The organism is Desertivirga arenae, assembly GCF_017355785.1.
Lineage (GTDB): Bacteria > Bacteroidota > Bacteroidia > Sphingobacteriales > Sphingobacteriaceae > Desertivirga > Desertivirga arenae.
In genome coordinates this window covers 115,344-173,014 of sequence record NZ_JAFEWE010000011.1, presented here as the reverse complement: position 1 = coordinate 173,014, position 57,671 = coordinate 115,344, and the positions used below count along the sequence as shown (strand labels likewise).

The following is a 57,671-nucleotide window of genomic DNA, read 5'->3' as shown; positions in this document are numbered from 1 at the left end:
GTCAGAGGAATACAGTCAAATGGTGTAGGAACTTCAGTTAAACACTTCTCCGGAAATAATCAGGAGGCCAATCGAAATGGGGTCGATGTAATTATTTCAGAAAGGGCTCTGCGAGAAATATATTTAAGAGGCTTTAAAATTGCGATAGAAGAGTCCGATCCCTGGACCGTTATGTCATCCTACAACAAGCTTAATGGGGTTTTTACAGCCGAAAGTCGGTCTTTACTAACCACAATTTTAAGAGACGAATGGAAATTTAAAGGTTTTGTAATGTCTGACTGGGGCGGTGGTAGAGACAGACCAGCAATGATCAGGGCCGGGAATGACTTAATTATGCCTGGCCGACCGGGGCAATCTGATATGATTGTTGCTGCCGTTAACAATGGAACACTTGATGTAAGATCGCTTGATGAAAGCGTAGAGCGTATACTTAACATTATTCTTAAATCTCCAACTTTTAATAAGTATGCTTATTCGGATAAGCCCGATCTAAGGACTCATGCAGATGTTGTCCGTCGGGCAGCTGCAGAAGCAATCGTGCTTCTTAAAAACGAAAACAAAGTGCTTCCCTTTAGCAATAAAACAAAAAGTATTGCAGTATTTGGTAATACCTCTTTTAAAACTATCGCTGGAGGTTGGGGAAGCGGAGATGTAAATAAAGCCTATGTCATCTCAGTGATTAAGGGAATCAGTAATGCGGGGTATACGGTCGACAACGATTTAAAGAAGGACTATCTGCATTACTTTACAAGAGATTCTGCCGTTCAAATGGCTGCAGGAGCCAAGTGGCCTAAGGCTGCATTGGAGATGGTTGTGCCGGATAGTACTATAGAAGAAAAGGCGCGAACTTGCGATATTGCGGTATTAACAATCGGCAGGAATTCAGGAGAAACCTCAGATCGCGACCTGGAGAAGAACTACCATCTTTTGCCCGTAGAAACTGAGCTGATCAGGAAAGTTGCGGAGGCATTCCATAAGCGCAACAAAAAGCTAATAATTGTTCTTAATGTTGCTGGGGTTGTAGATATGAAGGGCTGGAAAGATAACGCGGATGCAATCCTTCTCGCCTGGCAACCAGGACAAGAAGCTGGTAATTCAATTGCAGATGTATTAAGCGGCAATGTTAACCCCTCGGGTAAACTTGCTACTACCTTTCCTTTAAATTATTCAGATGTTTCCTCTTCCAAAAATTTTCCAGGTACCCCTGTTGAAAAGCCACTTAGCGTGATCTATCAGGAAGGTATCTACGTGGGCTATCGTTACCACGATACCTTCAAAGTGCCCGTAAATTATGAGTTCGGCTATGGGTTATCTTACACCAATTTTGCTGTTACAAGTTATAGCATAAGTAAACCCTCGGCCGACGGCTCTTTTGAGATAAATTGCAGAATTAAAAACACCGGGAAACTAGCAGGTAAGCAGGTGGTACAAATCTATATCGCTGCGCCAACAAGTAGTCTTGACAAACCAGCGCAGGAATTAAAAGCTTTCGGTAAAACAGTTCTGTTATCACCTGGGCAGTCCCAGCAAATGAGATTTACTGTAAGAGGGCAAGATCTGGCATCCTTCTATTCGGATAAATCTGCTTGGGTTACAGATGCAGGAAGATATGAAGTCAAAATAGGGTTCTCGTCAAGAGATATTCAAAACACTGCATCCTTTGTGTTGAAGAACAGTGTTGTTGTAGGGAAGGTAAATAAGGTGATAGCTCCTGTGCTGCCGCTAAATGAATTTAAACCCTGAATTACTTGAAAAGATCTGTCAAGTTGGGCGCACCGAAAAGTGCGCCCTTTTTTGTTGCATCCTATACGGCCTGTGAATGCCTTTAATCCTCTATAATTTCCTGTATACATCTTTCAAAACTAAGCCATCGTTAATTAAAGGTTAATACTTGCTTCTCAAAAAAACGATTTTTTTACTGCGGAATCTATCAATTCCCCTTCCTGAATGCCCTCAAAAGCGGTTTTGGGAACGGTTGCTTAAAAATAGACCCTTATTTGCAGATTTTTAATGCCTTCTAATGCTGCGATAATAATGAAGTTTGACCTAACCAATTAGAACCATTATGTTTAAAAACTTCTCACTTTGGCACTTGCAAGTAATGGTGCTGTTTTTATCCAAATCAGATATTCCTCCAGTGATTACCCGGAGGTTTATCCTCCTGAAAAATTGCTTGAGTTTTAGAAGCAGTAGCTCTTAAACGAACAGCAGTAATTTATAAAATGCAGTAACCAATCTATTTTAAACTATTAAGTATGTATGTATTTTTCCTTATGCACAACAAGGTCTTTTGCAACTCTTCGGGTAAATTAATGTACTCCAGGGCCTTTCTTATCTTGCTATTTACAGTAATTGCAGTTTTTTTACCATCTGATTCAAATGCAGTAAATTTTAGTCCGACTACTAATCTTTCCGGCTCCAGTGTTCAGGAAATCATAAAAGGTATTGTTAAAGATAATACAGGGGAGCCGTTGCCGGGAGTAAGTGTTAAGGTAAAAGGCGCTTCAACCGGTACTCAAACAGACAAGAATGGTGCATTTTCAATAAGTGCTCCTTCCGGTGCGGTTCTGATATTCTCTTTCATTGGGTTTCAACAGCGAGAAGTTGCAATAAAAGGTTCTGAAAACATATCCGTTACACTTGCTCCACAGTCAAATTCCTTGACAGAAGTTGTGGTCAATGGTTATACCAGTCAGAAAAGGGCTGATGTAACTGCAGCTATCAGTACCATTTCCGGTAAAGAATTACTTCGATCGCCGGTAACAAATGTTACGCAAGCATTAGCTGGGGTGGTACCCGGACTTGTAGCACAACAAACTCAGGGACGTCCAGGCTTCAATTCAGCCAACCTATACATCAGAGGAAGAGTTTCTTCATCAGCTACTGCTTTAATTATTGTAGATGGAGTTGAAAGAACAACCTTTGGAGATATTGATCCCAATGAGATTGAAAGTGTTAACATCCTGAAAGACGCTGCCTCAACAGCATTATACGGATTGAAGGGAGCCAATGGGGTTATAGTTATCACTACAAAAAGAGGTAAAACAGGGCCAGCCAGAGTAACTTTTAGTTCAAATTTTGGATTTGTAAGTCCTACATCAAGGCCAGGCATTCTTGGTGCATATGAAAGTGCGATGATCTATTCTGAAGGACAAGACAATATTGGTGAGGCCAGAACTTTTACGGATGAAGACCTGCAGATATTCAAAGCGGGAACCGGAGACCCCTTATTATATCCTAATGTAAATTGGTATGATGAGCTGGTAAAAGATACCTGGTACCAAAATCAGCAAAATCTAACAGTATCAGGAGGTACTAAAAACGTTAGATATTTCACATCATTCGGCTATCAGTCAGAGCAAGGAAATTTTAAAGAATTTAAAACGCCTTTAGATTATAGTACGAGTCCTAGTTATTCACGTTATAATTTTAGGGCAAGGGTAGGGATTGATATTTCACCTACCACTAATTTCGAGGCTAACCTGGCAGGAAGAAATGAGCATCGCTATAGTCCTGCAGGGATGAGTCAGTATAATGATCCGGCGGGTGTAGTAGGTAATGGAATAGAAGGATTGGTAGGACGATCGTTAAAAATCCCAACCTGGGGGATACCATTTTTCCCTCAGTATACCAACTCGTCAGACCCCGATATACAAGCTCTTGATAATACTTATAATCATATTGTCAATTACGCATGGGGAGTCAATTCATTTAATCCTTATGCTTTTTTAACCTATGGTGGGTATGCATTTACAGATAATAATGTAGCTGAGGCTGTTTTTACGTTGAATCAAAAACTTGATTTTCTCACTCAAGGCCTTTCACTGAAGGCTCAGCTTGGATACGATGCAACGTTTATTTCCGGAAAGCTCCAGCGGGGAAGTGTTGGATATTTTAGCCTGGATAAATCTACTCGGGAACTGAGTCCTTTTTCTTCTACCTATAACGATTTCCTGGGTGCCCCAGCTTATACCAGAACAGGGTACAATAAGACAAACCTTCAGGTCTTTCTTAACTATGCAAGAACATTTGGTAAGCATAATGTCTCAGGTAACTTTATTGGGCAGCGGGAATTACGTGGATCTTTAGATGCATCAGCACCTTTCGCTAATCAGGGGATTATCACTAAGGTTGATTATAATTTTGGAGGAAAGTATCTGTTTGGTGCAAGTGCTACTTATAATGGGTCAGAGAATTATGCGAAAGGTTATCGCTATGGGTTTTTCCCGGCAGTATCGCTCGGGTATAATATTGCCAATGAGAATTTTATGAAAGAGATCGATTGGATCTCAATGTTAAAATTAAGAGGATCTGTGGGTAAAGTAGGTATACCTAGTCCCGGTACAGGAAGATTTTATTACCAGGACAGGTTTGGAGCGGGAGCTAATATTCCCTTTGGTAACCCAAATAGTAATTTCAGTGCCACTACTTATACCCAAACGCAGTATGGAAACCCTTACGTAAGTTTTGAGACTTCCCTAAAAAGGAATATCGCCCTCGATGCTACTTTCCTTCGCGATAAATTAAGTTTTACAGCCGAGCTCTTTGACGATAGAAGATCAAATATTTTAACTACGCGGGGCGCTACAAGTTTTGCTACCTATGGTGCAACAGTTCCCAACACAAATTACGGGGTTAACTATAACCATGGCTACGAACTATCTGCTGGATTTCAAAATCGATCTAAGGCCTTTACGTATAGTATTACAGCGAATATGAGTTTTGCCCGCAACAGAAGGGAAGTATTGGATGAGGCGCCTGGGGTGTTACCAAATCTTAGAGCTAAAGGTACACCTCTGGGAACTTATTATGGCTACCATTTCATTGGCTTCTACAAAGATCAGGCTGATATTGATAACAGTCCTCTTAATAATCTCACAAGTGCAAGATCTATTCCTGGGGATTTGAAGTTCGAGGATATAAACGGAGATGGCATGATCACCAATCTTGATCGTATGCCAATCGGACATCCTGATATTCCTGAGTATAACGCCGGACTTAATATTCAGCTAGGGTACAAAGGCTTCCAGATATCTGCATTATTTAACGCAGTTGATAATGTGAGCTCAGATTTGGTCTTTTATAGTAATACTGTCAACCAATATTATGGACCTATGTTAGGAAGGTGGCGTCCGGATAATACAAATGCTACATGGCCGGCAATACGTCCGGGATTAACTGCAAATCCTAATGAGAATGTAAACGATTTTTTCCTTCAGGATGCTTCTTATATTAAGCTAAGGAATGTTCAATTAGCTTATTCCTTTCCAAAAAAAGTGCTGAACAGGCTTCATTTAAGCAACTTAATGCTTATTGCCAGCGGTCAAAACCTGTTTACCTGGACCAATTTCTATGGCGTTGATCCTGAAAATAATATCGTAGGCGGTACTTACAATTCTGGAACAACTGTAATTCCAACCACTAAGATCATCAATTTAGGCCTAAATGTAACCTTTTAATATCCATAAGTAAAGACATGAAAACTATAAAAGCACTGCTGTTTTGTTTGGTAGCTATTAGCTGCTCTTCGTGCGAAAAAGACTTCTTACAACGGGATGTTGGAACTCAGACAACTTTAAAAGATGTGTTTCTGGACCCTTTACAAGCTTCCAGGTATGCCGACAATACCTATTCATTTAGCATCAATGATTATGGAAGGCTAAGTGGATATAAAGGAATGACAGCGCAGTTTACTGACGAAGCAATATCAAATGGGGCTCAACCGGAGGTAGCTGCAATGAATAAAGGGTTATTCCTGGATCCAAGTGCAAGTGATGTTGCTAGCATCTACAGCCAGATGTACCGGGGGATTCGCAACGCAAATACTACCCTGGCGAACATGGATTCAACTCCATGGACGGCGGACTATCGTCCGGATCTTATTAAAGGCGAGCAACTTTATCTAAGGGCTTATTTCTATTTCGAATTATTAAAACGTTTTGGAGGAGTTGCTTTGCTTACCGAAGCACAGGAATTTACTGAAGCTGCAGTTGATATGCCTCGCAGTTCTTTTGACGAAGTATTGGCAAGGATACTTGCTGATCTGGAAGAGGCTAGAAAAGTCTTGCCATTAACCAATGAAGATTGGCCCAATCCAGCTGCTCAGGCTAACAGGGCCACTGGAGCAGCGGCAATGGCCTTGAAAGCAAGAGCGTTAATGCTTGCTGCAAGTCCCCTGCATAATCCTGCAAATAACAAGGATAAGTGGAAACTGGCAGCTAATGCAGCCAAAGAAATTATCGATCTTAATAAATTTTCTTTGCATCCAGATTATGCAACAGTTCTTACCGTTCCAACATCACCAGAATACATAAGGATATGGCCTAGGGGAGGAAGAGGGTTTGTCGGAACGTATATTAGTGATTTTCTGGTTCCAACAAGTTTTGGCGGAGCTCAATCAAACCTATCTGTTACTCAGAACCATGTAGATTTATATGAAATGAAGAACGGGAAGCCAATTAGTGACCCGACATCCGGATACAATCCACAAAATCCTTACGCTAACAGAGATCCAAGACTAAAAGTTAATGTTCTTTATAATGGAGAAACCTGGCAGGGAAGAACGGTAGAAACCTGGCAATCTGAACCTAATGCACAGGGAGCAATCACTTATGGACGTGATATTAATAATACACTAACATTTACAAAAACCGGCTATTACATCAAGCGACTCTGGCCAGAAACATCACGTTCTGGGTCAACAGCAAGCGCACTTCTTAACTATGTATTCTATCGTTATGCCGAGGTCCTTCTTAATTATGCGGAAGCATTGAATGAAGCAGAAGGTCCGGTGGGAAATGATGTAAAAGAAAAAGTAGATATGGTGAGAGTGAGGGCAGGTTTGCCGGTACTTCCAGATAATCTTACCCAAAGTCAAATGCGGGATAAGATAAGGAATGAACGAGCAGTAGAATTTGCTTTTGAAGATATGCGCTGGTGGGATATTTTAAGATGGAAGAAAGGGCCTGAGATAGTGGCTCAGCCAACTAAAGGTATGAAGATAGAAAAGAAAGCTAACGGAACATTTACCTACTCCGTTTTTGAGCTTCCAGCTTTTAATAAGGTTTTCGAAGACCGCATGCATATCTATCCAGTTCCACAAGCTGAAATTAATAAGAGCGCCGGCAAGCTGATACAGACTGAGGGGTGGTAAACTCATGCACATTTGAATATACAAGAAATGAAAAGCTTATGGCCTGTCCACCGGTCAGCTTAGATCAACTAGAATTTAAAGGAATGAAAAATATTAAATGTTACTGGCAACCTATTGTAGTGCTCATGCTTTTATGGTGTACGCAAGGCTATAGCCAGACCGCAAATAAGATAAGATATAAAGGAAGGATCACCAGCGAAACAGGAGATCCGGTCTCAAATGCCAGAATTGGTGTAGTTGGAGGTAAAGGGGCCTATTCTAATCATAAAGGTGAATTTATAATCAATTGCACTGCTAATGATACCCTTTTAGTGAGCCACTCTGGATTTGCTCCAAAAAAAATCGCAGCTGCTGACCCTCAACCGGAAATAGTTCTTGATAAAACAGAATCAAACCCTGACGAGGAATATGTGCGGATTCCTTTTGATTCGCGAAGGAAAAGAGAACTGAACTACGCTGTGAGTTCCTTGGATGCTTCCGACTTGCCCAGACTTCCACTAAGTAATCTTTCTACTATACTAGCCGGTCGTTTAAGTGGGCTCTTGGTTAATCAGACCAGCAATCAACCGGGAGGTGACAATGCAAACTTTATGGTTAGAGGTCGGTCTTCTTATGCTGCTGGAAACACGCCTACTGTTTTAGTGGATGGAATAGAGCGCGACTTTATTGATATGGATATCAGTGAAATTGAGAGTATATCCGTGCTTAAGGATGCTGCTGCATTAAACTGGTATGGTCTTTACGCTTCTAACGGCGCAATACTTGTAAGCACAAAAAGAGGAAAACCTGGGCGAAGTTATCTTAGTTTCGATGCTCAGGGTGGATTTCAGTCAGTGAAAAACCTTGCAACTCCTTTGAATTCCTACGACTTTGCCTCGCTATATAATCAGGGTTTGAGAAATGCTAATCAGGTGGAGGCCTATAACCAAACTGCTTTGAACGGATATCGTGATCAAACAGACCCTTATTTATATCCTGATAATAATTATGTAGGGCGGTTTCTCCGTTCTTCAGCACCCACGCAGCGTTATGCTTTAACTTTCGGAGGTGGAGGCGACAGGTTACGATATTTCAGTGCTCTTACCTTCTATAATCAGGACGGTTTGTTTAAGGAAACCGAGACTGAGAATTATGACCCTAACCTGAACTTCAAGAAATACAATTTCAGGCTGAATCTGGATTATGATGTCACCAAAAGTTTAGGTATAAGCCTTCTGGCCGGGTTACGGAGGGAGCAGAGGAGCGACGTTGGTGAGGGGTCCGCGGCAGTTTTTAATAATTTGTTCAATTTACCTCCTAATGCGTTTCCAATTTTAAATGCGGACGGTAGTTATGGCGGAAACCAAATGTATCAAAATAATCCCCTTGGTCAACTAAGAGGCACGGGTTATACCAGCACAAGCACAAACGTTCTGCTTGCAACGTTGTCTGCTAAACAACGCCTCGATTTTATAACAAACGGTCTTTCGGTAAACGCCCTTTTTTCTTACGATGGTTATGGGAATTATACCAACGGCTTGACAGAGAATTATGTAGTGGTAGATCCGCAAGGGAATACCCTCCGTACGTCTGCAATCCTTGCTTACAGATTTGCCGGCTTCGGGAACAATACAAAGAACAATGAATTCTGGGCGGGGCTGGATTACGACAGGACTTTTGGCGGTAAACATAAGGTAACAGCCGCAGTCAGAGGTCAGCAGTATATCAGCCATGTGGTAGATCAAATCGATTACAGGGGACGAATGCTGGTGATGAGAGCTGATTATGGTTTCAAAGATCGATATTTTGCAGGTTTTACTGCCAGTTATTCAGGATCAGAGAATTTTGCTCCAAACTCTCGTTTTGGCTTTTTTCCTGCAGCCTCGACAGGTTGGGTAGTGTCTGACGAACAGTTTTTAAGGGGCATTAAAGCAATTGATTATCTTAAAATAAGAGCATCATATGGCAGAAGTGGCAATGTCGCACCTACTTACGATGCTAATGGAAACCTTGTCAGACTACCCTATCGAGCCTTATATACGAGGGGCTCAGGACCGATCCTTGGATCGTCTTTTTCATCAACAACTACAGCCTATGAAATTGGCCCCACGGGGAATCCTGAAACTACCTGGGAAAAAATTGATCGTCTCAACATCGGGGCAGATACTCGCTTTTTCAGAAATTCTTTGTCTTTGTCTTTCGATTACTTCAATGAAAAGAGAAGGGACATTTTAGGGGATTCAAATCTTCCAGGTATCCTTGGAATAACCGTCAGCTCTGTAAATTCTGGTAAGGCAAGAACTGAAGGATTTGATGCCGGATTGAAGTACATGAAAGCTTTTAATGATCTGCAATTATCCTTCAATGGTAATTTCACTTATGCTAACAATAAGGTAGTTTTTAGAGACCTTCCTGCCGGAATTATTGATTATCAGTCGCCAATTGGGTATAACATTGGTAATGTTGGTTCCTCGGGGACCAAGCAATTTTATATAGCTGAAGGCTTATTCCAAAATCAGGCAGAAATAGATGCCAGTCCTAAGCAAGCTCTTTCTGGATTGGTGGTGCCAGGCGATATCAAGTACCGCGATGTTAATGGAGATAATACGATCGATAGCAGAGATGCGGTAGCAACTAACTTTACCGATATTCCGAAGGTCTATTATGGTTTTGGATTCAACTTGAATTATAAAATCTTTGATCTAAACACTCAGTTCCAGGGTATTGAAGGTAGGACAATAGATATCAAACCTATAGTATTTTCGGGTCCCAATGGATTAAATCAGTTGTCAAGATATAGTTGGACCGCCGAGACTGCATCTGAAGCTCAATATCCAAGGATAGCTCTTTCAGATAATGCAAATAATAGAGCCAACTCCGATTTTTGGTTGCGTTCTGGAGATTACCTAAAATTAAGAACCGTAGAATTAGGCATTAGCCTTCCTGCCAAAGTTCTAAGGAAAATTCCTGTTAAAGCTGCCCGCCTTTATGTCGGGGGGTACAATCTGTTTACTTTTTCTGAATTAAAAGGCCTCGATATTGACCCTGAAACCTCCACAGCAGGTGTAGGCTCAAATTACCCCTATGTAAAGACATATGCTTTAGGCCTTAATGTGAAATTATAAAAGAAACTATTATGACGATCATAAAAAAAACCTATGGAGCACTAATTCTGCTTACGCTTCTGTGTTCCTGTAAAGATGATTTTTTTAAACCAGACTACTCTCAGGGACCAATTACAGAGGAATCCGTCTGGGTTACAGACCGGAGAGTTCGCGAGTTCCTCAATAATGGTTATAACTATTTGATCAACAGGTATAATGTTGATGGTAATGGAGCCCTGTTAGCTAGTGCAAGCGATGAGGCGGTTAATTCGAACTTAAATAGTAGTATCAATACGATTAATAATGGTACCTGGGGGCCGCAACGCACCTTCGATAGCCAATATACTAATCTATATAATGGTCTTAGAGTGGTTAATGTATTTTTAGAGAAATCACCCACTAGTGTAATCACTCCCCGGTCTGACTTACCTAAATTAAGAGGGGAAGCTTTTTTCCTGCGTGCTATGATGCATTTCGAGCTATTTAAAAGATATGGAAAAATAGTATTAGCTAACAGATCATTTAAGGTAACTGAAGATTTGGATCTACCAAGAAATTCAGTTGAAGAAGTAGTTCAATCAATAGTTGCAGATTGTGATTCTGCAATTAATCAGATCGACGCAGGGTGGACTAAAGATTGGGACGCTGCTAATTATGGAAGGGCAACCAAAGCTTCAGGCATGGCTTTAAAAACAAAGGTTTTATTATTTTATGCAAGTCCTCTCTACAATCCTGCTAATGACAAAAATCGTTGGCGTGAAGTAGCTAAAGCAGCTAAGGTCCTGATTGACCAGAATAAACACGGATTATTGTCAAATGCCGATTTTCAAAATTTGTGGGATTATACAAATACTGCAACCTCCTACAACAAGGAAGTGATTTTTGCAACACCTGCAGGCAGTATTAATACCATTGAAGCGAACAACGCACCGATAGGTTTTACCGGAGGTTTAGGTAGAACAAACCCAACGCAAAACCTGGTAGATGCTTTCGAAATGACAAACGGCAAACCCATCTCTGATCCAACCTCAGGATACGATCCTCAAAAACCTTATACAAATAGGGATCCTCGCCTGGCACAATTTATTGTTTACAATGGCTCAACCTTTAGAACAGGCTCACTTACCCGGGCAGTTGAAACATTCGATAATGGTTTGGATAATGTATTAAGCAATGTTAATAGAACTAAGTCCGGCTATTACATGCGGAAATTTTTAAGCACTAGTGCTACCTATAATATTAATAATGCAACAAGCAGACGTCGCCCCTGGGTATTATTTCGGTATGCTGATATCCTCCTGGCTTATGCCGAGGCAATAAATGAGTCTGATGGCCCAAATACAGAAGTCTATAATGCGGTAGATGCTGTTCGTCAAAGGGTCGGAATGCCAAAGCTGCCGACAAATCTTACTCAGGAGCAGATGCGGGCTAAGATTAAGAATGAACGGAGGGTGGAGCTTTGTTTTGAAGAGCAGCGGTTTTATGATGTACGACGCTGGAAAGAAGGGGAGACTTATTTTAATGCTCCTATTTATGGAATGCGTATTCTAAAATCGGGAACTACACTTTCATATACACCATTCCTTATTGAAAATAGAGTATTCAGTTCCAAAAATTATTTATTCCCAATTCCTCAGGACGAAGTTAATAAGACGAAGAATCTGGGGCAAAACGAGGATTATTAAATTTTAAAGTTATCAGCTCCTTTTGTTTACCGGCAGATCCCTTCCAATAGTTCAATTTACAGGAGAGGAGATGTCAGGCAATCAGCTGCTAAAAAAAATAAAAAAAATTATAATCCCGATAATAAGTTGGTAATGTCAGCGTTTTAGGATCATAATTGGTTAGTTGGCCTGCGTCCCCATGATGCGGCCTTTCTTTTTTTATAGGCAGGCCTTCCGGTTCATGGCGTACCAAATCCAGAAATTTGTTCTTTGAACCTCAAATCCTTTCTCACATTATCTTGCATGCATTTGGAGTCGTTAAATGTCTTTCTCTCGTGTTGATTTTTCATTTGCCATAGTATTAATAGGCCTTTCTGTTGTATTTTAGTGTCCCCCTTTCGTTAATAGTGTGAATAAGCTCCATCTTTGCTGGAAAAGATTTTGAGATTCGCATATATTGCATGTGCACGAAAGGGGGCAGCAATTAGTGGTAATGAAACCCTTATAGGAAGGGGTTTTCAGATAGAAATAGGATGAAAATGAAGTTTAAGATAAATAAGATGATGCTCAGCGGAGCATTATGGATGCTGCCATTTGTGGTATCTGCGCAGAAGGATAACTGGCATAATATGGATCTGCAACGCGACTCTGTATTTGGTATCAGTACCGAAAAGGCTTATGTTGAGTTGCTAAAAAGTAAGCCTGCAAAGAAAGTGATCGTAGGAGTGATTGATTCCGGTGTAGATACTCTTCATGAGGATCTTCGTACGGTGCTGCTGAAATCCTCCATTGAAAAGCCCTCTAACCAAAAGGACGAGGATAAGAACGGCTATACGGACGACCACCTCGGTTGGAGCTTTATAGGTTCTGCCAAAGGAAATGTGGATAAGGATAATCTTGAGCTGGTAAGGCTGGTGAGAAGAGATCGTAAGCGATTTGCAGGTAAAGATAGTACAACTCTAAAAGGTCAGGCTTTAACTGATTTTAAAGCGCATCAGTTGAGAGAGAAGGAACTTGCAGCCGAGTTAGAGAAGGCAAAGCAAGGGTACGCAGGAGTGCAGGGTTTTGCTGCGGTGCTTGATGAGGTTTTGAAAGGGATAGGTAAAGAGAATCCAACAGCTGAAGAATTAGCTGCTTATCGTCCGGCTAATAACCGAGAAGCCAACGTTCTGAGAATATTATCTATGGCCCTACAAAGCGCTCCTTCGGTGGCTGCTTTCCGCGAGCAGGAGTTGGGCAAGGCGCTTGATCATTTTAAAACCCAGCTGGATTACCAGTTGAATATCGATTATGATCCGCGTGCCATTGTAGGCGACAACTATGAAAAGAGTTCGGAGAAATATTACGGAAATCCGGATGTGATGGGCCCAGACGCAATGCACGGTACCCATGTCGCGGGAATTATTGCGGCTGAGAGGACTAATAGCAAAGGTGTTCTTGGTGTATGTGAACAAGCCTTAATACTTTCGGTACGGGCCGTACCAGATGGAGATGAACGCGATAAGGATGTTGCTAACGCAATACGTTATGCTGTAGATCGGGGAGCTAAGGTGATCAACATGAGTTTCGGAAAAGCTTACTCCAGTGATAAAACAGTAGTGGATCAGGCGGTTCAGTATGCCATGAAAAAAGATGTTCTATTGGTACATGCCGCCGGGAATGATAATAAAAATCTTGACGAACGCCCGAATTTTCCAACAAGAGCCTATTTAAATAAAGGTGAAGCCGGAGCATGGCTGGAAGTAGGTGCTTCAAGTTTTACCAATGACCTTAATCTAAAAGCTCCTTTTTCAAACTATGGCAAAACTACAGTAGATGTATTTGCCCCAGGAGTCCAAATAAATTCTACGGTTCCGGGTTCTGGTTATAGAAAATTGGATGGTACCAGTATGGCTGCGCCAGTGGTCGCAGGCCTTGCTGCTTTGATCCGTTCTTATTATCCCCAATTTTCTGCTGTGCAGGTAAAGGATATAATTGTGCGTTCAGTAGTAAAGGTGGATCATCCGGTTATGCTGGAACGAGAAGGTCAAAAGGTGCAGGTTCCTTTTACCGATCTTTGCCGCACAGGTGGTATCGTTAATACTTATAAAGCTTTGGAATTAGCTGCTGAATTAGCAGCAAAGAAAACTGCTACTATTGGCGCGGAAGGTTCAAAAACCATTAAGTATAATTAGGTTATTTCTAGTTCCTGGTTATTTAAAATATCATAAAAAAGAGGCTTAGTAAGCCTCTTTTTTTATGTAGACTTTATCAATAATTCTATTCTCTTCTGCTTTCGACAGTATAAACAAAGCTGCCAGCTTTGTAATAACCTAAATTGTATTCAATAGGACGGTCTCCCTGATCGAAAACGAACCTCTTTCTTAATAACACAGGACTATCAGCTGCAATCCGCAGTTTTTCCGCAATAAACGGATCGGCTCCTTTTGCACTGATTTCTTCTTTAGATAGGGTTGCAATTACAGAGTAATCCTGTTCAAGTAGCTCGTAAAGCGGCCTTTTAAAATCTTCGTCCCCAGTTAACCCGATACGCGGATGGAAGTATGAAGCGAAATAGACAAAAGGTTCCTCCGGTCTTCCTCTAACCCGCTCCATCTTTAACACCTGGCGATCCTTACTTATGTCGAAAAAATTTGCAAGGGCATCATCAGGAAATACCCAGGTAACATGAAATTCAAAATTCTTAATAGTTATGCCTCGAAGCTTCATTTCCTGGGAGAAACTGAGCCAGTTGTTGGATCTTGAACTAACCGCATTGTCTGCAACCGTGGTTCCTTTACGCTTCTTCCTGACTAACAGACCTTCAAATACAAGCTTATTTATTGCTTGTCGCAAAGTAGTTCGGGAAATTGCCATCATTTTGGCCATTTCTACCTCGTTCGGCAACGTCTTGCCATTTCTGTATTCTTCAGAAGCTATTAACTCTCTTAATGCAGTTTCTGCCTGGATATGTAGGGGAACAGGGCTTTTGTGATCAATGGAGTTCTTCATAAAACTGCAATACTAGAAATATTTTTCTCCGAAATCAATTTGTGCGACAAAAACCGATTGAAAAAAAGTTATCAATTGTGTTTTACTTTTACAATCAATATTAATATGTTTGTACATATTGATTATCAAAACGCCTTTTTCTCTTTATTTATGCTAAGGTTTGGTTATATCAACGGCGTCTTGTTTGCTGAAATTGAATATATGTACATACAATACTACAAATGACTAATTATAATCAACTAGAAAAATTAATAGTAGAGGCAGCGCCAGGAGAACTTATCCGCAGGAAATCTTCCCAATATCTGATGCCTGTTAAATTAGAAGGGCATCTTACGGAAAAAGAAGAGTATAACATTTACCCCTTTTGTCCACTAGGAGATAACAAGATTTTTAATGGCTATGAAGGCTTGGCCAAATATATTATGGAGCAAGGCTCAGTGATCATTGACGGGTTTGCAGGTGTTTTTTGGGACGATGTAGTAAGTGGATTAACAGAGTACTTTACAGATACCGGCTTAACAACTAACATTTTAAAAACATCTGATTATTTCAAGTCCTCAGAGGAAATCGAGCGAATGGTTGAGCCATTTCTTGGATCAGATGATTCTGTTTGGGGAACCAAATGTACCTTAAGCCTGGATAGCTTGTATAATCAAGAGTTGTTTGAGGTAAAGCCGAAGCTTGATTGTAATATAAATATCCTTATCGGCTGCGGGGCTGCTTTGGTAAACTGGAACGTTCCTGTAGTTTATTTTGATCTTCCCAAGAACGAATTGCAATTCCGAATGCGGGCAGGTTCGATAACCAATTTAGGTTGCAATGCTCCTTCGGAACCTGCATCAATGTATAAGCGCTTTTATTTTGTGGATTGGGTACTGTTGAACGATCACAAAAAGGCCATTCTTGAAAGAATTGAAGTTATAGCAGACAGTCAATGGGGAAATGATATTAATTGGATGTTTAGAGAGGCGCTATTCGAAGGCCTTGCTAAAATAAGCCATACAGTTATTCGGGTAAGGCCCTGGTTCGAGCCTGGGGCCTGGGGAGGCCAATGGATTAAAGATCATATTAAGCACCTTAATAAAGATGTGGTTAACTATGCCTGGTCCTTTGAATTGATAGTTCCTGAAAATGGGTTGGTATTTGAAAGTGACGGTTATCTTCTTGAGGTCTCTTTCGACTTCCTAATGTTTAATAACTATCAGCAAGTATTAGGGAAGCATGCTGGAGTGTTTGGACATGAGTTTCCTATCCGTTTCGACTTTCTAGACACCTTTGATGGCGGAAATCTTTCCATACAGGTACACCCGCGGTTGAAGTACATACAGGAGGTTTTTGGCGAAAATATTACGCAGGACGAGACCTATTATATTTTAGACTGCAGGGAAGATGCTAAGGTCTACCTGGGATTCCAGGAAAATATTGATGAGGTTAAATTCAGGTCCAGCCTGGAGGTGAGCCAAACCGAAGGCAAAGAAATAGATATTGAAGACTTTGTACAGTGCCATACTGCCAAAAAGCACGATCTGTTTCTAATTCCTAATGGCACCATTCATAGTTCCGGCAAGGATAATCTTGTTCTGGAGATCAGTGCCACCCCTTACATTTTTACATTTAAAATGTATGATTGGCTACGACTGGATTTGGAAGGTAAACCTAGGCCTATAAATATTGAACATGCTTTCAATAATCTTGATTTTGAAAGGAAAGGAGATCGGGTTGAACGAGAATTGATTTCTCATCAATATGTTCTGGAACAAGGACCAGATTGGCAGATAATCCATTTGCCAACCCATAAAGACCACTTTTATGATGTACACAGGCTAGAGTTTACTAAAAGTGTTGCTGTAAGCACTGATAATTGCTGCCATGTAATGATGTTAGTAGAAGGCTCTTCAGTATTGCTGAAAACACCAGATGGCTGCAGTCAGGTATTTGCTTACGCTGAAACCTTTGTTATTCCAGCTACTGCATCAAACTATGAGCTCATTAATCTTGGAGAAGGAAAGGCAAAAGTTATTAAAGCCTTTTTGAAATAAATATTCTAACCACGAACCAAAAAAACGTTATGGAAAAGAAAAGTAATGCCTACCTATATCTCATATGTGCGGTAGCTGCGCTTGGAGGTTTTCTGTTTGGCTTTGATACAGCTGTTATTTCGGGTACTGTAACTCTTGTAAAAAACGACTTTAACCTGAATGCGGTAAGCGAGGGTTGGTTTGTTAGTTGCGCATTGCTGGGTTGTATTGCAGGGGTAATGTTATCTGGAAGACTTAGCGACAAGTATGGCAGGAAACCTGTCCTTTTAATTTCAGCAATCCTGTTTCTGGCCTCTTCTATTGGCTGTATGCTTACTGGCTCTTTCAGTACGCTTATCATCTTCCGGTTGGTAGGAGGGGTAGGCATAGGAGTCGCTTCTATGGTTTCTCCACTTTATATTTCAGAATTTGCTCCACCAAAGTACAGAGGTATGAGGGTTACATTATACCAGCTTGCCTTAACCATTGGTATAGTGATCGCTTATTTTTCAAACGCATACCTTGTCGAACATGCCTCTTCAAATCTTCCAAATGCTGCATTTAACAGAATTTTCTCAACTGAAGTGTGGCGGGCAATGCTTGGACTAGGGGCTGTCCCGGCTGCTGTGTTTCTTCTCTGTATCTTCCTGGTGCCAGAATCTCCCAGGTGGCTGTTGTTGAAGGGACAAAGGCAGGAAGCCGCTGACATCTTAATCAGAGTTAATGGAAAGCAAATTGCCGAAGCAGAGGTTCTTGAGTTTGATTTATCTCAAGATGAAGATAGAAATGAATCTTTAAGTGAATTATTCAAACCGGTTTATAGAAAGGCGCTCTGGATCGGTCTTCTGTTGCCATTTCTATCCCAAATTTGTGGTATCAATGCAGTTATTTACTATGGTCCAAGAATTCTTGAAGAAGCAGGATTTACATTGAATAGTGCTCTGGGCGGACAGGTAACAATCGGTCTGGTGAATGTTGTATTCACCTTCGTTGCAATATTTACTGTAGATAAGTGGGGCCGCAGGCCGCTTCTATATGTTGGGATAGCAGGAGCCGTACTCTCTTTAATTCTAATAGGAGGACTATTCGCCTTAAATATTATATCTGGCCCGTGGATATTGATTTTCATTCTTGCTTTTATTGCATGTTTTGCCTTTTCTTTTGGCCCGGTATGCTGGGTGGTGATCGGAGAAATATTCCCGAACGCCATTCGTGGTAAATCAATGGCTCTTGCAACCCTGTCCTTATGGATCGGCAACTTCATTGTTGGACAGTTAACTCCAGTAATGCTTGAAGGTGTAGGTGCATCCTGGACCTTTTGGCTCTTCGCCCTGTGCTGCTCCCCCGCTCTATGGCTCACCTGGAAGCTAATTCCCGAAACCAAGGGGAAATCGCTTGAATACATTGAAAATTACTGGAACCAATCCTATAACGAGCGTCTCAATAAATAGAACTAATTAAACCAATTATATGAAATACAAAAATTTACCAGGTCATGAATGATCCAACGTACCTTAGTAGGGCTCAGGCCTTGGGTGCAGCAATGAATACGGTATTATGGAATGCTTCACGTAAAAAGTATATTTTTAATACTACGGATAACAGGGTAAATCCGGCCTGGTGTGCATGGGGCTCACAAGCAATGATACGTCTGTATGAAGCTGACAATAATAAAACCTGGCTTGAATATGCCAGGCAAAATATTGACGGTTTAAATGTTTCAAACAGGAATCCGACAACAAAGGCTTATCATTTTTTTGCCAGGATGGATGGCTCTGATCGCTCTGCAGAAATTGAAGGGGTCGACCAGGCCTGGATGCAAAGAGTTCAGGCTTTATATTCGAAATACAGCACAACTAAATAGTTCAAATGAAAATAAAAAAACATATTAAGGCAGCCATGCTTCTGACTGCTATAAGTTTAGCCTCTTGCGGTGTAAAACGTGAAAGCGTTCTTAAGTACGTAAATCCTAATATTGGTACAGCTCATAGCAGATGGTTTTTTTATACACCTGCCGCAACCCCGTATGGAATGGCAAAACTGGCCCCATCTACTAACGGAAGTTATGGAAATAACCAGGGTTGGGAAGCTGTAGGTTATGATACCAGGCACAATTCTATTGAGGGATTTGTCCATTTCCACGAGTGGCAGGTAGGTGGAGTAAGTTTTATGCCAACAGCAGGTGAATTAAAAGTTAGACCTGGAGATCTGAACAAACCAGGGTCTGGTTACCGTTCCAACTTTGACCGTAAAAATGAACTTGCAGAACCGGGTTACTACAGGGTGAAGCTTGACGATTACAACATTTTGGCTGAATTAACTGCTACAAAACATGTTGGGTTTCATCGCTATACCTTTTCGCAAAATCAGCAATCCCGTATAATACTGGACATTGGGAACGTACAGGGAGAAAGCGGACCGGTAAGTGATGCTTCTATCCGAATGATCGATGATGTGCATTTCGAGGGATTTGTAAAAACATATCCAAAATACTTTGTTCAGTACGATCCGGAAGGTAGGGTATCCATGTATATCTACGGGCAAATCAGCAAAAAGCCGGCAAAAGTTGGGGCATTTACTGCTGCAGGCATTCAGCAAGGTTCCAATTCTGCCTTTGGAAAAGGTGCAGGCTTATATTTGGAGTATCAAACCCAGGATAAGGAATCAATAGAGCTTAAGGTAGGATTATCCTACACTTCTATTGAGAATGCTAAGTTGAACATGTATGAAGAAGCTGAAAATTTAACTTTTGATAAAGCGAAAAAATTAGCACAATATACCTGGCAAAATGAGCTTAGTAAACTCTATGTAGAGGATGAGAGCACCGCAAACAAGACTAAGTTTTATACTGGTTTATTTCATGCTTTGCTTGGCCGTGGGGTTGCAAGTGACGTTAATGGATCTTTTCCGAGGCACGATGGTACAATAGGACAGCTTCCTAAGGATAGTAAAGGTAAATTTAGCTTTGATTTTTTAAATACCGATGCTATTTGGGGTGGGTACTGGAATTTAACTCAGTTGTGGGCGCTTTCTTATCCTCAGCATTACAGTAATTTTGTACATACTCAACTTCAAGTGTATAAAGAAAGAGGTTGGTTTGGTGATGGTATCGCTAATAGCAGTTTTGCTTCAGGGGTAGGCACAAATATGGTCGGACTTGCAATTGCTGCTGCTTATAATGCCGGAATTAGGAACTACGATACAGATCTTGCTTATAAGGCAGTTTATGAGAATGAAATGGGCTGGATGAACAGGAAAGCAGGTGCAGGGAAAATGGATGTGAAAGCCTTTGTTGAGCGGGCTTATAGTCCCTTTATTGGAGGAACCGACAATCAATTTATTACAGATTCTACGGGTTCAACTTTTTCTGCTTCTCATACTATGGAGTATTCTTATAGCGCTTTTGCTGCTGCTCAGATGGCAAAGGCAATGGGTAAGGAAGGAGATTATCAGAAGCTTATCAAATACTCTGACGGATGGAGGAATTTATTTAACCCGCAATCCAAGGTTATTCACCCAAAGGATCTAAAAGGAAACTTTATATCCAACTTTGACCCGAACCAGGCTTGGAGAGGTTTTCAGGAGGGAAATGCGATTCAATATACGTTCTTTGTTCCTCAAAATCCCCGGGCCTTGATTGATGCAGTAGGTAAAGAGGAGTTTAATAACCGTTTAGAGAGTATTTTCAACAATGCTCAAAAGAACGGTTTTGGTGGCGGAAAAACAATTGATGCGTTTGCCGGAGTTAATTCACTTTATAATCATGGGAACCAACCTAACTTACATATCAGCTGGCTGTTCAATTTCTCAAACAAACCTTGGTTAACTCAGAAATTCACACGAGCCATAAATGATGAGTTCTATGGCACAGAAAGTATTCATGGATATGGTTATGGACAGGATGAGGATCAGGGACAGTTGGGCTCCTGGTATGTTTTATCTGCATTAGGCTTATTCGATGTAAAAGGGTTTTCTGATCTAAGGCCGAGTATTCAGATCGGAAGTCCCATCTTCAAACGTACTACTGTAAAACTGGGAAATGGCAGAAATCTGGTTATTGAAACGCAGAATAATTCAGCTGAGAATGTTTATGTACAGTCAGCACGATTTAATGGTAAGTCCTTAGAGTCTTGCTGGCTTTTTAGAGATGAATTAATGAAGGGTGGCAAATTGGAGCTTGTCATGGGGGCTCAGCCAAATACCAGTTGGGGCCTCTTATCACCTCCATCAACTCAATAGCTGATAGCGTTATCTGATTATCCATTATGAAAATTTCAGCAATCCTCCTTTCTCTGAACTTGCTTTCTGCGCCTGTTTTTGCGCAGCCAGCTAAAATCAGAAGACAGGAATATCTAAGGCGGGCAGAAGAGATGTATAGAAAAGTATGGCACCATTACAGGGTGCCTGCTCATAATTTATTTGCTGAAAACTTTCCTTCCGGAGGTGGTGATACACCTAATTACTAGATATTATTCAGCTGTCAATAAAAATCAAACCCTTAATCTTCACATTGACCTTCCCTGGTTTGTAACGGTCCTTTTTAGGGGATATGAGGCGCTGTACAGAATAGATGGTAACGATAAATACATCAAAGCGATTGAGAAAGACTTGAACTATGCCTGGGATAACTCAAAGGATAAGTACGGCTTTATTACCCACAGTTGGCTACCTGCCAAGGAGGAACTCAGGAAGCCAAAATGGCTATTGGACGAGGCCTGTATCGCGGAACTGTATGCACGTCTTAGTTTTATCGGGCAAAAGCAATAGGTATAAAACTTGTCCTTCTCTAAATTGGTTATATAAAAAGCTATCCTCCTCCCAGGAGGATCGCTTTTTTCAAAGCTGCACCTAATTTCATCAGAGTCTAATTATTCTCACATCAATCAGCTTCTGCAACATGCGATGCAATAAGCATCAGTAAAAAACTTAGTCTTATATTCGTAACATCGTTTCTACTAACCAAGCTTTAAAGAAATAGCTATGTTTAAATTTTTAGGAGTCACTTTTATAGTAATCTTTGCGCTAAATTTATTGACGGCGAAGGGGCAAAAACTGAAGAAGAACCAGTTTGACAACCCGATAGCCCTGCAGCGTGCAGATCCTTTTGTTACTAAATCAGAAGGGATATATTACTTCATAGCCACTGTTCCCGAATATGACAGGATAGAATTGAGAGCATCAAAGACCATTAACGGTATCAAGAATGCGCCGGCCGTAGTTGTATGGCGTAAGCATGATAAGGGCATAATGGGTAACCACATTTGGGCACCCGAGCTTCATTTTATTGAAGGGAAATGGTACATATATTTTGCTGCTGGTTCTGCAGAAAATAAGTGGGAGATCAGGAAATACGCTTTGTCTAATTCCTCAAAAGATCCTCTCAAAGGCGAGTGGAAGGAAGAAGGGCAGATAGTAAGTAAAAGGAATGAATTCACTCTGGATGAAACCACCTTCGTGCACAAAGGTCAGAGATACATGGTATGGGTCGACAGGGCCTCAACCACAGTAAGTAACACTGGTTTATATATAGCCAAAATGACAAGTCCTACCACCCTGGATGATAAGCAGGTGGTAATATCAGAACCTGAATATGCATGGGAGACGAAAAAGTACCGTGTGAATGAAGGGCCTGCTGTCATTGTCCGGAATGGAAAAGTGTTCATGACCTTTTCTGCAAGTGCTACTGACGCTAATTACTGCCTTGGACTTCTGTGGGCAGATGAATCCGCTGATCTTCTTGATCCGAAATCCTGGCACAAACTACCAGAGCCTGTATTCTTTACTAACGAGAAATTTAAACGCTTTGGTCCCGGACACAATAGTTTTACAGTATCAGAAGATGGTAAGACAGACATCATGATCTATCACGCCCGAGACTATAAAGAGATAAAGGGTGAGTCGCTTTACGATCCTAACCGGCATACCCGTGCAAGAGTGTTAAGATGGACAAAAGACGGGATGCCTGATTTTGGACAGGACCTTGACGATAATGACATGGCACTTAAGAAAAATAGACCATAATACTTTATTCGCGGAAGAGTTGTAGTTGTATTAGTAACAATAGTTTTTAATAATTTTTAAAAACTATTGTTACTTTTATTGAAATCGTATAATGATCAACTCTCGGCAATGGTTTTTAAAAGTACACTACTTGGTTTTCTAATTTTTTCTATTTGGAATTCGTATGCCCAAGCCCCCGGGCTTATTCCTGCACCAGTTAAGGTCGTTTCTTTAAACGGGGATCTTACACTTAATTTCCGGCCAGAGGTTCATGCTTCAGGGAGTTTAGTAAGGGAGCGGCAACTAGTTAAAACCTGCTTTAATTCATTAAAAAAGAACAAGTACAGTAGGAAATTTCCTGTTCGTCTTTCAATTGATCCTATAATAGCCAGAAGAAATAAGGAGGGATATAGTATAACGGTAGACTCAAAAGGGGTTACTATCAAAGGAGGAGGTGCTGCAGGAGTTTTTTATGGCATTCAAACATTAAAGCAGATCATAAGGCTAGAACCACAGGGAAGAATTACAATTCCCTACCTTTCTATTGTTGATCACCCTCGCTTTGCATGGCGAGAGTTCATGTTTGACGAGGCAAGGTATTTTAAAGGGAAGCAGGTAGTCAAGCAGTTATTAGACGAGATGGCGCTTTTGAAAATGAACATTTTTCATTGGCACTTAACCGATAATACAGGCTGGCGATTAGAAATCAAAAAGTATCCTCTACTTACCAAAGTTGGAGGTAAGAGAGATTCCTCTGAGATCAAAGTAAATGGCATCAGAGGTTTCTATGACGGAAAACCTCATAGTGGTTTCTATAGTCAGAAGGATGTAGCAGAGATTATCCGGTATGCCGCGGAAAGGCATATTACTGTAATCCCCGAAATTGATATACCAGGACATACCAGCGCCGCAATAGCTGCATATCCCTGGTTGGGAAGCGCTTCGGTTCCAATCACCGTACCTTTTTCGTTTGCCAACCAACCAAATGTGCTGAAAGTCTCCGATCCACGTGTAAGAGGCTTCGTAGAGGATGTGTTGGATGAGGTTATTCAACTATTTCCTTCACAGGTGATCCATGTAGGCGGTGATGAAGTGCTATACAAACACTGGGACCAGTCGGATGAGGTGCAAGCGTTTATTAAGGAAAAGGGATTATCTTCTTCTGCCGACCTGCAACTTTGGTATATGAATACGGTTTCGCGTTATCTCGAATCAAAGGGAAGAAGAATGATGGGCTGGAATGAGATCCTCGGGGATAAGATCCACGACGAGATAGCAAATGGCGATTTAAAAGTCAGTGGTAATCTCGCTCCAAATACTATTATCGATTTTTGGAAAGGGGATGTAAAGCTGATGAAGAAGGCCGCCCAAAACGGATATGAAATAGTGAATTCCATCAACTATAAAACTTATATGGACATTGAAAAAGTTAAGCTGAAGGATGCTTATGGCTTTGAACCCGTCCCCCAAGGATTGCCTTTGGAAGAGAGGCAGAAGTTTCTAGGTTCTGCCTGTCATATGTGGAGCGAATGGATCCCCCTGGTGAATGATCTGCATGGCAGGGTGTTTCCCAAACTTGCAGCTTATGCAGAAGTTGGATGGACACAGAAAGAAAACAAAACATATGAAGGATTTCGGGATAGGCTTTCCTGGTTCTATCTGCATTGGAAAAATGCCGGCATAAAATATCTGAAAGAGTAGTCCTCTTTTTCTTTTTAAAAATATTTAAAAAGTATATATGTCTTGTTAATTTTATTCTTATATTTACCATCAAGCTGGTATACAAACACACATTCATTATGATCTCTACTTCAATTTCAACGCTTGCTAAAGGGTCTGTTCTTGCTTTTTCTTTACTGGTATCTGCTTTTGGTTATTCGCAGACGATCACCGCAGAACAGAACCAGAAAATCATGAATGCTAAGCAGGGAAGCATTATATCTCTTGATGGTTTTCTTACTGAAAAGTTTCCTCTGATAAATTATCAAAAAGTTGTTTTGCCTGGTCCTCAATATATAATATCCGATGATCCTGAGTATATAAGGGAGCCTGAAGGGATATCATTGCAGGAAAAAGTTCAGCCAGGTGCTGTGCGTTTATATGTATATAACGTAAACGGAGTAAAAGATCCTCAAAAAATTGAAAGGAAGATTACTGCGGTAATAAAAAATCTGGGATCTTCAAAACTCAACATGCGAATGCTCAAGTACTCTTCGCAGAAGCCAAGTTCAAATTATTTTCAAATCGGTAAACAGGGTCTTGCAGATTATTTCGCTTCAAATGGAGAAGAAAGGGTAAGGACAATAAAGCCGGGAGAAGCCATCCCTGTTGACGAGCAGCTGGAGAAGAATGTAGTAAAGTATGATGAATTGGTCCACGGCTTTTATGAGTTCGTGATTGATCAGCCGGCAGAGATAAGTATTATTCAAACCTCTCCCAAAGAGAAAGGTTCTGAGGCGCTAAAGCGGATTAAGAATATTCTTCCTCCAAAAGGGCATAGCGGAGCAGGGCGTGGAGTATTTGGTGTTAGTAATTATGACATAATAACGGATGGAGTGGTCGACACAAAAAATGGTGTAGCTCAGATCATGTTGGCTGACGGTAAAATAGATCCATGGGTTTTAGGCAAGGAAAGTAGTCGTGGCCAACAGGCAAAGCTTGCTGGAAATTACGGAGTAATGTATAATATTAATATGAAGTGGAAAAGTTCTGATGGCAAAGGTTTGGCTTTGGTAAGCTGGAACTCGCGTTCGGCTGATAATAAATGGTGTAATGGAATGGCCATGACTATGCTGGTGGATAAGGGTAAGTTTGAGAAGGGGATTGTAAAGCTGCCTTCCGATAAGCTCACCACTCGTGGAGCTCCAGAGGCAATAGTAATTCAGGTATTTCCTCCTGCGCCTAATGGTGAAGAGCAAACCATCAACCTGACGTATTCTCCCCCGGGAGCCTCTTGCTTGCCAACACCTTTGATCTTTATTCCCGTGGATTTGAAATAATTAATGTTATTGTTGGCGTTGTTAAGAAAATATTAACCTTTTTTCAGGGAAAATGAAACCGCTGTTTTTATTATTATTCCTGTGTTTTCCGATATCGATATTTGCGCAGGATAAGCTCGTGCTGGACTCAAAGTATCTTCGAACTCAGGATTCGATCCTGGTATACAAACCAGAGAATTACAAAAAAGATAGGTCATATCCCGTTGTCTATCTACTGCATGGTCATTCGGCTAACTATAAGTCCTGGAGCAAGCTTGTAGATCTTCAGGCCTTGAGCAATAAGTATAGTTTCATTATTGTTTGTCCTGATGGCTTGAAGAAAAGCTGGTATATGAATTCGCTAAATAAAGATAGTCTGCAATACGAGTCTTTTTTCATAGCGGAGTTCTTACCTTATATTCAGAAGCGTTACTTAATAGATCCGCAAAGGCAATTTATTACCGGTGCAAGTATGGGTGGTCACGGTGCTATGTGGCTGTTTTTGCGCCACCCTCAGATTTTTATGAGTGCAGGTAGTACCTCCGGGGTTTTAAACCTTAGATACTCAGGTTTTAAGAAAACGACCCTTGCTGCAATATTGGGTCAGTATTCAGATGATAATAAGGCTTTTGACAGTTGCTCGGTGGTGAATCTCTTGCCGAAAATTGCCGGACTGGGTAAACAGATAATCTTTGATTCGGGTACAGAGGATTATCTCTACATCACCAGTCGTAAGTTTCGCGAAAAGTGTGATGAGCTTAAAATAAAGGCTACTTATCTTGCCCAGCCCGGAGCTCATACCGGCTCATATTGGTCGCACTCTATTTTGGCTCATTTTGAATTCTTCAATCGCCTTGCGGTTACCGGTCTAACTAAGCGATAATAGTCTGTTCCTGACCAGGAGGCATGCACCTGTTACCCCAGCTTTCTCTTTTAAGGTGGAAATTTTGAGCTGCGTGTCTGCATTTACAAGACTAAGGGAGTACTTGTTAATAGCACTTTTTATGGGGAGCCGTATAAATTCACCTGTTTCTGCGAGGCTTCCCCCTAAGATTACAAGTTCCGGATTGAAGATGTTGATCAGTAGTGCAATCCCACGGCCCAGGTTTTCTCCCACTTGTGCTATCAGTTCAATAGCAAGTGTGTCATCATTTTGGGCTGCTTCTAAAATATCCTCTAGCTCAATATTCTCAGCCTTCAGATCTAAAATGCTTGACGAGCCTGTCGTAATCTTGTCTTTAAACATTCTTTTTAGAGCCCATCCTGATGCTTCCGTCTCCAGGCATCCCTTTTTTCCGCAGTGGCAAATAATTTCATTTTTAAACAGAGGCATATGTCCAAATTCACCAGCAAAACCCGACTTGCCATAATAAAGCTGACTATTAAGCATGATACCCATTCCCAAACCATAATCCAGGTTAAGGAATAATACGTTTTTTTCGTCTTTAACCACTCCTGAGGAAAATTCTCCATAAGCCATTGCTCTTGAATCGTTTTCAAGAAATACTTTTATTCCAAGCTGTGATTCTATAATTTTTGATAAAGGTTCTTCGTGAAAATGGAAAAAACTATAGCTATATCCTGTGGCATAATTGATTCGTCCGGAGAGATTAATACCTATACCTAATATCTTGTCTTTTGGAGCATTAAACTCTTCTATAAAAGTAGAAATAAGCTTACATAATTCGTCGAGGGATTCCTGGTTGTTGCTTAGGCGGTACGGGAGGTGTTCCACCAGCTTTACCATGTTCTTCTGAAGGTCAGAAATGCCGATATTGATGTGACTTTGCTTTACATCAACCCCTATAAAAAAAGCTGATTCTGGTAATAATCCATACAGGTTCGGTCTTCTTCCTCCGGTAGAATCTACCTTTCCATAATCTTTAACTAATCCGTCGGCAATTAACTCGTTAAGTAGATTGTTCACTTTGGGAGCACTAAGAGCCAGTTCCTTGCAGAGATCGGCAATCGTAGAGTTTCCGGAATTCGCAAAATAAGCAAGAAGGGCTTTCTTAATATTAATATTCTTATAAGCTACCCCCGTAATATTGTCGTTGTTTAATTCCTCAAAAAAGGTCATCCGTGTCAAGCAAGTTCTAATACAATAATAAGTATAAATCCTATTTTTCTGCTGTTCCGCTTGTATAAATCTTATACTTTTTAAAATATTTAAAAAACATATTGTTTATATTAAAGATATTTTATTAAATTGCATTGAATTATAGACCGCGAGAACCCGCATTTTTATTGTTTTTTAGTCAATTAATGGCCATGACGGTGCTGTTAATGTCGAAGTTGTTTTGATTTAAGCAGGACGGGCTACACTTGTCTTGTTGATTTTGGTACTTATGGAGCTGTTTATTTAATAATGTGCCGTTTAGATGCTCATATTTTTATTAATATTTAAAAATTCGGTGTTTTTAATAGAGAGTTGCCTGGTATTTTCGGCTTTATTGTAAAAAAGATCAAGAAAATAAGCCTTTGGTGACCAAATCTTTTTAATTTTTTTTAAAAAGTTCATTTCTTTTTCTATGTTTGTTATGCGCGCATTTGAAAAAGGAATCCTTTTTCAATAATCCAATAAAAAGTACTCATTAATCTTAATCGTATGTTATGCGAAAACTAATTACAAAAAAAGATCAGCTGTTGCACGTTCTCCTGGCAGTTGTTCTCATGCTTTGTCAGTACAACGGGGCCTGGGCTCAGGCAAGGATCGTTACAGGGACTGTTACTGACTCCAAAGGGGAAGCTTTAATTGGTGTTTCGGTTAAGGTGAAGGGAGAGGCCAGAGGGGTCAGTACAGATGTTTATGGTAGATATAGATTAAACCTAAGTTCGGCTAATCCTGTAGTGGTTTTTTCTTATATCGGTTTTACTACAAAAGAAATAGCCGTAGGTGATAAAGCCGTTGCGAATGTCTCTCTGGCCGAAAGTGCATCTAAGTTAAATGAAGTGGTGGTTGTGGGTTTCGGTACCGCCCGCCGTGCAGATCTTACAGGTTCTGTTGGAAGTGTTCCTATTGAGGATATGCAAAAAAGCCCGGTTAAATCATTAGACGAAGCTTTGGCAGGAAGGGTGGCCGGTGTCCGGGTTACTTCGAGCGAAGGCCAACCAGGGGCACCAGTGGATATTGTAGTGCGCGGCTATAATTCTATTACACAAAATAACTACCCTTTATTTGTAATTGATGGTTTTCCGATGGAGGACGTTGCAAATTCGGCAGTTAATCCATTAAATACGATTGATTTAAATGATATCGAATCAATCGATATTCTGAAAGATGCTTCAGCTACGGCGATTTGGGGTGCAAGGGGTGCTAATGGCGTGGTGATGGTTACTACCAAAAGAGGTAAAGCAGGAAGGCCTGTTATTACTTTTGATAGCTATTATGGCATTCAGAATAACAAGAAGCGAATGGAAGTATTAAGTCCCTTCGAATTTGTTAAAATGCAGAATGAAATGGATCCTGTTAATACACGCCTTTTCTATGGTGAATTGGATCCCGGTACTAATCAGTACGTGTTGAACCTGGAAAAGTATCGCAATGTAAAGGGTATAAATTGGGAGGATCAGGTGACAAAGAAGGATGCAGCCATGCAGAACTACTATCTTTCTTTAACTGGCGGAAATGAAAAAACTAAATATTCTGCCTCCCTCTCTACACTTTCACAGGATGGTATAATTCTTAATTCCGGTTTTAACAGGACCCAGGGCAGGGCCGCGCTAGACCAGGAGGTCTCCAAAATCCTTAAAGTGGGGTTTAATGCAAATTATTCCTACCTCAAAAATTATGGTTCTCCTTCTTCTACGGGATCTTATAATAATGAAATTAACCTGCTGTTTAACGTTTGGGCCTATCGTCCGATCACAACAAACGGAAATGTAACGATTGATCAATTACTTGAAATGCCCGTAGATCCAGAGGTTGCTACTACAAATGACTTTCGGTTTAATCCTGTACTCACTACTCAAAACGAGTTGAGAGAAAACTACAGCAACAGCTTTAATACGAATGGCTACGCCGAATTTACTTTAAGTAAGGAGTTGAAGTTCAAAGTAATGGGAGGATATAGCAACGGCGTCCGGAGGTATGATGTATTTAATGGCTCTATGTCAAGGTTTGGTAATCCACAGACAAATTTTAAAGTAAACGGTTCAAGGACTTTTTTAAATAGCAATTCATGGCAAAACACCAATACTCTAACCTATAATAAGCGTATCAACAAAAAAGATCTTTTAACAGCTGTCGGAGGCTTTTCATTTGAGGGTAACAAGAATTCCACTTTTGGCGGTACCTCTGTTCTTTTACCAAATGAAGGACTGGGACTTAATGGACTAGATGAAGGTACCTTTAATAATATCGCTTCTGCTGCCTCCGAGAATTATCTGGCATCAGGCTTTGCAAGGTTAAACTATAATATTGATTCCAAGTATCTCTTCACGGCAAGTTATCGTGTAGATGGTTCATCCCGCTTCCCAAATAACCGCTGGGGTTATTTCCCATCGGGTTCCTTTGCCTGGGTTTTTGGGAGAGAGAAATTTTTAAAGAATAGCCCTGTTTTTTCCAATGGCAAGCTTAGAACTTCGTGGGGACGCACAGGAAACAACGGTGTGGGAAACTATGCAGCATTCCCGCTACTAGCTTTAACCACCACCAGTGGCTATATGTTCAACAATACCGTTACTTATGGAAGTGTACCTGCAAGTCTTGGTAATAGCGATCTGAAGTGGGAAACCACAACCCAGACAGATATAGGGCTTGACCTGGGGTTTTTACAGGACCGGATCTCCTTAACTGCCGATATTTATAGAAAGAACACCTCCGACCTTCTTCTAAATGCAGATTTGCCTGCATCTATTGGATATAGTAAGGCAACTAAGAATATTGGAAAAGTAAGAAATGAGGGTTTAGAGTTAACGCTTTCGGCAAATCCTGTTAAGAATAAGAACTTTAACTGGAATTCGCAGTTCAATATTTCCTTCAATCGTAATAAAGTTTTAGGCCTCACTGAGAATCAAAACTATATGCTCACATCCCAATACTGGGGGGATGACTGGGTGAATATTTTTCCATACGTAGCAATGCTTGACCAACCCATATCTCAATTCTACGGTTATATCTGGGATGGCACTTACAAGTATGAAGATTTCGTTAAAACGGGAAATACGTATACATTGAAGAACGATATTACGGCCAATGGTGAGGCAAGAACAGCGGTTCAGCCTGGAGATATCAAATACCGGGATATTAATGGTGACCTTGTTATTGATGAAAAAGATAAGGTTATTATCGGTCAGCCTTATCCAAAACATACCGGAGGATTCACTAATAATTTCAGCTATAAGGGTTTCAGCTTAAACGTATTCTTCCAATGGTCTTACGGAAATGATGTGTTAAATGCCAATCGTCTGATGTTAGAATCCGGGTATAAATACAATACTAACCAATATGCAACTTATGCCAACCGTTGGTCGCCAGAAAATCCTGATTCGGATATCCCAGCTGTAAAGGGATCTACAATGAAAGCTTATTCAACAAGAGTTATAGAAGACGGCTCTTTTCTTAGATTAAAAACCGTAGCTCTGGGTTATACATTGCCTCAAAGACTTAGTAAAGCAATTAAAGTAAACAGCCTTGGGCTTACTCTTACTGCACAAAATCTGTATACCTGGACAAATTATTCTGGATACGACCCTGAGGTTTCTGTGCGCAACAGTGCTCTTACTCCGGGATTTGATTATTCAGCATATCCTCGTGCAAGAACTCTAACCCTGGGATTGAACGCTAAATTTTAAGATTAAGAACATGATTATGAAAAGATTTATATACAGCCTGATTGCGGGAAGCTTGCTCTTTGCTTCATGTAAAAACTTTCTGGATGTAACCCCCGACTCGCTTTCTCCCTCTAATTATTACAAAACAGAAGAAGATATTAATACTGCACTAACTGGAGTTTACGATGTATTAGGTAAGTCATCCACATACGGCAGGTACCTGTACTTTGAGATGGATGTTAGTGATGAAAGCTTCCCAGCTTCATCGAGCTGGACCCAAGACGTGGCTTTATTTAATTACGACCCCGGTGATATTAAATTGACAGCGACCTGGAACACCTTGTATGATGGGATTAACAGAGCTAATATGCTTCTGGATAACATTGATAACTCTAATTTGACAGCAGAAAAGCGTAGGGTAGCCAAAGGTGAAGCGCTATTTTTAAGGGCATATTATTATTTCGTGCTCGTTCAAAATTGGGGCAGTGTTCCTATGCGTTTAACGGCAGCCAAAGATCCGAATGATGTGAACATCGCTAAAACTCCATATAAAACCATTTATGAGCAAATTGTAAAGGATATGGAGACTGCTGCTGATTCTGTCAATGGTATTGATAAGTATAACTACACCGGAAGAGTAAGCAAGTCGGCCGTGTGGGGAATCCTTGCCAGGGTGAACTTGAAAATGGCTGGAGCTCCTTTAAGAGATGTAAGTCGTTATGCCGAAGCGAGAAAATGGGCTGCTAAAGTAATGGAGGCAGCTAATGGACACACACTGAATCCCGATTACAAAGATGTGTTTAAAAAAATGGCGGCGGATCAATACGATAAAAAGGAGGTGATCTGGGAGGTGGAATTCGGCCTGAAAAACGGAACACAGGATGAAGGTGGGTCAGTTGGAGGAATAAACGGAATTGGTACCACCAATCAAACTATTGGATATAGTTATGGAATTCAGCGTCCTACTGACAGGTATTACAAGCTCTTTGAAGAAGGAGACATTCGTCGTGCATGGTCTATCAGCAATTATTCCTACGATGGCACCACATCCAGCAAAGTTTATCATTCAACAACTTTCTCTAACTATGCAAAATACGCTGCAAAGTGGAGAAGGGAATATGAAGCTGCTAATCCAAAGTTCGTAAATACCACTGCTATCAACTTTCCCCTGCTCCGTTATTCAGACGTTCTGCTAATGTTTGCAGAAGCTGATAATGAAATCAATGGTCCTACGGTGGATGGTATTGCGGCTGTAAATACTGTCCGGAGACGCGCGTATGCCCGGCCCCTTAAAACAATTACTTTAACTAATGGAGGCAGTGGATATGCTACCGCTCCTACAGTGGTCATCGGTGGCCCAGGCTCTGGGGCAACAGCCACAGCAACAGTATCCGGCGGAAGAGTTACCTCTGTAACTTTAAATGAAATCGGCTTAGGTTATAATACTATTCCAACTATCACTTTTGATCCCGGGCCGGGTAATCCGGGAAGCGGAGCAACTGCGACAGCTGAAATTTACACTGTTGATGGCCTGCTTACTCCAGAAATGACAGCAAACCGAGATGCGTTCCGGGAGGTAATTCGTGCTGAAAGATCGCGGGAGCTAGGTTTCGAGGGATTAAGAAGATTTGACCTGGTAAGATGGGGGCTATGGGTTCCGGTTATGAAGAACCTTGCGAACGAAATTGCCACAACTGCTCCTGCCAATTACGTTTATGCGGCTCGCTCAGGGCAAAATATCTCTAATCGCGACACGCTTCTGGCAATTCCCTCAAAAGAAATTTCTCTTAATCAGAGTTTGATCCAAAATCCAGGATGGTAATTTCAAATGCAACTTTATGAACAAGTTTAAAAAGATAATAGGCATGCTTGCAGTAGCATCGGTAGTTGCATGCACAAAAGAAGAGGTGAGTGTTCCTGATTTTGATGTGTCAGTCAATGGAACGGAATACACTACTCAGGACTCGGTTACTTTCAATTTCCAGGGAGATGCAGATATTGTTACCTTCTATTCTGGCGAAAGGGGTAAGATGTACGAATTTAAGAACCGCATAGAAGCCGTAGGAAAGCTGGAGTTGAACATGGAAACACAGGTATTATTCGGTTCGCAGGCAAATAACTTAAGCGTTTTGGTATCTACCGACTTTAATAACACGTATGATTCCACAAATGTAAAAGCCGCTACCTGGACAGACATCACCAGCCGGTTTACTTTGTCTTCGGCTGCTGCGGGAGCCTCGGGGGCACGGGTAGTTAGCAGCAAAGTTGACGTCTCTGATCTGGCTGTACAGGGAAAACCAATGTATTTTGCTTATAGATATATTGGTCAGCCTATAAGTCCGGCATCTCAACGCACCTGGCGTATCTATGCCTTTAATTTAACGAATACTTTGCCTGATAATACGGTCCTTTCAGCGGCTACTATCAGCACGGCAGGCTGGTTGAATGTTGATTGTGCCCACGCTACCAAATGGACCATTCAGACTGCTGCACCGGTACTTTTCTATGCTCCTGCAAGTGGGACCATTACACGGGCGGAAGACTGGGCTATATCTAAGGCGCTCTATCCAACTACTGTAAATCCAGACCTGGGTACAGCAATTAAAACATTTCTGGATAAGCCTATGCGGTCCTTCAAATATAAATTCCCTTCCCCAGGACAATACGACGTCACATTTGTGGCTAACAATGCTAATAATCGGGGACAGGAAACGAAGGTTAAAACGATACGTCTTACAATAAAATAACTTTTTAAAAAAATTAAATAAGTTATTGTATCTTTAGTAATAATATCGTTATTTAGTAGAAATAAATCTCATATGCGTCTTTTAACTCCTCTGATTGCCCTCCTTTTTTTCCTTTGCTCCCTTACTGCTGCTGCACAAACTCTTACCACTGATGTGCTGATTGTGGGTGGAGGGGCTAGCGGAACAACAGCAGGAATTCAATCAGCGCGAATGGGGGTTAAAACGCTGATCATAGAAGAAACTCAGTGGTTAGGTGGCATGTTAACTTCAGCTGGGGTCTCCGCGATTGATGGTAATCATAATCTTCCAGCGGGCTTGTGGGGCGAGTTCCGTCAAAAACTTTATGAATACTATGGAGGCCCCAAAGCTGTGGAAACAGGATGGGTAAGCAATACCCTGTTCGAGCCTGCAACAGGAAACAAGATTCTCCAGGAGCTTGCTCGAAATCCAAATCTTAGTATCTGGTACAATACTACCTGGAAGGAGGTAAAAAGGAGTGATGGACACTGGAAACTGACCGTGATCTCGAATGGGAAAAAGAAAACGATCCAGGCAAAGATCCTCATTGATGCCACCGAACTAGGAGATGTGATGGCTGCAGCAGGGGCCCCTTACCGGATAGGAATGGACAGCCGCTCTGATACAGGTGAGGAGTTCGCGCCCGAAAAAGCAAACAATATTATCCAGGATATGACTTATGTGGTAACACTTAAGGATTATGGAAAAGGAGCTGACAAGACCATTGCTAAGCCGGCCGGTTATAACGCAAACGACTTTAAAGGTAGTTGCGATGTGTCTGATCCGGCTGCATTTGGTTCTGCAGACAATAACTGCTACCAAATGATGCAGTATGGACGCTTGCCCAATGACAAGTACATGATCAACTGGCCAAAGTTCGGTAATGATATTTATCTTAATATTATTGAGAAATCTCCTGCAGAAAGAGCAGTTGCGCTGAAGGAAGCCAAGCTGCACACACTTAGATTCCTTTATTACCTGCAAACAGAGCTGGGATATAAACAGCTCGGCATCGCTGATGAATACCCAACTAAGGACAAGCTTCCGATGATCCCGTATCATCGCGAGTCAAGAAGGGTGAAAGGTCTGGTAACGCTCACATTGAATCATGTTGCGAAGCCCTACGATCAAAAGGAAGCTCTTTATCGTACAGGGATTGCAGTAGGCGACTATACCATCGATCATCATCATTTGAAGAATCCTTCTGCACCAAAAATTGATTTTGTCAAGATAAAAGTGCCTTCTTACAATGTTCCTTTAGGTTCATTGATCCCTGAAAGTACCGAGGGTTTGATCGTTGCCGAAAAGAGCATTAGTGTAAGCAATATTGTGAATGGTGCAACTCGTCTTCAACCGGTAGTACTAACAATTGGGCAGGCAGCGGGAGCATTGGCAGCAACAGCAATTAAGGATAATGTTCAGCCGGCACAGGTACATATCCGTCATGTTCAACAGGCTTTGCTAAATTCAAAGGGCTATCTGATGCCTTTTATAGATGTTAAACCTGAGGATAAGGATTTTCAGGCTATACAAAGGATTGGAACTACTGGTATTTTGAAAGGTACAGGGCTGGCGTATAAATGGGCAAATCAAACATGGTTCTACCCCGACAGAGAGATCAGTGAGCACGAGTTGGTCACCGGGCTTAAAACGTATTATCCGGAGTTGAATCAGGTGCAAGCATCGGGACAGCCACTTACACTAAATTTCCTTGCAGAGCAGATCTCTCTGATTAATAAGCAAGTTCAGTTAGATAAGATAATATCTGAAACCGGAAGTTCTCTCCGGGGAGACTCTGCACTAAACCGAAGGCAAACTGCTGTTCTTCTTGACAGGTATCTTAATCCATTTAGTTTAAAGGTCAATTTTACTGGAGCGATTATTCGCTAGTATCTCCTTCAATATTCGCACTACGCTTTTTAACACATTAATCATTAACACATGTCATTAAGTTTTATTGATATCACTATCATTATGACCTACATCGTAGGGATCCTCCTATTGGGTTTCTACATCTCGAAAAAAGCGTCGAAGGACCTGAATTCGTATTTCCTTGGAGGGAACACAATGAAGTGGTATTACCTGGGCCTAAGTAATGCCAGCGGTATGTTCGATACCTCCGGCACTATGTGGACTGTAAGTATCCTCTTTATTTATGGGTTAAAAAGCGCGTGGATCCCCTGGTTATGGCCGGTCTGGAACCAGGTTTTTATTTTCGTTTACCTGGCAATATGGATGCGGCGATCCGGAGTGATGACAGGTGCCCAATGGATCACCTTCCGTTTTGGAGATGGTAAAGGAGCAAAGCTTTCTCATATCATCATCGTGATCTTTGCGGTCATAAGTGTGGTGGGATTTATCGCCTATTTCTTCGAAGGGATCGGTAAGTACTGTACTTCGATCCTTCCCTGGGATTTAAGTACGAACATAGGTTCTTTTCATTTATCATCTGAAAGAAGTTATTCCTTAATTGTTTGTCTTTTAACGACCCTTTACACAGTTAAAGGGGGAATGTACAGTGTCGTAGCCACAGAAATACTTCAGTTCATCATTATGACACTTTCCTGCTTCGCTATAGGTTACATTGCTTATACTTCTGTTACCGCGGAGCAGATCCACGCCGCGATTCCTGCCGGCTGGTCTGACCTTTCCTTCGGGTGGAAACTGGATCTCGACTGGAGCACCACAGCCTTACCTAATGTTAACGATAAGATTGCGGCTGATGGCTTTGGCATATTCGGGGCTCTGTTTATGATGATGCTCTTTAAAGGAATCTTTGCTTCAATTGCCGGCCCTGTACCAAGTTACGATATGCAACGTGTGCTTTCTGCCCGTACTCCCTCCGAAGCAGCAAAGATGAGTTTCTCGACAATTTTTGTAATGTATATTCCGCGTTACCTGATGGTGGCCTCCTTTGCCGTTCTGGGATTAGTTTATCTCGGTCCTGAGATGGGTAAGATGGGAAGCAATATTGATTTCGAGAAAGTATTGCCACTTTCAATCAATCAGTTTGTACCAACTGGATTAAAGGGCCTCGTTCTCGCAGGGTTTCTTTCAGCTTTCATGGGCACTTTCTCTGCCTTTGTCAATGCAGCTCCGGCATATATCGTAAATGATATCTATAAAAAATACATAAATCCTAACGCGTCAGATGCCAAATACATACGCCTGAGTGTTATCTCTTCGGTGCTGCTTGTGGTAGTAGGAATAATCTTTGGGTTTAATGCCTCTTCGCTTACCAAATTAACTTTATGGCTTACCTCTGCCCTTTACGGGGGATATGTAGCTGCAAATGTGTTGAAGTGGGTGTGGTGGCGCTTTACCGGAATGGGTTATTTCTGGGGAATGTTGTTCGGACTTATCGCCTCTACCATCAAGCTCTTCGCTTTCCCGGATATTGTAGATATCTACGTGTTTCCAGTAATTCTCCTCGTTTCGGCCCTGGGCTGCATTGTCGGGACCTATCTCGAGCCTTTGCCAAATAGGGAGGATGTGAAGGAGTTTTACAGAAAGACCCGTCCATGGGGCTTTTGGGGACCGATCAAGGAAGAAGTAATGCGCGAAGATCCAGGGTTCAAACCCAATAAGGATTTTCAAAAGGACATGAGCAATATCATAGTGGGCATCATCTGGCAGATGTCGCAAGTGGTTATACCCATCTATTTTATGATCAGGGAGAATACGCAAATGGTGATCTGGAGCGGTGTCCTTATCCTTACAAGTATTTGGTTGAAGAAGTTCTGGTGGGATAAATTAAAAGAAGCAGATGTTGAATTTGCTAGTCGTTAATATGAGAAATTTACTATCAGCATTATTGATCCTGGGTAGTGCAGCTGGCTTTGCTCAAGACACAACAACTATAGACAGTAGTTATCAGAACTCCTGGTACCAGCTACGGTCAGATTTTTTCAGGAAACTTCCAGATCACAAGAACGAGATCGTATTTCTTGGAAACAGTATAACAGAACAGGGCGAGTGGCAGGAAGTAGTACATAAAAAGCACGTACTTAATCGCGGGATTAGCGGGGATGTAACTTTTGGTGTGCTGGCAAGACTGGATGAAGTGCTGTCCTCTAAGCCTTCCAAAATATTCGTACTCATCGGCATCAATGATCTCAAAAGAGGAATGCCTGTAGAAGTTATTGCTAACAATTATGTGCGGCTGATTAGAAAAGTACAGGCTGAATCACCGAAAACAAAGCTGTATTTGCAGAGCCTCTTACCGCTTAATATGGCCATGCTGCCCAAGTCTTACGAAAAGCTGAGTAACGAGAAGGTGAACGAGGTAAACAACAGGATGAAAGTGATCTGCCAGCAATACAAGGTAAGTTATGTCGACCTCCATCCGGTTTTTGTGGACGAAAAAAAGCAGTTGAGGAAAGACTTAAGTACTGATGGGCTCCACCTCCGGTTTGCAGCCTACATCCTTTGGGCAGATTATCTTAAAAAATTAAAGCTATTGTAAGATGACGATCAGGCATATAAGTAAAAATAACTACGGCAAAAACCTTACAGCATGGTGCCTATTGGTATTGTCAGGGCTATTACTGTCTAACGATGCATTTGCGCAAACGCCGGTTTCAAAGCCTCTGGCAAAAATTGATAGTAATTATAACCACGCGCATTACCAGCAAAGGACCGAGTTCTTCAGAAAGTCACACCACTTCAAGCATCCCATAGTTTTTCTGGGAAACAGCATTACTGAACATGGCGAATGGCAGGAAGTGTTTGACAATCATAATATCATTAATCGCGGTATAGGTGGGGATAATACCTTCGGTGTGCTTGCCCGCTTAGACGAGGTCCTCGCTACAAAACCCCGGAAGATTTTTCTTCTAATCGGAATAAATGATCTCTCCAGAAGGCTTCCCATCGATGTGATCGTGAATAACTACAAGAGAATTATAACCAGGGTTAAAAGGGAGTCTCCTAAAACAACGTTGTATATACAGAGTATACTTCCTGTACGCGAAAGCATGACAACTGCGTCTTATCTTAAAAATATCAGCCCTCTTGTTACCGAGCTGAATAAAAGAACCAAGGAGCTGGCGGCAGCTGAGCATCTAATCTGGATAAACCTCCACCCTCTGGTAGCTGCGGCAGACGGTCAACTCAGGGAGGAACTTAGCCGCGATGGGATCCATTTAAAACCCGAGGTCTATATAACCTGGGCGAATTATTTAAAGTCACAGAAATATTTATAAGAATGAAGATTACAGGTACCTTTTTAGATGAGATCTCTCATGATATTCCGCACCAGAACTGGGGAAGGGAAGAATGGGATCGCGATTTTTCCTATATGAAAGCCATCGGGATAGATACTGTGATCCTAATTCGCAGTGGTTATCGCCGCTTCATTACTTATCCGTCTCCATATCTGCAGAAGGAGTTTGGTTGTTACCAGCCGCCGGTAGACCTGGTCGAGATGTACCTGCAGCTGGCCGACAAGTACGGAATGAAGTTTTACTTTGGCCTCTATGACAGCGGCCTATACTGGGACACCGGTAATCTTTCTCCCGAAATAGATTCAAACCGGTTTGTAATAGATGAGGTATGGCAGAAATACGGTCACTACAAAAGTTTCGGAGGCTGGTACCTGAGTATGGAGATCAGTCGCCGGACCAAAGGGGCAACTGAAGCATTTCGAACGCTAGGCCTTCAATGCAAGGATGTGAGTAAGGGGCTACCCACTTTTATTTCCCCATGGATAGATGGTAAAAAAGCAGTAATGGCAGCCTCAGGAAGCCTAACCAAAGAAGATGCGGTTTCCCTTTCTGAGCATGAAAAAGAATGGAGCGAAATATTTGATGGTGTGCAGGGAGCAGTCGATGCCGTTGCCTTTCAGGATGGACATATCGATTACCATGAGTTGGAGGACTTTTTCGCTGTCAATAAAAGTATGGCCGACAAATACGGACTTCAATGCTGGACCAATGCAGAGTCCTTCGACCGCGACATGCCTATCAAATTCCTGCCTATCAAGTTCGAAAAACTGAGATTAAAACTTGAAGCTGCCCGGAAAGCAGGATATGAAAAAGCAATCACATTTGAATTTTCACATTTTATGAGTCCTCAGTCTGCTTACCTGCAGGCGGGACATTTATATAACAGATACAAAGAATACCTAGAACAATTGGCACATGGATAAGATGAAGAATTACAGCAAAATGTATAAAGAGGAATTACTGCAGAATATTATTCCTTTTTGGATGGACCACTCAATGGATAAGGATGCAGGGGGATACTTCACTTGTCTGGATCAATTTGGTAAGGTGTTCGATAAAGATAAATTTATCTGGCTGCAGGGAAGGCAGGTTTGGATGTTTTCTACCTTGTTCAACACAGTTGAAACAAGGCAGGAGTGGCTTGACATGGCCGAGCATGGAGCCAGATTTCTTAAAAAACATGGCCGTGATTCTGAAGGAAACTGGTACTTCTCTTTGGATCAGCATGGGCAGCCGCTCGTGCAGCCGTATAATATCTTTTCAGACTGCTTCGCTACTATGGGCTTTGCTGCTCTCTATAAAGCAAACGGCAAAGATGAGTATGCGGATATAGCGAAAAGTACCTTCGAAAATATCTTAAAACGAAGGAATAATACCAAGGGCATCTATAGTAAGATCTATCCCGGAACGCGCGACCTCAAGAACTTCTCGCTACCCATGATCTTAAGCAATTTGTCACTGGAACTAGAGCACCTGCTGGATCCTGAACTGGTGAACAATCTAATTCATGACGTCATTAATGAGGTGATGAATATATTCTACCAGGAGGAAAGTGGCCTTATTCTCGAGAACGTGTATACGGACGGAAGCTTCGCCGACTGCTTTGAAGGACGCTTATTGAACCCGGGGCATGTTATAGAGGCTATGTGGTTCATCATGGATCTTGGAGTAAGATTAAAAGACCAGAAGCTTGTAGATAAGACGATTGAAATTGCTCTGAGGGCGATAGAGTATGGATGGGATGAGGAATTTGGAGGTATCCTTTACTTTAAGGATATTAAGGGCTATCCTCCGCAACAGCTGGAGTGGGATCAGAAACTATGGTGGGTACATGTAGAGGCCCTGGTATGCATGGCAAAAGCGTATCAGCTTACGGGAAATGAGCAGGCAAAACAATGGTTCGAGAAATTGCATCAATACACCTGGAACCATTTCCGGGATGAACAGTACGGCGAATGGTTCGGCTATCTGAATAGAAGGGGAGAGGTTCTCCTGCCTTTAAAGGGCGGCAAGTGGAAAGGCTGCTTCCATATACCAAGAGGCTTAATGCAAGTTTGGAGAACGCTGGAGAAGGATGTGTTAACAGCCAATAAAAAAGAAGTTATTACTTCAGTTTAAACTCTATTCTAAAAAATAACGCATACAAATGTCGAGACTAAATTTACTTGAAGAAACCCGGTTCGAAAAATTACCTGTATCCATATATCAAGATCAGGCTTCGGCTTCTAAAGCCATCGCTAAACGTATTGCAGACCTTATCACTAAGAAGAATGCAGCAGCTGAAAAAACAGTTTTAGGTCTGGCAACAGGGGCAAGTCCGGTACAGGTATATGCAGAACTGATACGCCTGCATAAGCATGAAGGCTTGAGTTTTCGTAACGTGATCACCTTCAACCTGGATGAATATTATCCTATGCAACCAACTTCGGCTCAAAGCTATGTTACGTTCATGAAGGAGAATTTATTCGATCATATTGATATTGATCCTGACAACGTACATATTCCGGATGGAACGCTGCCTCTAGAAAGGATCGCTGGATTTTGCCTGGAATATGAGAAAAAGATCAGCGATCTGGGAGGCCTGGATCTTCAGGTGCTGGGTATTGGACGAACAGGGCATATAGGTTTTAATGAGCCAGGGTCTGCCCCTAACTCAGGCACACGCTTGGTTACCTTAGACGACCTTACCCGTCGCGATGCTTCCAGAGACTTTGGTGGGAAGCAAAATGTACCTACCAAAGCCATCACTATGGGGATTGGGACAATCTTTAAAGCCAGGGAAATTATCCTGATGGCCTGGAGTGGTAAAAAGGCTGAGATCATTAAGAAAGCCGTAGAGGGCGAGGTTTCTTCAGATGTTCCGGCTACCTATCTTCAACTTTCAGATAATGTGGAATTCGTTCTTGATGCTCCGGCAGCATCTTTACTTACCCGGAACGATACGCCATGGCTCGTAAAGGATTGCGTTTGGGATGGTGCTTTAATTAAAAAAGCAGTGATATGGCTGGCCCGTACTCTAAAGAAACCTATCCTGAAACTTACTGAAGAAGATTATAATAGCCATGGAATGGCTCAGCTGGCAACTGAAAAAGGACCGGTCTATAACATTAATATCGAGATCTTTAATAAGATCCAACATACGATAACAGGATGGCCAGGAGGGAAACCTGGTGCCGACGATAGTCAGCGACCAGAGCGGGCATTGCCAGCTAAAAAGCGCTCGCTGATCTTTTCCCCACATCCTGATGATGATGTAATATCAATGGGAGGTACTTTTATCCGTCTCGCAGATCAGGGGCATGAAGTTCACGTTGCCTATCAAACATCAGGTAATACTGCTGTTTGGGATGATGATGCACTTCGATTCGTTGAATTTGCCATTGACTTTGGCAAATCTCAGGGTAACGATTGTTCTGCTCTGGAAAGCCTTTATACCCAAATGCGTTCTTTCTTAAATGAAAAGCTACCTAATCAGTCGGATACAACAGAGATTCAAACGGTAAAGGGACTTATCCGTAAAGGAGAGGCTATTGCAGGTGCGCGCTTTGCCGGACTGCCCGACGAACGTATCCATTTTATGAGCCTGCCATTCTATGAAGTGGCCAAGGTTAACAAAAAAGTGGATTACGAAAGGGATATAGAGCTTACTATGCAGCTTCTGCAGCAGGTAAAACCTCAGCAAGTATTTGCCGCGGGGGATTTTGCAGACCCACACGGAACACATAAAATATGCTTTGATATTGTATTGAAAGCGCTGCAGCGTTTAAAAGAAACTGAGGACTGGGTGAAAGATTGCTGGTTGTGGTTATACAGGGGAGCATGGCATGAATTCGAGATTCACGAAATTGAGATGGCCGTTCCATTATCACCGCAGGAGGTAGAAAGAAAGCGTCTTGCTATTTTCAAACATCAATCGCAGAAAGACAAGCCGGTATTCCCTGGCGACGATTCCCGCGAATTCTGGGTAAGGGCAGAAGACCGGACGAGCGAAACTGCAAAAGCCTACAACGATCTGGGCTTAGCAGAATACGAAGCTATCGAAGCTTTCGTCCGCTGGAGGTTCTAGGATTTTTTCATTTTGATTGTTTATAGTTTAGGCTCCCTCTCGGGGGCCTTTTTTGTTAGTCTAACTGTAGGGTATTTATAATATTTTTAAAACCTTTCCTTTAAAACCTTGTTTTAATCTCTCTTCATCTAATTACGCGGCTCATAAGTATTGAATAAAGTTTGGGAGGAATGCAACGTAAAAAAATTTTATTGATTGACGATGACGAGTCCGTTTTGGAAGCGTTGAAAATGTCCTTTGAGTACTTCGGCACAGAGGTTTATCCCTTTTCTGAATGGTCGGCAAATACCATACAGCATATCATAAATATTTTTCCCGACCTTATAATTCTTGATGAATGGTTAGTAGGAATTAAGGGTAGCTTTCTTTGTACAATCATCAAATCCATCAACCAACTGAGGCGTGTTCCTATTGTATTAATTTCAGGTGCCCACAATCTAGCAGAAATTGCAGAAAAAAGTAAGGCAGACGGTTATCTGGAGAAGCCTTTAGGCATTGAAGAGATCGAGAAGCTTTTGAATAAAACATTTCCGGAAGGTTACTGATCTATAAGCTACCAGCACTCTTAGCTTATTACTTTGCTGTTTCCATTAAGTTTGCCACTTAGCGACTCTAGGGATTCAATAAAAGTTTAACCAAATTTTTGGCCGCTTTAAAATTTTCGAACTCTGCAGGTAACATCTTATTATCAATGTACTCGTTGTACAGCCATGGGTCTCCCACAGCTAATACGAATCCTTTTCCACATTTTGCCTGGGCTATTAATGTTTTGCCGTTTTCAGCTAAGACTACCTTCGCAGGGGAACTAAGGGCAATAGGAGCAACCCCCTTAATGAAGATCTTTGATACTCCATCAAAAAGTGGATGTGTGGGAAGGTTGGTTGACGCACAACTGTTGAAATTCCTGGGCTTTCCCGGTTCAGACAGCTCAGCATGAACAATTTCCTTTTCAAAGCTCATCCCAAACTTCCGGCCTAAAATATTAGTGTGGTCAAGGTCTGCATTCTGAGAATCATTAGTCATAAGCAGAAGGATGCCACCTCTTTTTACCCATTTAAAAACCGCCTTAGCGGCCTCTTCATCTAAAAAGTTAGGATTGCGGCTTTCGTCTTTAGTGTCAGGGTCAGCAATAATATATACAGCTGTTCCGCTTAAATTATTTTTACTGGGTTTTTCCCTTAATGTTGCAAGCTTAGCGCCTTCTGCCTCAAACAGCCCACCCAACTGAGAAAACCCCGTCATTTCCTGATCTTCCCAAATGTAATGGAAAGCCTTTCCTGTTTTCGCCTCAACCTCATTGTTATAGTATTGATCAAGTACAACTCGTTTCTGTGCTATAGCAGCACACGCAAGCAAGGATAGAAAGACGGTTAATAATGGTTTCATTAGATAATAAGCTATAGTTCATAAAAGTACATCTTATACCTCGAATATTCTATACCTACTTCTTCCAGATCGCGCTTCATGTTTTGAGGAGAATAAATGCTATCAAGCCAGTTTGCCCTTATAAACCAGAAAACTGGACCAGAATGATCTGAAGTTGCCGGAGTATGTTTGTCTAACATAATTTTAATCAAACATTAATTATCAAAACAATGGCAAAGTCAATTTTTTACCACGCAGGTTGTCCGGTATGTGTTAGTGCTGAACAAGATATTATCAACGTAATAGGAGAAGACAAAGTAGAGGTAGTTAACATCGGCGAGGAACGTAGCCGAATAGCTGAAGCAGAAAAAGCAGGAATAAAATCAGTCCCAGCATTGGTAACTCCAAATGGAAATGTACTGCATATCAATTTCGGAGCGTCTTTAGAAGATGTAAAAGGCTAAGAATTGTTGCTCAGCTATTCTTAGCTGAGCAACAATTTAAGGTTGTAGCGCTAAAAACTTAAGTTTCTGCTACAATAAAGAAGCGAGCTTCTTTATGCCAGATTCCAGCTGACGTTCGTCTAAAGAAGCATAACCCAGGCGAAGGCCATTAACAGGCTCAGCGAAACTGAAATCCCTGGGCGAAATGATCTCAACGCCAATGTTAAGTAGTTTAGCAACCAGCTGATCTGGGCTTGTTGGCTCCTTTAAGGTCAGCCAAAAAGCTAGTCCACCCTCTGGTTTTCGAAAACTGACCTTATCTGGCAAATGCTGGTTAATAACCTTTTCAAAAAAGTCCCGCTTGTTTTTATATAATAATGTTGCCTTCCGAAGATGACGTTTAATATGTCCCTCATTAATTAACTGTAGTACAGCCTGCGCCATCATATTATCTCCCTGAACATCTATGATCTTGCGGAGCTCGCTCACTTGTGCAATTACCTTTTTCGATGCTGCCAAATAACCTATCCTTAAGGCTGGTGCAACAATTTTGCTCATCGTACCGATGTAAATAAAGTTCTCCAGGTTCCCCAGGCTACTCACTGGCAATAATGGTTGCTGGCCAAAATGAAATTCATTATCATAATCGTCTTCAATAATGGTAAAGCCATAGTTGTTAGATAAATTTACGAGCGCAAGTCTACGTGTCAGACTAAGTGTAACTGTTGTTGGAAACTGATGGTGCGGAGTGATGTAAATAGCTTTAATGGTAGAGTGTTTTTTAAGAAGTTCTTCAAGTTCGTCAATAATTAGCCCCTCACTGTCTACTCCAACAGGTAAAAGTTCGGCACCCGCATTTTTAAAAGCTAACCAAGCAGGTTTGTAGCCTGGGTTCTCTACCACCACGTAGTCGCCCTTACACACCAGGCAATGCGCCGACAAGTAAGTGGCCATTTGGCTCCCTCTTGTTATGAAGATTTCATCAGCAGATAGTTGCATTCCGCGCTTGAAATTCAGCATTTGAATAATTGCATTTCGAAAATCCAGATCTCCGGCAGCGTCACCATATCCCATAAGCTGCCATCTTCCCTTACGATTGAAGATTTGGCGATAGGCTGCTGCAAGTTCACTTATTGGTGCTAAACGACTATCGGGCAAGCCATCATCGAAAATAACTTCTGAAATTGGAAAATTTTCCTGCTGAACCCGGGAAGGTAGGTCACGTTTTCTGTCAGGGATCAGAGGAAGATCTTCAGCAATAAAAGTCCCTTTCCTTTCCTTAGAAATAAGCCAACCTTCCGCTAGCAGTACATCCAATGCTTCTACAATAGTGTTCCGGTTAAGGTCTAGTTTTGCTGCTAATTGTCGGCTACCAGGCAATGCGTCACCTCTGTTAAGTTTACCTGTTTTAATTGCATTAATAATCGCATCAGCAACTTGAATATAAACAGGTCGTTCACAGTTTACATTGATGGTTATCTGAAGATCCCAGGGTCTAAGCATAGCAGGACTAGTTGTTTTAGTGCCGAAAAGCACTTCAAAAGTAATCGATTTTCTTAATCCAGGGATTCGAAAACATTAAACCGGAATACCTACCTTAACATTAGATCTTCAAGAAGGATAATATCGAAAAGATATGGAGGATAATTTGTATTTTAAATCAACTAAGCCAGGAGAGTTTTTGGATGACTTCATCGAAAGTTTTTGGATGCTGGAGAATCGTTCAAAAAGAGATAAGGAAGTTTTTATCTTGCCTGATGGACGCATTGATCTAACCTTTTTTCAGTCAGCATCCCATCCTTTTCGTGCCATCCTTTCCGGTGTTGAAACTCGTGCAGATCAGGCAATACTGAGAGCCGGAACACGAATGTTTGCTATAAGTTTTAAACTACTGGCTATTGAATACATCCTCGCAAATCCGGTCTCTGATTTTCTGGATAGTGCTTTAGTGTTGCCAAATGGTTTCTGGGAATTCGCTCCGGGCGATCTGGAAGATTTTCAGCTTTTCACAAAAAAGGCAAAAGAAAAGGTCCTGACGCTGCTCCCAAATGAAATTGATCAGAGAAAGCAAAGGTTATTTGATCTCATTTATTCGTCAAACGGAACAATCACAGTCAAGGAGCTTTCAGAAAAAGTTTCCTGGAGCAGCCGGCAGATCAACCGCTATTTCAACGAACAATTTGGTCTTTCCTTAAAAGCATACTGTAATATTCTTCGTTTTCGGGCTTCCTTTCAACACATTAAAGAAGGAAAACTATTCCCCGAAAATAATTTCGCCGATCAGTCCCATTTCATCAAGGAAGTGAAAAAGTTGTCTGGTGTTTCTCCAAAGGAGCTTAAAAAAAATCTAAACGACCGATTTATACAATTTTCAACGCTCGCGGCTAAATAGTTTTGTGTTCTAAAAACACAAGAGTATGATTAAAAATAAGAAAATTGCGATCGTTGGAGGCGGACCTGGAGGCCTTACCTTAGCACGTCTTCTTCAACAAAAAGGCGCAGATGTAAAGGTATATGAACGTGATTTGGATAGAAATGCACGGGTGCAAGGTTCACCCTTAGATCTCCATGAAGAATCGGGATTAAAAGCGTTGAATGAAGCTGGCCTGCTTCAGGAGTTTAAGGACAATTATATGCCTGGAGCCGAACGGAAGAAGATCCTGAATGAAAGAGGAGAAGTGCTTTTCAGCGACCATGGAATTAAGTCCGAAGAAAACTTTGGAGATGAACATTTCCGCCCGGAAATAGACAGGGGAGTCTTAAGGAAATTACTATTGGATTCTTTAAAGCCCGAAACCCTGGAATGGAACAGCCATTTTTTAACAATGGAGAATCAGGGAGAGGGCTGGCTGCTTCACTTCAAAAATAAGGCGTCTGTTTATGCTGATATGGTAATAGGAGCAGATGGAGCCAACTCTAGGATCCGTCCTTTTATCACAGACATCCGTCCTGTTTATTCAGGAATAACAATGCTGGAAGGAAATATTTATAATGCAATACAATCGGCGCCCCAAATTTCGAACTTACTTAACGGGGGAAAGATCATGGCTTTTGGAAATAGTAAGGATATTCTGATGGGACAGAAAGCTAATGGAGAAATTGGTTTTTATGTCAGTTTCAAAGCAGAAGAGGGCTGGGCGGAAACTAGTGGACTAAACTTTTCAAACAGAGAAGCGGTGCTATATTGGTTTATAAAAGAATTTCCAGGTTGGGGTGAAAATTGGTATGAATTGTTCCGAAGTGCTGAGATGCCTTTCATCCCACGGCCGATTTATTGCATGCCTTCAGACCAAACCTGGGATACTCTTCCAAACCTGACTATGCTTGGAGATGCTGCTCATGTTATGCCACCTTTTGCCGGAGAAGGGGTTAATATGGCCATGTTAGATGCATTAGAATTGAGTGAAGCTTTGGTGGGAAACAATTTTGGCTCTTCACAAGAAGCTTTGTCAATGTACGAAAGGAACATGCGAAAAAGGGCTGCTTTAGCCGCCCGGGAATCTCTGGAAAACGGAGAAAGGATGCATTCCGCCACAGCCTTACAGACAATGTTAGACTTTTTTGTTTCACACTAGTATTGGCAGAGTTTGGGGTAATTCTTTATAGTCCTACCAGCTATTTCTCTGGCCTTTGAAATCTTTATCCATGTTACTAATTGTCCTTTTTCTAACTTTACATTGCAGTTTGTAAGAAAATTTAAGTTTGATGAAAGACGATAAAGGCGTGGTTTCCCACCAGGACAAGCAATTTGTAAACGTGAACTATGCAGAGAAGCGCCTCGAGAACAGAGAGTTTATTAATTGCGAGTTTGTATCCTGCGATTTCACTAAAAGTGATTTAAGGAATAACGACTTTGTTGATTGTACATTCAGGCAATGTAATTTTACACTGGCGTTGATTGACGGTGCCGGATTCAGGGATATAAGTTTTATAGGATGTAAAATTATGGGTGTAAACTTCAGCCGGTGCAATTCCTTTATGTTCTCTTTCACCTTCCAGGATTGTTATATGGATTATTCCAGCTTCTTAAAGACTAAACTCAGGAAAACTATTTTTAATAATTGCTCACTAAAAGAAGCGGAGTTTTCAGAAGCAGACCTTACTAATGCTGAATTTATAAATTCTGACCTTGCAGGTGCCATCTTCAGCAACACTAATCTTGAAAAATGCGACCTTCGTTCCGCCCGCAACTTCACCCTTGATCCTGCCAGTAATAAAATGAAAAAGGCAAAATTTTCTTCCGGTAACTTGGCTGGCCTTTTGACTAAGTATAATCTGGATATCGAGTATTAGAGCAATTCTACGTTTCAGTAAATGTACTTGTATTATTTACTTCAATAGCTGCCCCTGGAAAAAAGAGAGATACGCACTAGCGAGCAGCAAAAAAGAAAGCAGCAATAGTTAGATTGCCGCTTTCTTTTTTCTTTAGAATGAAAAAGAAAATTATTTCGTCGTGATTTTAATAATTCCTCCCTTTTTAAATAGATCATGGGAAACGAAGTATCCCTCATTTTTCTTTCCGTTAACTACAATTGACGTTAATGCCCTTCCTTTTCCAGGTTTTGAAATCATTAATGTTTTTCCGCTATTGGTCCTCCAGGTTACCTTGTCGAAAAGGGGAGCGGTAACAATGTACTTCGGATCGGTAGCCGAAAAAGGATAAAGACCTAAAGCGCTGAAAACATACCATGCCGACATCTCACCTGCGTCATCCATACCCGATAAGGTTATGCCATCTTTAATCCCATAAAGATTGTTCAAGATATAATCAAGCCTCTGCTGTGTCTTTTCTGGCTTCCCGATAAAAGTATAAGCGAAAGGGGCCTCGTGGTCAGGCTGATTTCCGTGACAGTACTGCCCAATCATTGTTTCCACATTTCTGGCGATATGATTTGGATTCCAGGGAAGTGTGAACAAAGAATCTAATTTAGATTCGAACCCTTTAGGCCCACCATATAAAGCAATTAATCCATCCATATCATGAGGTGCAAAGAATGAAACCTGCCAGGCATTTGCCTCCCTGTACATATATTCATAATAAGGGTATTGTGGATCGAAGTTTTTTATCCACTCGCCATTTTCCAGCCTTCCCCTCATAAACCGGGTTGAGGGATCGAACATATTTTTATAATTCTTAGACCTGGCCATCAAGATCCTGTAATTGGCTGTGTCTCCAAGTGCCTTAGCAATCTGGGCAACTGAATAATCATCATAAGAGTATTCCAGCGTCTTAGAAACACCGGCCTTCGCTTTGGTTTCTACATGAGGATTGACAACGTCAGGATCAGAGATATATCCCTTTTCGATATACTCTTTTACGTAAGGACGAGCTCCGGGGATATTAGCATTCTTTAACAAGATCTGGTAGGTCCCTTTAATATCGAAATTGTCAATCCCTCTTAAATAAGCGCCAGCTATCGAGGATGCTCCATGATCCCCGTGAAAAAAGGTTGGGATAAAGCCTGTTTTGTCTCCTACATCTTTCATGGATTTAATCACATCTAAGGTTACCTGAGGCGAAATAAGGCCAAGAAGTACATCTTTATTCCTGTAAGTATCCCAAAGAGAAGGTTCAGTGTAATAGTTGAAATCCGCTTTGACAACATTTCTTCTTGCATCCTTGTATTCGCCATTAATATCACTTCGAAGTGCGGGCCATAAAAATGAACGGTAAAGGCAGGAGTAGAACATGCGTTTTTGTTTATCGCTACCTCCTTCAACCTGGATAGAAGACAAAAGCATTTCCCATTGTTGATTGGCAGCTTGCCGGATTGTTTCAAAACTTTTGCTGCCTATTTCCTTTTCAAGGTTCTCTTTTGCGTTTTCTGCACTCACAAAAGATAAGCCGATTTTAAGTTCAACCGGTCCTTCAGCTTCGTCAGCAAGGTGCGCAATTGCATAACCCTCAGATCGTCCCTCATCCTTTACTTCAAGTTCTTTGATTTTCGTATTAAGCACAGCATAGAAGTAAACGTTCTCGCCATTTTGAAATCCCTGCACAGCATAATCTCCAATTTTTTTAATGTTCCATGAGGATACTCTGCTGTTTGCTTTTGCAAGATCAAAAAGTACCTGCTTGTTACGTTTGTTCTTAAACTCGTACTTGTGGTAGCCGCAACGGAGAGTAGAGGTTAAACTTACATTTACGTTATAATCATCAAGGTACACCTGGTAAAATCCCGGAGAAGCATTTTCCTTTTTGTGACTAAACCTGGATCCGAACTTGCTTCCTGGATTTGAAAGTGGAAGGATTGGGATATTACAGAGGTTCCAGTGTCCTTTGTTGGTATGTGCAAATCCTAGTATTACAGAATCTTCATATTCATACCCCGCCCCTGACCCGTATTCGGTTATGGGGCTTAACTGAACCATTGCATTTGGAAGAGAGCTCCCCGGAAATGTAAGTCCCGCCCACGACCGCCATCCATCTGGTAGTTCGTAACCAAGGATTTTGGGATCGGAAAGCGGGGCAGTTCCTACAAACGTGTTTACATACTTTGTAAGGTTAGTTTTAGGTTGCCCTTTTGATGACCATGGTATCACAAAGCAGGCAGTTAGCATTAAAAGGCCTTTCTTAATTAAATTCTCCATCTTAAAGTGTGGTTGCTAAAACGTTTAACTTAGAACTCAAAGGTGTGAAAAAAAATTAGATCTTGGTCTTTTTAGTAAATTTTTTCAAGTAACAGCTGCCCTCTGCTTGTCCACTTACTTCCTTTTCCTTACTTCCTCTTCCAGCATGTCATTATATTTTTTTGCAAGTTTATTGTACTGTTCCACCGCGTCATAATATTTATCTCTCCATTTATCACGGTCTTTAAGTAATTCAGTATAGGAGAGGTCATTTCCATATGATGGTTTATCCTCCATTAGATATTCAGAGATCTCCGGAATTTCATCCGAAAATGAATGGGCCAGGGCTTTGGAATACCTGGCCAGAATACTGAGGTCCAGATCATCATTTTTAATGTGAGTATAAAAGGCTGGGTAACTATATCCCGCCTTTTTAACTATGTCCCTTATACTCATAGTGCTTGTCTTCGCAGCTTTATGAAGCACCTTACCTCGAGAAATTTTACCTTTTTCTTTTTTCAATTCTATATCTATCTATGATAGAGACAATATCTATTCATGCAGTTATAGTTTAGGATTAATTTTTAGTTTATAAAAGTATAAAAATGTATATTGTTGATTATTTAAGTAAAGCATGATCTCCTGTAGTATTTAAACTCCGGAAGAATAGCAATGTAACTGAACAGTGACGGCCAGCAAGGATTGATCTTGCTTGATTCATTCGCCTGGCATCTTATTCAATTTAAAAAGACGAATAAAAATTTGCATTGTTGAATAAGATGTCTACCTTTATTCAACAATGTTGAATAGCTTTCAATAGGCTGACTGATTTATCAATAAACTAACCATCAATTCCTTTATGATTAAAAGACTTACCAAGGTTTTAGTATTCATAGCCATATTTTCGCTGACTAATAACATATATTGCCAGTCAATTGGTACCGCTTCAGCTTATATTAATGTCGACCTAAAAGAGAAAGTTGGTACCATGGACCCTGTTTGGGCTTGGTTCGGCTATGATGAGCCGAATTACACTTACATGAAAGACGGGAAGAAACTCTTGTCGGAAATTTCAAAATTAAGTCCTGTGCCTGTTTATGTAAGAACCCATAGTCTTCTGGTAACAGGAGATGGCAAGGCTGCATTGAAATGGGGATCTACAAACGCTTATACGGAAGATGCAAAGGGCAATCCTATTTACAACTGGACAATTATCGACAGTATTTTTGATACCTATATTAAAAGGGGGATGAAACCACTTGCCCAGATTGGTTTTATGCCCGAAGCGCTGTCGACTAATCCAACACCTTACAGGCACTATTGGAAGCCAGGAGACCCATATTCTGATATTATAACTGGGTGGGCATACCCACCTAAGGATTACGACAAATGGCGGGAGCTGGTATTTCAGTGGGTGAAGCATTCTATTGAACGGTATGGTCAAAAAGAAGTGGAGAGCTGGTACTGGGAAGTATGGAATGAGCCTAATGGCTTTTATTGGAAAGCCAGTATGGAAGAGTTCTTTAAGCTTTATGATTATGCAGCCGATGGTGTTAAAAAGGCGTTGCCAACAGCAAAGATCGGGGGAATAAATATTGCAGGCACAGGAGGAAAAAGCGGTATAGAATGGACAACTAAATTTGTAGAGCATTGCATTAATGGTACAAATTACGCAACCGGTAAAAAGGGTTCTCCCATAGACGCACTGCTGTTCCATGCTAAGGGAAGTCCCCGCTTAGCAAACGGAGTAGTAAGAATGAATATGTCTCCACAATTGAGGGACATAGAAGCTGGTTTCAAGATAGCAGCTGCCTACCCTCAAACGAAGAACTTGCCTCTAATTATTGGAGAGTCAGATCCTGAAGGTTGTGCCGCTTGTGGTATGGCTACCAATCCTGAAAATGCATACCGCAACGGCACTCTATATTCAAGTTACACTGCAGCAACTTTCGCCAGGAAATATTTGCTTGCCGACCAGTACAATGTTAATTTCTTAGGAGCCGTTTCCTGGTCATTTGAATTTGAAGATCAGCCCTGGTTTTATGGCTTCCGCGATCTGGCAACAAATGGAGTGGATAAGCCGGTGCTTAACGTTTTCAGAATGTTTGGAAAAATGAGCGGAGACCGGGTAAAAGTGACTGGCAACAGGATGTATTCACTAAAAACTGTGGTTGATTCAAGCATTCGCGGGGCTAAAACAGAAATTGGGGGATTAGCAGCTAAAGCATCTAAATCAGCTGCCGTAATGGTGTGGAATTACCACGATGAAGACAGGCAAGGCCCTGCCGAACCAGTTGATGTTTCTATTTCGGGAGTTCCGGCCAAATCAGCAAAGCTGGATATTTATCTTATTGATGACGAAAATAGTAATTCATATGAAGTTTGGAAGAAGATGGGTTCTCCGCAAAATCCTACTGCTGCACAAATTGCTGAGTTAGAAAAAGCAGGAAAATTAAAGTGTATACAAACAAAAAAGATAGCTATCAAATCGAACAATGCTCAGGTTCCGCTAAATCTAAAACGCCAGGCTGTGGCCCTGATAATGCTTGCCTGGTAACCATCCAAGAGTTAAAGAGCTTGTGCAACGATATTGAATTCTATAGTTTTGAGAAGAATAAATGATGTAACTACTAAAGTGAGCACTAAAACTGAAATGTTGAATGAGTCTGCCGCGGAAACACTGGAAGTTGGTGACAGGATCAGGATCTTAAGGATAACCCAGAAAAGAACTTTACAGGAAGTTGCCGATAGTTGCGGTCTATCCAAAAGCATGATCTCGAAGATCGAGAACAACCGGACCCTGCCTTCCGTAGCAACTCTAGTTAAGATTGCGCAAACCCTGGGAACTAATATTTCCAATCTCATGGAGCGGGATGGCTGGTCAAAAGCAATTGTCACTACCAGGCAGGAAGCGGAGGAGAAATTTGTTACAACTGAAAAAGGATATTCGATATTCCCTTACGCCTCAGCGTTTCATGGAAAAAAAATGCAGCCCTTTTTATTTGAAGCAATAAAAGGGAAAGTTATCCCACACCAGCTATCGCACGAGGGTGAGGAGTTTGTTTTTATTGTAGAAGGTTCCATGAGGATGCAGGTGGCAGAAACGGAATATATCCTTAAAACCGGAGACAGCTTGTATTTCAATTCCCTCCAGAAACACGGCATTATTCCTATCTCTGATAAGGTAATTTACATAGATATTTTTGTCTAAGCTAATCAGTGAATTTTTTTTACTACCCAATAATTGCCCTACTGTACCTATGAAAAGATCCAGGACTTCACTGACAGTATTTACGCTGTCAATGGAGCATCCTGGTAACCTTAACCATTCACTTCGCATTAAAAAAAATATTGAAATGAAATTTTTTAAAATATCAAAACTAGCCATTATTCTTTCCGCTGTTGTTTTCTCAGCGCCAAGCAATGCCCCTGCTCAAACAACCAATGCTGGCCTTACCCTACCAGGTAAATTCAAAGCAGAGATGTTGATCGACGGCTTAGGTGGTGCCCGCCATATTGCAGTTACACCAAACAATAAGATCTACGTGCGCTTATCCCGCTTAAGGGAAGGTAAGGGCACAGTTTTGCTCGGGGAAAAGGATAATAAGGCTACTGTTATTTCTCGCTTCGGTGATTTTGCAGGAACAGGGGTTTATTTAAAAAACGGCTACCTCTATACCTCGTCTAACAGCGAAGTTTTTCGCTACAAACTGAATGAGAACTTCGAGGTAGTTGATCCAGCTGCACCTGAAAAACTCGTTACCGGCTTGGTTGATCAAGGCACTCACGAAACGAAGTCAATTGTGGTAGACGATGCCGGGAACATGTATATTCCAATCGGTGCACCTTCAAACTCTTGCCAGGAAAAAGACAGGCAACAAGGATCGTTGGGTATTCAAGATTGTCCCTTACTCCAATCCAGCGGTGGAGTATGGCTTTTTAAATCTGATAAATTAAATCAAACCTACCAGGACGGCACGCGCTATGCCACGGGTTTAAGGAATGTTGTTGCTGTTGATTATAATAAGCAAACAAATGCATTGTATGTAATGCAGCATGGGCGAGATCAGTTGAATACGATCTTCCCTGATTTATATTCCGTGAAGGATAATGCAGAACTGCCTGCCGAATGCATGTACTCGTTAGCTCAGGGTGCCGATGCAGGCTGGCCCTTCATCTATTATGATCCGATGAAGAAGAAAAAGATGCTTGCTCCTGAATATGGTGGAGATGGTAAGAAGGAAGGATCTTCACAATACTTAGATCCTGTAGCCGCCTATCCCGCACATATGGCACCCAACGGCTTACTGTTTTATACAGGCAATCAGTTCCCGGAAAGATATAAGAACGGGGCCTTTATCGCTTTCCATGGGTCATGGAATCGTGCTCCGGAACCTCAAAAAGGTTTTTTTGTAGTGTTTCAGCCATTTAAAGATGGTAAGCCTTCCGGTGATTGGGAAGTATTTGCAGATGGCTTTGCCGGATCTCCTGAGAAAGCTGCTATTGGCCGGGCAGAGCGCAAACCCTGCGGCTTAGCCCAGGGGCCTGATGGTTCTTTATATATATCAGACGATGTAAAAGGGGCTATTTTTAAAATAAGTTATAATGCCAATGCTGTTGAATCAGCTATGGCCGCCAGCCTTAAGACCCCTGCAGTTGTTAAAGCCGGATCGTCGGGTGTTAAGCCTGTGCCAGCGAAATCCAGGGTAGTTAAGCCAGTTCCCGCTGCGGCGAAGAAACCTGTGGTTGCATCTAAGTCGACTGCCGTATCCAAATCAATAACAGCAGGCAAAGCGATTTATATGCAAAGCTGTGTAGCATGTCATCAGGTTGATGGGGGAGGGGTCCAGAATCTAAATCCTCCTTTAATTAAAACCAGCTATGTTTTAGGTTCCCCGCAAAGGTTAATTAACGTACTGTTGAAAGGTATGTCGCAACAGCCTGTAGATGGTGAGAGGTATAGCAATGCCATGCCTCCTTACAATTACCTGAGCGACAAACAAATTGCCGACGTTTTAACCTATGTCAGGAATAATTTCGGTAACAAGGCAAGCGCAATCACACCCGAGCAGGTGAAGTCCGTAAGAGCTAAAAAGTAGAAGATACAGGAGATGGTTTATTGGTCAGCTATTTCAAACTATCTCCTGATACCTAGATTAGTTTTAGCTACTTAAGTAGAAATATGAAATATTAAACGCAAAACCAACTTAAAGGAAGTTTCATTTGATCTTTTTAAATGGTCGATTGTACAATAATAAAGGTCTATTATCCTTGCATTTTTGTAACAACTTCTTGATATTGGTAACCACAAATAATTGTGATAAGGTTTAGGTTAGCCTGCGCTCCCATAGCGCAGGTATTTTTGTTTTTATGCTTACGTTAAATGAACCTTACTTCACCACAGGGAAATTACCTCCGTCAATGAAATAATTGGCACCCGTTATATAAGCAGCTTTTGGCGTTACAAGGAAATGAACTAATTCAGCTGTCTCTTCAGGCTTTGCCAATCTGCCCAGAGGTACACCGCCAACTCGCTTAAAGAGGTTTTGTGTCATCTCTTCTACGCTTATCGCCG

Annotated in this window: 42 protein-coding genes (2 of these 42 cut by a window edge); 34 read left to right on the top strand and 8 right to left on the bottom strand. The window is 41.4% G+C overall.

Annotation, left to right across the window (positions count from 1 at the left end):
- The 6 genes from J4N24_RS19390 to J4N24_RS19365 all read left to right on the top strand — a co-directional run.
- Positions 1-1,743, top strand: the 3' portion of a protein-coding gene (locus J4N24_RS19390) for a glycoside hydrolase family 3 C-terminal domain-containing protein (RefSeq protein WP_207535383.1). Its footprint begins 564 nt before the window's first position; 1,743 of the gene's 2,307 nt are visible here — the last part of the coding sequence; its start codon lies off the left edge, out of view; its stop codon occupies positions 1,741-1,743.
- Positions 1,744-2,255: 512 nt separating this feature from the next.
- The gene (locus tag J4N24_RS19385; protein ID WP_207535382.1) at positions 2,256-5,459 is read left to right on the top strand and encodes a SusC/RagA family TonB-linked outer membrane protein; all 3,204 of its coding nucleotides are present in this window, start codon (positions 2,256-2,258) and stop codon (positions 5,457-5,459) included.
- A 17-nt stretch (positions 5,460-5,476) separates the two neighbouring features.
- Positions 5,477-7,153, top strand: a complete 1,677-nt coding sequence (locus J4N24_RS19380) for a RagB/SusD family nutrient uptake outer membrane protein (protein WP_207535381.1) — start codon at positions 5,477-5,479, stop codon at positions 7,151-7,153.
- 83 nt (positions 7,154-7,236) lie between these two features.
- The gene (locus J4N24_RS19375) at positions 7,237-10,257 is read left to right on the top strand and encodes a SusC/RagA family TonB-linked outer membrane protein (protein WP_207535380.1); all 3,021 of its coding nucleotides are present in this window, start codon (positions 7,237-7,239) and stop codon (positions 10,255-10,257) included.
- Positions 10,258-10,268: 11 nt separating this feature from the next.
- On the top strand, positions 10,269-11,921 hold the full coding sequence (locus J4N24_RS19370) for a RagB/SusD family nutrient uptake outer membrane protein (protein ID WP_207535379.1): 1,653 nt from the start codon (positions 10,269-10,271) through the stop codon (positions 11,919-11,921).
- A gap of 518 nt (positions 11,922-12,439) precedes the next feature.
- Positions 12,440-14,074 (top strand): S8 family peptidase, encoded by a 1,635-nt coding sequence (locus J4N24_RS19365; protein ID WP_207535378.1) that lies wholly within the window; start codon positions 12,440-12,442, stop codon positions 14,072-14,074.
- A gap of 85 nt (positions 14,075-14,159) precedes the next feature.
- Here J4N24_RS19365 and J4N24_RS19360 read toward each other — a convergent pair whose 3' ends face one another.
- A complete protein-coding gene (locus tag J4N24_RS19360) occupies positions 14,160-14,891 on the bottom strand; it encodes a GntR family transcriptional regulator (RefSeq protein WP_207535377.1) in 732 nt (243 codons plus the stop codon).
- Between the two features lie 221 nt (positions 14,892-15,112).
- Between J4N24_RS19360 and J4N24_RS19355 the strand changes: the two genes are divergently transcribed.
- The 10 genes from J4N24_RS19355 to J4N24_RS19310 all read left to right on the top strand — a co-directional run bounded on the left by J4N24_RS19355 (position 15,113) and on the right by J4N24_RS19310 (position 26,770).
- A complete protein-coding gene (locus J4N24_RS19355; protein WP_207535376.1) occupies positions 15,113-16,930 on the top strand; it encodes a class I mannose-6-phosphate isomerase in 1,818 nt (605 codons plus the stop codon).
- 29 nt (positions 16,931-16,959) lie between these two features.
- On the top strand, positions 16,960-18,360 hold the full coding sequence (locus tag J4N24_RS19350) for a sugar porter family MFS transporter (RefSeq protein WP_207535375.1): 1,401 nt from the start codon (positions 16,960-16,962) through the stop codon (positions 18,358-18,360).
- 44 nt (positions 18,361-18,404) lie between these two features.
- Positions 18,405-18,773: a hypothetical protein gene (locus J4N24_RS19345; protein ID WP_207535374.1), complete on the top strand. Its 369-nt coding sequence runs from the start codon at positions 18,405-18,407 to the stop codon at positions 18,771-18,773.
- A gap of 5 nt (positions 18,774-18,778) precedes the next feature.
- The gene (locus J4N24_RS19340) at positions 18,779-21,148 is read left to right on the top strand and encodes a GH92 family glycosyl hydrolase (protein WP_242691737.1); all 2,370 of its coding nucleotides are present in this window, start codon (positions 18,779-18,781) and stop codon (positions 21,146-21,148) included.
- Positions 21,149-21,174: 26 nt separating this feature from the next.
- Entirely contained in the window at positions 21,175-21,375 is a 201-nt protein-coding gene (locus J4N24_RS19335; RefSeq protein ID WP_207535373.1) for a hypothetical protein, read from the top strand.
- Positions 21,356-21,676 (top strand): hypothetical protein, encoded by a 321-nt coding sequence (locus J4N24_RS19330; protein WP_207535372.1) that lies wholly within the window; start codon positions 21,356-21,358, stop codon positions 21,674-21,676. The genes J4N24_RS19335 and J4N24_RS19330 overlap by 20 nt, the downstream gene beginning before the upstream one ends.
- Positions 21,677-21,889: 213 nt before the next feature.
- Positions 21,890-22,930 (top strand): glycoside hydrolase family 43 protein, encoded by a 1,041-nt coding sequence (locus tag J4N24_RS19325; protein ID WP_207535371.1) that lies wholly within the window; start codon positions 21,890-21,892, stop codon positions 22,928-22,930.
- A 78-nt stretch (positions 22,931-23,008) separates the two neighbouring features.
- Positions 23,009-24,610 carry a beta-N-acetylhexosaminidase gene (locus J4N24_RS19320; protein WP_207535370.1) on the top strand — a complete coding sequence of 534 codons (1,602 nt, stop codon included), beginning with the start codon at positions 23,009-23,011 and terminating at the stop codon, positions 24,608-24,610.
- A 98-nt stretch (positions 24,611-24,708) separates the two neighbouring features.
- Positions 24,709-25,908 carry a copper amine oxidase gene (locus J4N24_RS19315; protein WP_207535369.1) on the top strand — a complete coding sequence of 400 codons (1,200 nt, stop codon included), beginning with the start codon at positions 24,709-24,711 and terminating at the stop codon, positions 25,906-25,908.
- A gap of 52 nt (positions 25,909-25,960) precedes the next feature.
- The gene (locus J4N24_RS19310) at positions 25,961-26,770 is read left to right on the top strand and encodes an alpha/beta hydrolase (protein ID WP_207535368.1); all 810 of its coding nucleotides are present in this window, start codon (positions 25,961-25,963) and stop codon (positions 26,768-26,770) included.
- Here J4N24_RS19310 and J4N24_RS19305 read toward each other — a convergent pair.
- Positions 26,756-27,967 (bottom strand): ROK family transcriptional regulator, encoded by a 1,212-nt coding sequence (locus tag J4N24_RS19305; protein WP_207535367.1) that lies wholly within the window; start codon positions 27,965-27,967, stop codon positions 26,756-26,758. The two genes, J4N24_RS19310 and J4N24_RS19305, sit on opposite strands and share 15 nt — an antisense overlap.
- A 533-nt stretch (positions 27,968-28,500) precedes the next feature.
- Between J4N24_RS19305 and J4N24_RS19300 the strand changes: the two genes are divergently transcribed.
- The 11 genes from J4N24_RS19300 (at position 28,501) to J4N24_RS19250 (ending at position 44,263) form a co-directional block, all read left to right on the top strand.
- A complete protein-coding gene (locus J4N24_RS19300) occupies positions 28,501-31,683 on the top strand; it encodes a SusC/RagA family TonB-linked outer membrane protein (RefSeq protein WP_207535366.1) in 3,183 nt (1,060 codons plus the stop codon).
- Between the two features lie 16 nt (positions 31,684-31,699).
- Positions 31,700-33,484, top strand: a complete 1,785-nt coding sequence (locus tag J4N24_RS19295; protein ID WP_207535365.1) for a RagB/SusD family nutrient uptake outer membrane protein — start codon at positions 31,700-31,702, stop codon at positions 33,482-33,484.
- 16 nt (positions 33,485-33,500) lie between these two features.
- Positions 33,501-34,409: a DUF5017 domain-containing protein gene (locus J4N24_RS19290; protein ID WP_207535364.1), complete on the top strand. Its 909-nt coding sequence runs from the start codon at positions 33,501-33,503 to the stop codon at positions 34,407-34,409.
- A 72-nt stretch (positions 34,410-34,481) separates the two neighbouring features.
- Positions 34,482-36,317, top strand: a complete 1,836-nt coding sequence (locus J4N24_RS19285; protein ID WP_207535363.1) for an FAD-dependent oxidoreductase — start codon at positions 34,482-34,484, stop codon at positions 36,315-36,317.
- Between the two features lie 51 nt (positions 36,318-36,368).
- The gene (locus J4N24_RS19280) at positions 36,369-38,216 is read left to right on the top strand and encodes a sodium:solute symporter family protein (protein WP_207535362.1); all 1,848 of its coding nucleotides are present in this window, start codon (positions 36,369-36,371) and stop codon (positions 38,214-38,216) included.
- A 1-nt stretch (position 38,217) separates the two neighbouring features.
- On the top strand, positions 38,218-38,892 hold the full coding sequence (locus J4N24_RS19275; RefSeq protein ID WP_207535361.1) for a GDSL-type esterase/lipase family protein: 675 nt from the start codon (positions 38,218-38,220) through the stop codon (positions 38,890-38,892).
- Position 38,893: 1 nt separating this feature from the next.
- Positions 38,894-39,631, top strand: coding sequence for a GDSL-type esterase/lipase family protein (locus J4N24_RS19270; RefSeq protein WP_207535360.1), 738 nt, complete (start codon positions 38,894-38,896; stop codon positions 39,629-39,631).
- A gap of 2 nt (positions 39,632-39,633) precedes the next feature.
- Positions 39,634-40,575, top strand: coding sequence for a DUF4434 domain-containing protein (locus J4N24_RS19265; protein WP_207535359.1), 942 nt, complete (start codon positions 39,634-39,636; stop codon positions 40,573-40,575).
- Positions 40,568-41,770 carry a n-acyl-d-glucosamine 2-epimerase gene (locus J4N24_RS19260; protein WP_369806243.1) on the top strand — a complete coding sequence of 401 codons (1,203 nt, stop codon included), beginning with the start codon at positions 40,568-40,570 and terminating at the stop codon, positions 41,768-41,770. Before J4N24_RS19265 ends, J4N24_RS19260 begins: the two co-directional genes overlap by 8 nt.
- 28 nt (positions 41,771-41,798) lie before the next feature.
- Positions 41,799-43,718, top strand: coding sequence for a glucosamine-6-phosphate deaminase (gene nagB, locus J4N24_RS19255; RefSeq protein WP_207535358.1), 1,920 nt, complete (start codon positions 41,799-41,801; stop codon positions 43,716-43,718).
- A gap of 170 nt (positions 43,719-43,888) precedes the next feature.
- Positions 43,889-44,263, top strand: a complete 375-nt coding sequence (locus J4N24_RS19250) for a response regulator (protein WP_207535357.1) — start codon at positions 43,889-43,891, stop codon at positions 44,261-44,263.
- Positions 44,264-44,330: 67 nt separating this feature from the next.
- On the opposite strand, the gene J4N24_RS19245 is transcribed toward J4N24_RS19250, so the two are convergent.
- Positions 44,331-45,104 carry a hypothetical protein gene (locus J4N24_RS19245; RefSeq protein WP_207535356.1) on the bottom strand — a complete coding sequence of 258 codons (774 nt, stop codon included), beginning with the start codon at positions 45,102-45,104 and terminating at the stop codon, positions 44,331-44,333.
- An 11-nt stretch (positions 45,105-45,115) separates the two neighbouring features.
- Positions 45,116-45,283: a hypothetical protein gene (locus J4N24_RS19240; RefSeq protein WP_207535355.1), complete on the bottom strand. Its 168-nt coding sequence runs from the start codon at positions 45,281-45,283 to the stop codon at positions 45,116-45,118.
- Positions 45,284-45,313: 30 nt separating this feature from the next.
- Here J4N24_RS19240 and J4N24_RS19235 point away from each other — a divergent pair, with 30 nt between their 5' ends.
- A complete protein-coding gene (locus J4N24_RS19235) occupies positions 45,314-45,547 on the top strand; it encodes a thioredoxin family protein (protein WP_207535354.1) in 234 nt (77 codons plus the stop codon).
- A 69-nt stretch (positions 45,548-45,616) separates the two neighbouring features.
- Here the strand turns inward: J4N24_RS19235 and pdxR are convergent, their stop codons facing one another.
- Entirely contained in the window at positions 45,617-47,029 is a 1,413-nt protein-coding gene (gene pdxR, locus J4N24_RS19230) for a MocR-like pyridoxine biosynthesis transcription factor PdxR (RefSeq protein ID WP_207535353.1), read from the bottom strand.
- 133 nt (positions 47,030-47,162) lie between these two features.
- Between pdxR and J4N24_RS19225 the strand changes: the two genes are divergently transcribed.
- The 3 genes from J4N24_RS19225 to J4N24_RS19215 all read left to right on the top strand — a co-directional run bounded on the left by J4N24_RS19225 (position 47,163) and on the right by J4N24_RS19215 (position 49,819).
- Entirely contained in the window at positions 47,163-47,918 is a 756-nt protein-coding gene (locus tag J4N24_RS19225; protein WP_207535352.1) for a helix-turn-helix domain-containing protein, read from the top strand.
- 25 nt (positions 47,919-47,943) lie between these two features.
- Positions 47,944-49,101, top strand: a complete 1,158-nt coding sequence (locus J4N24_RS19220) for an FAD-dependent oxidoreductase (protein ID WP_207535351.1) — start codon at positions 47,944-47,946, stop codon at positions 49,099-49,101.
- Positions 49,102-49,231: 130 nt separating this feature from the next.
- On the top strand, positions 49,232-49,819 hold the full coding sequence (locus J4N24_RS19215; RefSeq protein WP_207535350.1) for a pentapeptide repeat-containing protein: 588 nt from the start codon (positions 49,232-49,234) through the stop codon (positions 49,817-49,819).
- 150 nt (positions 49,820-49,969) lie between these two features.
- On the opposite strand, the gene J4N24_RS19210 is transcribed toward J4N24_RS19215, so the two are convergent.
- A complete protein-coding gene (locus tag J4N24_RS19210; RefSeq protein ID WP_242691736.1) occupies positions 49,970-52,117 on the bottom strand; it encodes a GH92 family glycosyl hydrolase in 2,148 nt (715 codons plus the stop codon).
- 114 nt (positions 52,118-52,231) lie between these two features.
- Positions 52,232-52,618, bottom strand: a complete 387-nt coding sequence (locus J4N24_RS19205) for a hypothetical protein (protein ID WP_207535349.1) — start codon at positions 52,616-52,618, stop codon at positions 52,232-52,234.
- A gap of 337 nt (positions 52,619-52,955) precedes the next feature.
- Here J4N24_RS19205 and J4N24_RS19200 point away from each other — a divergent pair, with 337 nt between their 5' ends.
- From J4N24_RS19200 to J4N24_RS19190, 3 genes are all read left to right on the top strand, one after another.
- Positions 52,956-54,653: a GH39 family glycosyl hydrolase gene (locus J4N24_RS19200; protein WP_207535348.1), complete on the top strand. Its 1,698-nt coding sequence runs from the start codon at positions 52,956-52,958 to the stop codon at positions 54,651-54,653.
- A gap of 48 nt (positions 54,654-54,701) precedes the next feature.
- Positions 54,702-55,307, top strand: a complete 606-nt coding sequence (locus J4N24_RS19195; RefSeq protein ID WP_207535347.1) for a helix-turn-helix domain-containing protein — start codon at positions 54,702-54,704, stop codon at positions 55,305-55,307.
- A gap of 145 nt (positions 55,308-55,452) precedes the next feature.
- On the top strand, positions 55,453-57,195 hold the full coding sequence (locus tag J4N24_RS19190) for a PQQ-dependent sugar dehydrogenase (protein WP_242691735.1): 1,743 nt from the start codon (positions 55,453-55,455) through the stop codon (positions 57,193-57,195).
- Between the two features lie 291 nt (positions 57,196-57,486).
- Here J4N24_RS19190 and J4N24_RS19180 read toward each other — a convergent pair whose 3' ends face one another.
- A protein-coding gene (locus J4N24_RS19180; protein WP_207535346.1) for an SDR family oxidoreductase crosses the window boundary here: on the bottom strand, positions 57,487-57,671 show its end. Its footprint extends 613 nt past the window's final position; the window shows 185 of its 798 coding nt (coding positions 614-798); its start codon lies off the right edge, out of view — the gene reads right to left on this strand; its stop codon occupies positions 57,487-57,489.

What these genes read in the sequence shown, in the direction of transcription:
- J4N24_RS19310 (WP_207535368.1), top strand. Translation starts at nt 25,961, where the DNA reads ATGAAACCGCTGTTTTTATTATTATTCCTGTGTTTTCCGATATCGATA.
- J4N24_RS19365 (WP_207535378.1), top strand. Translation starts at nt 12,440, where the DNA reads ATGAAGTTTAAGATAAATAAGATGATGCTCAGCGGAGCATTATGGATG.
- J4N24_RS19245 (WP_207535356.1), bottom strand. Translation starts at nt 45,104, where the DNA reads ATGAAACCATTATTAACCGTCTTTCTATCCTTGCTTGCGTGTGCTGCT.
- J4N24_RS19340 (WP_242691737.1), top strand. Translation starts at nt 18,779, where the DNA reads ATGAAAATAAAAAAACATATTAAGGCAGCCATGCTTCTGACTGCTATA.
- J4N24_RS19350 (WP_207535375.1), top strand. Translation starts at nt 16,960, where the DNA reads ATGGAAAAGAAAAGTAATGCCTACCTATATCTCATATGTGCGGTAGCT.
- J4N24_RS19345 (WP_207535374.1), top strand. Translation starts at nt 18,405, where the DNA reads ATGAATGATCCAACGTACCTTAGTAGGGCTCAGGCCTTGGGTGCAGCA.
- J4N24_RS19220 (WP_207535351.1), top strand. Translation starts at nt 47,944, where the DNA reads ATGATTAAAAATAAGAAAATTGCGATCGTTGGAGGCGGACCTGGAGGC.
- J4N24_RS19190 (WP_242691735.1), top strand. Translation starts at nt 55,453, where the DNA reads ATGAAATTTTTTAAAATATCAAAACTAGCCATTATTCTTTCCGCTGTT.
- J4N24_RS19285 (WP_207535363.1), top strand. Translation starts at nt 34,482, where the DNA reads ATGCGTCTTTTAACTCCTCTGATTGCCCTCCTTTTTTTCCTTTGCTCC.
- J4N24_RS19225 (WP_207535352.1), top strand. Translation starts at nt 47,163, where the DNA reads ATGGAGGATAATTTGTATTTTAAATCAACTAAGCCAGGAGAGTTTTTG.
- J4N24_RS19215 (WP_207535350.1), top strand. Translation starts at nt 49,232, where the DNA reads ATGAAAGACGATAAAGGCGTGGTTTCCCACCAGGACAAGCAATTTGTA.
- J4N24_RS19260 (WP_369806243.1), top strand. Translation starts at nt 40,568, where the DNA reads ATGGATAAGATGAAGAATTACAGCAAAATGTATAAAGAGGAATTACTG.
- J4N24_RS19305 (WP_207535367.1), bottom strand. Translation starts at nt 27,967, where the DNA reads ATGACCTTTTTTGAGGAATTAAACAACGACAATATTACGGGGGTAGCT.
- J4N24_RS19235 (WP_207535354.1), top strand. Translation starts at nt 45,314, where the DNA reads ATGGCAAAGTCAATTTTTTACCACGCAGGTTGTCCGGTATGTGTTAGT.
- pdxR (WP_207535353.1), bottom strand. Translation starts at nt 47,029, where the DNA reads ATGCTTAGACCCTGGGATCTTCAGATAACCATCAATGTAAACTGTGAA.
- J4N24_RS19200 (WP_207535348.1), top strand. Translation starts at nt 52,956, where the DNA reads ATGATTAAAAGACTTACCAAGGTTTTAGTATTCATAGCCATATTTTCG.
- J4N24_RS19370 (WP_207535379.1), top strand. Translation starts at nt 10,269, where the DNA reads ATGACGATCATAAAAAAAACCTATGGAGCACTAATTCTGCTTACGCTT.
- J4N24_RS19325 (WP_207535371.1), top strand. Translation starts at nt 21,890, where the DNA reads ATGTTTAAATTTTTAGGAGTCACTTTTATAGTAATCTTTGCGCTAAAT.
- J4N24_RS19360 (WP_207535377.1), bottom strand. Translation starts at nt 14,891, where the DNA reads ATGAAGAACTCCATTGATCACAAAAGCCCTGTTCCCCTACATATCCAG.
- J4N24_RS19385 (WP_207535382.1), top strand. Translation starts at nt 2,256, where the DNA reads ATGTATGTATTTTTCCTTATGCACAACAAGGTCTTTTGCAACTCTTCG.
- J4N24_RS19380 (WP_207535381.1), top strand. Translation starts at nt 5,477, where the DNA reads ATGAAAACTATAAAAGCACTGCTGTTTTGTTTGGTAGCTATTAGCTGC.
- J4N24_RS19210 (WP_242691736.1), bottom strand. Translation starts at nt 52,117, where the DNA reads ATGGAGAATTTAATTAAGAAAGGCCTTTTAATGCTAACTGCCTGCTTT.
- J4N24_RS19295 (WP_207535365.1), top strand. Translation starts at nt 31,700, where the DNA reads ATGAAAAGATTTATATACAGCCTGATTGCGGGAAGCTTGCTCTTTGCT.
- J4N24_RS19265 (WP_207535359.1), top strand. Translation starts at nt 39,634, where the DNA reads ATGAAGATTACAGGTACCTTTTTAGATGAGATCTCTCATGATATTCCG.
- J4N24_RS19335 (WP_207535373.1), top strand. Translation starts at nt 21,175, where the DNA reads ATGAAAATTTCAGCAATCCTCCTTTCTCTGAACTTGCTTTCTGCGCCT.
- J4N24_RS19300 (WP_207535366.1), top strand. Translation starts at nt 28,501, where the DNA reads ATGCGAAAACTAATTACAAAAAAAGATCAGCTGTTGCACGTTCTCCTG.
- J4N24_RS19270 (WP_207535360.1), top strand. Translation starts at nt 38,894, where the DNA reads ATGACGATCAGGCATATAAGTAAAAATAACTACGGCAAAAACCTTACA.
- J4N24_RS19275 (WP_207535361.1), top strand. Translation starts at nt 38,218, where the DNA reads ATGAGAAATTTACTATCAGCATTATTGATCCTGGGTAGTGCAGCTGGC.
- J4N24_RS19315 (WP_207535369.1), top strand. Translation starts at nt 24,709, where the DNA reads ATGATCTCTACTTCAATTTCAACGCTTGCTAAAGGGTCTGTTCTTGCT.
- J4N24_RS19375 (WP_207535380.1), top strand. Translation starts at nt 7,237, where the DNA reads ATGAAAAATATTAAATGTTACTGGCAACCTATTGTAGTGCTCATGCTT.
- J4N24_RS19290 (WP_207535364.1), top strand. Translation starts at nt 33,501, where the DNA reads ATGAACAAGTTTAAAAAGATAATAGGCATGCTTGCAGTAGCATCGGTA.
- nagB (WP_207535358.1), top strand. Translation starts at nt 41,799, where the DNA reads ATGTCGAGACTAAATTTACTTGAAGAAACCCGGTTCGAAAAATTACCT.
- J4N24_RS19240 (WP_207535355.1), bottom strand. Translation starts at nt 45,283, where the DNA reads ATGTTAGACAAACATACTCCGGCAACTTCAGATCATTCTGGTCCAGTT.
- J4N24_RS19280 (WP_207535362.1), top strand. Translation starts at nt 36,369, where the DNA reads ATGTCATTAAGTTTTATTGATATCACTATCATTATGACCTACATCGTA.
- J4N24_RS19355 (WP_207535376.1), top strand. Translation starts at nt 15,113, where the DNA reads ATGACTAATTATAATCAACTAGAAAAATTAATAGTAGAGGCAGCGCCA.
- J4N24_RS19250 (WP_207535357.1), top strand. Translation starts at nt 43,889, where the DNA reads ATGCAACGTAAAAAAATTTTATTGATTGACGATGACGAGTCCGTTTTG.